General features: G+C 69.2%; 46 protein-coding genes (2 of these 46 only partly in view). 37 read left to right on the top strand and 9 right to left on the bottom strand.

Annotated elements, in window-relative coordinates:
• The 12 genes from ACFZDJ_RS05265 to ACFZDJ_RS05210 all read left to right on the top strand — a co-directional run.
• Positions 1–761, top strand: partial view of a valine--tRNA ligase gene (locus ACFZDJ_RS05265; RefSeq protein ID WP_391056207.1) — the 3' portion only. Its footprint begins 1,864 nt before the window's first position; 761 of the gene's 2,625 nt are visible here — the last part of the coding sequence; its start codon lies off the left edge, out of view; it ends in the stop codon at positions 759–761.
• A gap of 360 nt (positions 762–1,121) precedes the next feature.
• Positions 1,122–2,663 carry a glutamate ligase domain-containing protein gene (locus tag ACFZDJ_RS05260; RefSeq protein WP_390927321.1) on the top strand — a complete coding sequence of 514 codons (1,542 nt, stop codon included), beginning with the start codon at positions 1,122–1,124 and terminating at the stop codon, positions 2,661–2,663.
• Positions 2,664–2,668: 5 nt separating this feature from the next.
• Entirely contained in the window at positions 2,669–3,022 is a 354-nt protein-coding gene (locus ACFZDJ_RS05255) for a DUF4233 domain-containing protein (protein ID WP_385388845.1), read from the top strand.
• A 177-nt stretch (positions 3,023–3,199) separates the two neighbouring features.
• Positions 3,200–3,613 carry a nucleoside-diphosphate kinase gene (gene ndk, locus ACFZDJ_RS05250; RefSeq protein WP_391056204.1) on the top strand — a complete coding sequence of 138 codons (414 nt, stop codon included), beginning with the start codon at positions 3,200–3,202 and terminating at the stop codon, positions 3,611–3,613.
• A gap of 417 nt (positions 3,614–4,030) precedes the next feature.
• The gene (locus ACFZDJ_RS05245; protein ID WP_037645353.1) at positions 4,031–5,050 is read left to right on the top strand and encodes a rod shape-determining protein; all 1,020 of its coding nucleotides are present in this window, start codon (positions 4,031–4,033) and stop codon (positions 5,048–5,050) included.
• A 154-nt stretch (positions 5,051–5,204) separates the two neighbouring features.
• Positions 5,205–6,143: a rod shape-determining protein MreC gene (gene mreC, locus ACFZDJ_RS05240; RefSeq protein WP_101405177.1), complete on the top strand. Its 939-nt coding sequence runs from the start codon at positions 5,205–5,207 to the stop codon at positions 6,141–6,143.
• Positions 6,144–6,156: 13 nt separating this feature from the next.
• Positions 6,157–6,822, top strand: a complete 666-nt coding sequence (mreD, locus tag ACFZDJ_RS05235) for a rod shape-determining protein MreD (RefSeq protein ID WP_390927324.1) — start codon at positions 6,157–6,159, stop codon at positions 6,820–6,822.
• A 143-nt stretch (positions 6,823–6,965) separates the two neighbouring features.
• Positions 6,966–9,227 carry a penicillin-binding protein 2 gene (mrdA, locus tag ACFZDJ_RS05230; RefSeq protein ID WP_390927326.1) on the top strand — a complete coding sequence of 754 codons (2,262 nt, stop codon included), beginning with the start codon at positions 6,966–6,968 and terminating at the stop codon, positions 9,225–9,227.
• Entirely contained in the window at positions 9,224–10,420 is a 1,197-nt protein-coding gene (gene rodA / locus ACFZDJ_RS05225) for a rod shape-determining protein RodA (protein WP_384905665.1), read from the top strand. The genes mrdA and rodA overlap by 4 nt, the downstream gene beginning before the upstream one ends.
• Positions 10,421–10,763: 343 nt before the next feature.
• Positions 10,764–12,398: a CHAD domain-containing protein gene (locus ACFZDJ_RS05220; RefSeq protein WP_391056201.1), complete on the top strand. Its 1,635-nt coding sequence runs from the start codon at positions 10,764–10,766 to the stop codon at positions 12,396–12,398.
• An 81-nt stretch (positions 12,399–12,479) separates the two neighbouring features.
• Entirely contained in the window at positions 12,480–14,441 is a 1,962-nt protein-coding gene (locus ACFZDJ_RS05215) for a TIGR03960 family B12-binding radical SAM protein (protein WP_390927331.1), read from the top strand.
• A 766-nt stretch (positions 14,442–15,207) separates the two neighbouring features.
• Positions 15,208–16,932 (top strand): pentapeptide repeat-containing protein, encoded by a 1,725-nt coding sequence (locus ACFZDJ_RS05210; protein WP_391056199.1) that lies wholly within the window; start codon positions 15,208–15,210, stop codon positions 16,930–16,932.
• Between the two features lie 456 nt (positions 16,933–17,388).
• Here the strand turns inward: ACFZDJ_RS05210 and ACFZDJ_RS05205 are convergent, their stop codons facing one another.
• Positions 17,389–18,048, bottom strand: coding sequence for a class I SAM-dependent methyltransferase (locus ACFZDJ_RS05205; RefSeq protein WP_054231908.1), 660 nt, complete (start codon positions 18,046–18,048; stop codon positions 17,389–17,391).
• A gap of 103 nt (positions 18,049–18,151) precedes the next feature.
• Here ACFZDJ_RS05205 and ACFZDJ_RS05200 point away from each other — a divergent pair, with 103 nt between their 5' ends.
• On the top strand, positions 18,152–18,487 hold the full coding sequence (locus ACFZDJ_RS05200; protein WP_054231909.1) for a metalloregulator ArsR/SmtB family transcription factor: 336 nt from the start codon (positions 18,152–18,154) through the stop codon (positions 18,485–18,487).
• Position 18,488: 1 nt separating this feature from the next.
• Positions 18,489–19,202, top strand: coding sequence for a cation transporter (locus ACFZDJ_RS05195; protein ID WP_054231910.1), 714 nt, complete (start codon positions 18,489–18,491; stop codon positions 19,200–19,202).
• A gap of 595 nt (positions 19,203–19,797) precedes the next feature.
• On the opposite strand, the gene ACFZDJ_RS05190 is transcribed toward ACFZDJ_RS05195, so the two are convergent.
• From ACFZDJ_RS05190 to ACFZDJ_RS05170, 5 genes are all read right to left on the bottom strand, one after another.
• Entirely contained in the window at positions 19,798–20,310 is a 513-nt protein-coding gene (locus ACFZDJ_RS05190) for an ATP-binding protein (RefSeq protein WP_391056194.1), read from the bottom strand.
• A 20-nt stretch (positions 20,311–20,330) separates the two neighbouring features.
• On the bottom strand, positions 20,331–20,798 hold the full coding sequence (locus ACFZDJ_RS05185) for a hypothetical protein (protein WP_391056191.1): 468 nt from the start codon (positions 20,796–20,798) through the stop codon (positions 20,331–20,333).
• 327 nt (positions 20,799–21,125) lie between these two features.
• Complete coding sequence (locus ACFZDJ_RS05180; protein ID WP_385386405.1) at positions 21,126–21,596, bottom strand: VOC family protein; 471 nt, start codon at positions 21,594–21,596, stop codon at positions 21,126–21,128.
• Positions 21,597–22,305: 709 nt separating this feature from the next.
• Positions 22,306–22,995 (bottom strand): DJ-1/PfpI family protein, encoded by a 690-nt coding sequence (locus ACFZDJ_RS05175; RefSeq protein ID WP_391056188.1) that lies wholly within the window; start codon positions 22,993–22,995, stop codon positions 22,306–22,308.
• A 43-nt stretch (positions 22,996–23,038) separates the two neighbouring features.
• Complete coding sequence (locus ACFZDJ_RS05170) at positions 23,039–23,800, bottom strand: SDR family NAD(P)-dependent oxidoreductase (RefSeq protein ID WP_391056186.1); 762 nt, start codon at positions 23,798–23,800, stop codon at positions 23,039–23,041.
• A gap of 130 nt (positions 23,801–23,930) precedes the next feature.
• Here ACFZDJ_RS05170 and ACFZDJ_RS05165 point away from each other — a divergent pair, with 130 nt between their 5' ends.
• The 3 genes from ACFZDJ_RS05165 (at position 23,931) to ACFZDJ_RS05155 (ending at position 27,963) form a co-directional block, all read left to right on the top strand.
• Positions 23,931–24,539 (top strand): TetR family transcriptional regulator, encoded by a 609-nt coding sequence (locus ACFZDJ_RS05165; protein WP_391056184.1) that lies wholly within the window; start codon positions 23,931–23,933, stop codon positions 24,537–24,539.
• A 320-nt stretch (positions 24,540–24,859) separates the two neighbouring features.
• Positions 24,860–27,775: an amino acid permease gene (locus ACFZDJ_RS05160; RefSeq protein WP_391056181.1), complete on the top strand. Its 2,916-nt coding sequence runs from the start codon at positions 24,860–24,862 to the stop codon at positions 27,773–27,775.
• A gap of 23 nt (positions 27,776–27,798) precedes the next feature.
• Positions 27,799–27,963, top strand: coding sequence for a hypothetical protein (locus tag ACFZDJ_RS05155; protein ID WP_390927345.1), 165 nt, complete (start codon positions 27,799–27,801; stop codon positions 27,961–27,963).
• 90 nt (positions 27,964–28,053) lie between these two features.
• On the opposite strand, the gene ACFZDJ_RS05150 is transcribed toward ACFZDJ_RS05155, so the two are convergent.
• Positions 28,054–28,638, bottom strand: coding sequence for a TerD family protein (locus ACFZDJ_RS05150; RefSeq protein ID WP_168508659.1), 585 nt, complete (start codon positions 28,636–28,638; stop codon positions 28,054–28,056).
• Between the two features lie 381 nt (positions 28,639–29,019).
• Between ACFZDJ_RS05150 and ACFZDJ_RS05145 the strand changes: the two genes are divergently transcribed.
• From ACFZDJ_RS05145 to ACFZDJ_RS05095, 11 genes are all read left to right on the top strand, one after another.
• Positions 29,020–30,216: a hypothetical protein gene (locus ACFZDJ_RS05145; protein ID WP_391056179.1), complete on the top strand. Its 1,197-nt coding sequence runs from the start codon at positions 29,020–29,022 to the stop codon at positions 30,214–30,216.
• Positions 30,217–30,264: 48 nt separating this feature from the next.
• Positions 30,265–31,041: a TIGR03936 family radical SAM-associated protein gene (locus ACFZDJ_RS05140; RefSeq protein ID WP_054231926.1), complete on the top strand. Its 777-nt coding sequence runs from the start codon at positions 30,265–30,267 to the stop codon at positions 31,039–31,041.
• A 261-nt stretch (positions 31,042–31,302) separates the two neighbouring features.
• Positions 31,303–35,379, top strand: a complete 4,077-nt coding sequence (locus ACFZDJ_RS05135; protein ID WP_391056176.1) for an Rne/Rng family ribonuclease — start codon at positions 31,303–31,305, stop codon at positions 35,377–35,379.
• A gap of 260 nt (positions 35,380–35,639) precedes the next feature.
• Positions 35,640–35,960: a 50S ribosomal protein L21 gene (gene rplU / locus ACFZDJ_RS05130; RefSeq protein ID WP_054231928.1), complete on the top strand. Its 321-nt coding sequence runs from the start codon at positions 35,640–35,642 to the stop codon at positions 35,958–35,960.
• A 14-nt stretch (positions 35,961–35,974) separates the two neighbouring features.
• Positions 35,975–36,229 (top strand): 50S ribosomal protein L27, encoded by a 255-nt coding sequence (gene rpmA, locus ACFZDJ_RS05125; RefSeq protein WP_028802588.1) that lies wholly within the window; start codon positions 35,975–35,977, stop codon positions 36,227–36,229.
• A 132-nt stretch (positions 36,230–36,361) separates the two neighbouring features.
• On the top strand, positions 36,362–37,798 hold the full coding sequence (gene obgE / locus ACFZDJ_RS05120; protein WP_391056174.1) for a GTPase ObgE: 1,437 nt from the start codon (positions 36,362–36,364) through the stop codon (positions 37,796–37,798).
• Positions 37,799–38,165: 367 nt separating this feature from the next.
• Positions 38,166–39,716 carry an alkaline phosphatase D family protein gene (locus ACFZDJ_RS05115; protein ID WP_391056171.1) on the top strand — a complete coding sequence of 517 codons (1,551 nt, stop codon included), beginning with the start codon at positions 38,166–38,168 and terminating at the stop codon, positions 39,714–39,716.
• A gap of 134 nt (positions 39,717–39,850) precedes the next feature.
• The gene (locus tag ACFZDJ_RS05110; protein WP_391056169.1) at positions 39,851–41,122 is read left to right on the top strand and encodes a hypothetical protein; all 1,272 of its coding nucleotides are present in this window, start codon (positions 39,851–39,853) and stop codon (positions 41,120–41,122) included.
• A gap of 193 nt (positions 41,123–41,315) precedes the next feature.
• On the top strand, positions 41,316–42,815 hold the full coding sequence (locus ACFZDJ_RS05105; protein ID WP_101405195.1) for a bifunctional cytidylyltransferase/SDR family oxidoreductase: 1,500 nt from the start codon (positions 41,316–41,318) through the stop codon (positions 42,813–42,815).
• Positions 42,816–42,989: 174 nt separating this feature from the next.
• Complete coding sequence (locus ACFZDJ_RS05100) at positions 42,990–45,092, top strand: hypothetical protein (RefSeq protein WP_390927355.1); 2,103 nt, start codon at positions 42,990–42,992, stop codon at positions 45,090–45,092.
• A 245-nt stretch (positions 45,093–45,337) separates the two neighbouring features.
• Complete coding sequence (locus ACFZDJ_RS05095; protein ID WP_390927357.1) at positions 45,338–46,543, top strand: glycosyltransferase; 1,206 nt, start codon at positions 45,338–45,340, stop codon at positions 46,541–46,543.
• A gap of 184 nt (positions 46,544–46,727) precedes the next feature.
• On the opposite strand, the gene ACFZDJ_RS05090 is transcribed toward ACFZDJ_RS05095, so the two are convergent.
• Entirely contained in the window at positions 46,728–48,128 is a 1,401-nt protein-coding gene (locus ACFZDJ_RS05090) for a polysaccharide pyruvyl transferase family protein (protein ID WP_391056166.1), read from the bottom strand.
• Positions 48,129–48,375: 247 nt separating this feature from the next.
• On the opposite strand from ACFZDJ_RS05090, the gene proB reads away from it, so the two are divergent.
• The 5 genes from proB (at position 48,376) to ACFZDJ_RS05065 (ending at position 53,482) form a co-directional block, all read left to right on the top strand.
• Entirely contained in the window at positions 48,376–49,515 is a 1,140-nt protein-coding gene (gene proB / locus ACFZDJ_RS05085; protein WP_390927360.1) for a glutamate 5-kinase, read from the top strand.
• Between the two features lie 214 nt (positions 49,516–49,729).
• The gene (locus tag ACFZDJ_RS05080) at positions 49,730–50,209 is read left to right on the top strand and encodes a hypothetical protein (RefSeq protein ID WP_390928650.1); all 480 of its coding nucleotides are present in this window, start codon (positions 49,730–49,732) and stop codon (positions 50,207–50,209) included.
• 61 nt (positions 50,210–50,270) lie between these two features.
• Positions 50,271–51,557 carry a glutamate-5-semialdehyde dehydrogenase gene (locus ACFZDJ_RS05075; protein WP_391056163.1) on the top strand — a complete coding sequence of 429 codons (1,287 nt, stop codon included), beginning with the start codon at positions 50,271–50,273 and terminating at the stop codon, positions 51,555–51,557.
• Between the two features lie 62 nt (positions 51,558–51,619).
• Complete coding sequence (locus tag ACFZDJ_RS05070; RefSeq protein ID WP_391056160.1) at positions 51,620–52,270, top strand: hypothetical protein; 651 nt, start codon at positions 51,620–51,622, stop codon at positions 52,268–52,270.
• A gap of 144 nt (positions 52,271–52,414) precedes the next feature.
• On the top strand, positions 52,415–53,482 hold the full coding sequence (locus tag ACFZDJ_RS05065; RefSeq protein WP_391056157.1) for a hypothetical protein: 1,068 nt from the start codon (positions 52,415–52,417) through the stop codon (positions 53,480–53,482).
• A gap of 101 nt (positions 53,483–53,583) precedes the next feature.
• Here ACFZDJ_RS05065 and ACFZDJ_RS05060 read toward each other — a convergent pair whose 3' ends face one another.
• Positions 53,584–54,726, bottom strand: a complete 1,143-nt coding sequence (locus ACFZDJ_RS05060) for a M48 family metalloprotease (protein ID WP_390927366.1) — start codon at positions 54,724–54,726, stop codon at positions 53,584–53,586.
• Positions 54,727–54,829: 103 nt separating this feature from the next.
• Between ACFZDJ_RS05060 and ACFZDJ_RS05055 the strand changes: the two genes are divergently transcribed.
• From ACFZDJ_RS05055 to ACFZDJ_RS05040, 4 genes are all read left to right on the top strand, one after another.
• A complete protein-coding gene (locus ACFZDJ_RS05055) occupies positions 54,830–54,988 on the top strand; it encodes a hypothetical protein (RefSeq protein WP_168491460.1) in 159 nt (52 codons plus the stop codon).
• 155 nt (positions 54,989–55,143) lie between these two features.
• The gene (locus ACFZDJ_RS05050; protein WP_095854717.1) at positions 55,144–55,305 is read left to right on the top strand and encodes a hypothetical protein; all 162 of its coding nucleotides are present in this window, start codon (positions 55,144–55,146) and stop codon (positions 55,303–55,305) included.
• A gap of 247 nt (positions 55,306–55,552) precedes the next feature.
• Positions 55,553–56,119 (top strand): nicotinate-nucleotide adenylyltransferase, encoded by a 567-nt coding sequence (gene nadD, locus ACFZDJ_RS05045; RefSeq protein WP_248297702.1) that lies wholly within the window; start codon positions 55,553–55,555, stop codon positions 56,117–56,119.
• Between the two features lie 25 nt (positions 56,120–56,144).
• A protein-coding gene (locus ACFZDJ_RS05040; RefSeq protein ID WP_390927369.1) for a LytR C-terminal domain-containing protein crosses the window boundary here: on the top strand, positions 56,145–57,671 show its 5' portion. 306 nt of this gene lie beyond the right edge of the window; the window shows 1,527 of its 1,833 coding nt (coding positions 1–1,527); it begins with the start codon at positions 56,145–56,147; its stop codon lies beyond the right edge, outside the window.

Here is a 57,671-nt window from a genome sequence, read left to right as displayed (position 1 = left end):
CGACGGTCGCCGAAGTCGACGCGCTCTACGACGACTTCCAGTTCGCCAAGCTCTCGGACGTCCTGTTCCACTTCGCGTGGGACGAGGTCTTCGACTGGTACGTCGAGCTGTCCAAGACGACGTTCATGGCGGGCGGCGAGCCGGCGAAGGTCTCCGGGCGTGTCCTGGGCGAGGTCCTCGACGTCACCCTCCGCCTCCTCCACCCGATCGTCCCCTTCGTCACCGAGACGCTGTGGACGACGCTGACCGGCGGTGAGTCGGTCGTCATCGCCGAGTGGCCGACCGACTCCGGTTTCCGCGACACGGGCGCCGAGCGTGAGATCGAGACGCTTCAGCAGGTCATCACGGAGGTCCGCCGCTTCCGTGCCGACCAGGGGCTGCAGCCCGGCCAGCGCGTCCCGGCCCGCCTCACGCTGGACGGCACCGCCCTCGCCCCGCACGAGGCCGCCATCCGCCAGCTGCTGCGGCTGCAGCCGGAGGGCGAGGCCTTCGCGGCCACGGCGACGCTTCCCGTCGCCGGGGCCACGGTGGCGCTCGACCTCTCCGGCACGATCGATGTCGCGGCCGAGCGCAAGCGGCTCGCCAAGGACCTCGCCGCCGCCGAGAAGGAGAAGGCCCAGGCGCACGCCAAGCTCGGCAACGAGGCGTTCCTTGCCAAGGCGCCGGACCAGGTCGTGGACAAGATCCGTACGCGGCTCGCCAAGGCGGACGAGGACATCGCCCGCATCCAGGCCCAGCTGGAACGCCTCCCGGAGGCGTAACGGCTCTGTCGTAGGCGAACGAAGGCCCCCGGGACCAGTCTGGTCCTGGGGGCCTTCGACGTCTGTGGTCTGCGGGTGGGTAGGGGGCTGGTCGCGCAGTTCCCCGCGCCCCTGAGGCGGGGCTCCGCCCCGCATCCCCCGCCCACCCGGATTCGTTTGGCTGCGGGCCGGTGGGGGCTTGGCGCGCAGTTCCCCGCGCCCCAGGCTTTTAGGGGCGCGGGGAACTGCGCGACCGGCCCCCACTCGCCCGCAGCCGAAGAACCGCCTCGGGGGTCCGGGGGCGGAGCCCCCGGGGATGGGACGGGTAGGGGCGGCGGGGGCGAGGGACCCGGGGCGGGTTCGGCTCCGTAGACTGGCAGCGTGAGTGAGCTCCCCCCGCACGACAGCAGCGAGTCAGACGAACCGGACCCCAGCGACCCGCACGGTCTCTTCGACGAGATCGTCGCGGCCGAGACCGACCGCGACCCCGACCTCGCGGTGATCGAGGCCGGCAGCCGCACCCTGCGCGCCCAGGGCGCCGACGCGGGCCGGCAGGCCGACGTGCCCGCGCGCCCGGCCGACCCCGAGGTCGACAAGGCGCTGCGCGAGGTGGAGGCCGAGCTCGCCGGCCGCTGGGGCGAGACCAAGCTGGAGCCCTCCGTCAGCCGGATCGCCGCGCTGATGGACGTCCTGGGCGAGCCCCAGCGCGCGTACCCCTCGATCCACATCACGGGCACGAACGGCAAGACCTCCACCGCCCGCATGATCGAGGCCCTCCTCGGCGCCTTCGAGCTGCGTACCGGCCGGTACACCAGCCCCCACGTCCAGTCGATCACCGAGCGGATCAGCCTCGACGGCGCCCCGATCCCCGCCGAGCGGTTCATCGAGACGTACAACGACATCAAGCCGTACATCGAGATGGTCGACGCACAGCAGGAGTACCGGCTGTCGTTCTTCGAGGTGCTCACCGGCATGGCGTACGCCGCCTTCGCCGACGCCCCCGTCGACGTCGCCGTCGTCGAGGTCGGCATGGGCGGCAGCTGGGACGCCACCAACGTGATCGACGGGGACATCGCCGTCGTCACCCCCATCGACCTCGACCACACCGACCGGCTCGGCGAGACGCCCGGCGAGATCGCCACCGAGAAGGCCGGCATCATCAAGCAGGACGCGACCGTGATCCTGGCTCAGCAGCCGGTGGACGCGGCCCAGGTGCTGCTGAAGAAGGCCGTGGAAGTCGACGCGACCGTGGCCCGGGAGGGCCTGGAGTTCGGGGTCGTCGCCCGGCAGGTCGCCGTCGGCGGGCAGCTCATCACACTGCGCGGGCTCGGCGGTGAGTACGAGGAGATCTTCCTGCCGCTGCACGGCCCCTACCAGGCGCACAACGCCGCCGTGGCGCTCGCCGCGGTCGAGGCGTTCTTCGGCGTCGGCGCGGCGCACTCCCAGCGGCTCGACATCGACACCGTGCGCAAGGCCTTCGCCTCCGTCACCTCGCCGGGCCGCCTGGAGGTCGTACGGCGCTCGCCGACCGTCGTCCTGGACGCCGCGCACAATCCGGCGGGCGCCCGTGCCACCGCCGAGGCCGTGGGCGAGGCCTTCGACTTCAGCCGGCTGATCGGCGTCGTCGGCGCGAGCGGCGACAAGAACGTGCGGGGGCTGCTCGAAGCCTTCGAGCCGATCTTCGCCGAGGTCGTGATCACCCAGAACTCCAGCCATCGCGCGATGGACGCCGACGAGCTCGCCGGTATCGCCGTCGAGATCTTCGGCGACGAGCGGGTGCAGGTGGAGCCGCGGCTCGACGACGCGATCGAGGCGGCGATCACGCTGGCCGAGGAGGAGGGCGAGTACGCGGGCGGCGGCGTTCTCGTGACCGGCTCCGTCATCACCGTCGGCGAGGCCCGACTGCTCCTGAGGAGGGGCTGACCGCTGTGCGTACGCTCTGTGCTTCCACTCTGATCGGCGAGTTCTTCGTCATCGGCTTCGCCGGGCTCGTCGCCATGAAGGATCCCGATCTGTCCCTGGCCACGGTGTGGACGGTCAGCGGGATCTTCATGGCGGTGAGTGTGCTGCTCTGCGGGATGATCACCCGGCCCGGGGGTGTCCAGCTCGGCTGGGCCCTGCAGATCGCGCTGATCGCCAGCGGGTTCGTCGTGGGGTCGATGTTCTTCCTGGGGGCGATCTTCGCCGCTCTGTGGTGGGCCTCGGTGCACTACGGGCGGAAGATCGACGAGGCCAAGGCGAGGTTCGCTGCGCAGGCGGAGGCGGGCGGGAACCCGGCGTAGGTTTTTTCGTCCTGCGCAACCAGCCCCCACCCGCCCGCAGTTGAAGAACCCCGAAGAACCCCGAAGAACCCCGTGGAACCCCGAACACCCTGCCCGCCTGACTCTGCGTAACACCCACCCAGACACGCCCTGTAGCCTCGGTCACCCGCACACTTGTGACCCGAAGGAGCCACCACCGTGAGCCAGCGCACCCTCGTCCTCCTCAAGCCCGACGCCGTCCGTCGCGGCCTGACCGGCGAGATCATCAGCCGCATCGAGCGCAAGGCCGGCTGGCAGATCACCGCGCTGGAGCTGCGCACGCTGGACCAGGACACGCTGGAGCAGCACTACGGCGAGCACAAGGGCAAGCCGTTCTACGAGCCGCTGGTGGAGTTCATGGCGTCCGGCCCGGTCGTGGCGCTGGTCGTCGAGGGCGAGCGGGTCATCGAGGGCGTGCGCACGCTCGCCGGCCCCACCGACCCCATCGCCGCCGCCCCCGGTTCCATCCGTGGCGACTACGGTGTGATCGTCCGCGAGAACCTGATCCACGCCTCCGACTCCGAGGAGTCCGCCGAGCGCGAGCTGAAGATCTTCTTCCCCGGCCGCGTCTGACACCTCCTGGCAGTCGCGTCCGAGTCACTTCCCGGACACTTCCGAGTTGCCCCCGAGCCGCCGTTCAAGTCGCGTCGACGCCGCACAGACATCACGATTCCAAGATGTTCTTGTAACGGCTTGCAAAGGCTTGTAAAGGACTTACGTCCCAGCCCGATGGCTGATCAGGGACGGCCGCGGAAATTCCGGCCGTCCCGCGGCATATGCGTGCCGATCGGGGGAACGCGTGCCCCCGTTGGGCCGTCTCCACAAGCGGGGCGGCGCCACGCATGCTGACAATGGCGAAGACCCTCGCGCAGTGTTCGTGCAGGCGCGTCTACGATGGAGACCTTCACGTCACTGCACCCACCTCGCCGTTCCTAAAAAGCCGTCAAAGCTCCGCTTGGGAAGGCCAGACGAATCCTGATGGGGAACTCAATGTCGTTCATCGGCCGTGACATGGCTGTCGACCTCGGGACCGCCAACACGCTGGTGTACGTCAGGGGTCGCGGGATCGTACTCAACGAGCCGTCCGTCGTCGCGATCAACACCAACACCGGTGGCATCCTCGCGGTCGGCTCGGAGGCGAAGAAGATGATCGGGCGGACCCCCGGCAACATCGTTGCCGTGCGTCCGCTGAAGGACGGTGTCATCGCCGACTTCGAGATCACCGAGCGCATGCTCCGCTACTTCATCCTGAAGATCCACAAGCGGCGCTATCTCGCCCGTCCCCGTGTCGTCGTCTGTGTGCCCTCGGGCATCACGGGTGTCGAGCGCCGTGCCGTCATCGAGGCGTCGTCCCAGGCCGGCGCTCGTCAGGTGCACATCATCGAGGAGCCCATGGCCGCGGCCATCGGCTCCGGCCTGCCGGTCCACGAGGCCACCGGCAACATGGTGGTGGACATCGGCGGCGGCACCACGGAGGTCGCGGTCATCTCGCTCGGCGGCATCGTCACCGCCCAGTCCATCCGCGTCGCGGGCGACGAGTTGGACAACGCGATCATCCAGCACATCAAGAAGGAGTACAGCCTCCTCCTCGGTGAGCGCACCGCCGAACAGATCAAGATCACGATCGGTTCGGCGTACGACCTGGACACCGACGAGCACACCGAGATCCGCGGCCGGGATCTCGTCTCCGGGCTGCCCAAGACCGTTGTCATCTCCGCGGCCGAGGTGCGCAAGGCGATCGAGGAACCGGTCAACGCGATCGTCGACGCCGTGAAGACGACGCTCGACAAGTGCCCGCCGGAGCTGTCGGGTGACGTGATGGACCGCGGAATCGTTCTGACGGGCGGTGGGGCGCTGCTGCGCGGCCTCGACGAGCGCCTGCGCCGCGAGACCGGAATGCCGATCCACATCGCCGAGGACCCGCTGGACAGCGTGGCACTCGGCTCCGGCAAGTGCGTCGAGGAATTCGAGGCGCTCCAGCAGGTTCTGGACGCCCAGCCGCGCAGATGAGGTAACTCTTCGATTCCGCCGTACGGGATGATCGCTTCTCGTACGGCGGATCGTTGATATTGAGGCATAAGCTCCCCCATAACACCCTTGGGCGTCAGCACTCGCTCGGGGTGCGTTCCTGTTGACACCGACGAGGAAGGCACGGCCGCCGCACGTGAGGGACACACGAGAGAGCCGGCTGCTCCTGGTGCTGCTGATCGCCATCGCGTTCGCTTTGATCACGGTGGACATCCGTGGTGGACAGGACTCACCGGTCCAGGGTGCCCGCCAGGCCGCCGCGGCGGTCTTCGGCCCGATCGAGAACGGGGTGTCCTCCGCGGTCGACCCCGTCGGCAACGCGATCGCCGCGGTCCGCGACTCGGACAGCCGACACGATCGCATCGCCCAACTCGAGCACGACAACACGGCGCTGAAGGCCAAGCTCGGCAGCGACGACCGCAATCGCAGCCGTCTCAACCAGCTCGACAAGATGCTGAAGATGGCCGGCGCCGGGCAGTACGGCATCAAGGGCGCCGAGGTCATCGCCATAGGAGCCGCCCAGGGCTTCTCCTGGACCGTGACCATTGACGTCGGCAGCAACGACGGTATCCAGCGCGACATGACGGTCCTGAACGGCGACGGGCTCGTCGGCCGCGTCACCACCGTCGGTCCGGACACCGCCACGGTGCTGCTCGCCAACGACCCCGATTTCACCGTCGGTACGCGGATGGAGTCCAGCGACGAACTCGGATTCGCCTCCGGCCAGGGCGACCGCCCGCTGCGGGTGGAGATGCTCAACGGCAAGGCGAAGATCAAGAAGGGGGACCGGCTGGTCACCTTCGGCTCGCAGGCCGACAAGCCCTTCGTGCCCGGCGTCCCGGTCGGCGTGGTCTCCCGAGTCGACCCGTCGGGCGGCGACCTGACCCGCACGATCTACGTCACGCCGTACGTCTCGTTCTCGAAGCTCGACATCGTCGGTGTCGTCGTAGAGGCCCCCCGCAAGGACCCACGTGACACGGTGCTGCCGGCCAAGCCCAAACCGACGCCCACGCCGACCGTGACCGTGACGGTCACCCCCTCGGCGTCCGAGCCCGTCACCGGCCAGACGCCGTAGGAGCTGAATCCCCATGCGTTTCAATCGGATGCTGCTCTCCGCCACTTTGGTGGTGGTCGCCCTGGTGATCCAGGTGAGCGTCCTCGCCCGTCTCCACCTCCCGGGCGCCGTCCCGGACCTCGTCCTGCTCACCGTGTTGGCCCTCGCCATGGTCTACGGCCACGTCGGCGGCGCCCTCATCGGCTTCGCCGCCGGTCTGCTCGCCGACCTCGCCCCGCCCGCCGACCACGCCGCCGGGCGCTACGCCCTCGTGCTGTGCGTCATCGGCTACCTCGCGGGGCTGGCGAAGCCGGAGAACGGCCAGCTCAAGTCGGCGAGCGGCCCGATGGCCGTGGTCGTCGCCGCCGCGATCGGCTCCACTCTGCTGTACGCCGGTGTCGGCGCCCTCGTCGGCGACACCGCCGCCCGCCATGTGGGCCTGGGCAGCCTGCTGTTCACGGCCGCCCTGTACGACCTGCTGCTCGCGCCGTTCGTGGTCCCGGGGCTGATGGCCCTGGCCCGGCGCTCCGAGAGCAATCCACTCGCCGATTCCAACAGCGCCAAGGCCGCCGACGTCTCCTCGGGCTGGCTGGCCTCCGGCACCGGCCTGCGCATCGGCAGTCAGCGCGGCCACCGGGTCAGGGCCGCCCGGGCGCGCGTCGCCCGCGCGGGGCGCATCAAGGGGGTCAAGCGCCTGTGAGGGCAAGACAGTTGTCCGACCCCGGGGTCGAGGTCTCCAGGTTCGCCGTGTACTCGTATGACTTGTACGCATGTGGCGCCCCGTACGCAGATGGCTCGCGCGCCCGTGTCCCGTACCCACTCTGAGAGGGGGAGGCAGCACCAGTGACCAACATTCCCGAGACCGGCAGGACCCCACGGGTACAGATCCGACTCGTCGTCATCCAGATCCTCGTCCTCTCCCTCCTCGGCACCCTCGGCGGCCGCCTCTGGTACCTCCAGATCCGCAACGGCCAGGAGTACGCCAAGGAAGCCTCCGGCAACCACGTCCAGCAGGTCGTCCAGCCCGCCGTACGCGGCTCGATCCTCGACGCGCGCGGAGTGCCGATCGCCGACAACGAGACCCGGCTCGTGGTCTCCGCCTCGCGCACCGACCTGATGAAGATGAAGGACGACGGCAAGGCGGTCCTGACGAAGCTGGCCGACGTGCTGGACATGAAGCCCGAGGACGTCATCCAGAAGGTCCGGCTGTGTGACGCGAAGACGCCGCAGCCCTGCTGGAACGGCTCCCCGTACCAGCCCATCCCCATCACCGACGAGGCCACCGCCAAGCAGGCCCTGCAGATCCGTGAGCGCTCCGAGGACTTCCCCGGCATCAGTGCCGAGCCCGAGGCCGTACGCCGCTACGCCGCCCCCGGCAAGGCCAACACCGCTCAGGTCCTCGGCTATCTCTCGCCCGTCACGGACGCCGAGATCACCCAGGCCAAGGACAGCAGCTCGCCCTACCTCCGCTCCGACCAGGTCGGCCGCTCCGGCCTCGAGCGCCAGTACGACAAGGAGTTGCGCGGCAAGGCAGGCGTCACCCGTTACGAGGTCGACAACCTCGGCCGCGTGATCGGCAAGGCCAAGAGCGACGCGGCCCAGTCCGGCTCCAACCTCGTCACCAGCATCGACTCCCGCGTCCAGCGGGTCGCCGAGTACGAGCTGGACACGGCGATGAAGACCGCCCGCCAGCAGTTCGACAAGATCACCGGCGAGAACTACAAGGCCGACTCGGGCGCCGTCGTGGTGATGGAGGCCAAGACCGGCCGGATCGTCGCCATGGCGTCCGCCCCGACGTACGACCCGAACGCCTGGGTCGGCGGCATCTCCGCCAAGGACTACAAGGCCCTCACCGGGAAGAACTCCGACTACCCGCTGCTCAACAGGGCCATACAGGGTCAGTCCGCGCCCGGTTCGACCTTCAAGGTGGTCTCCACGGCCGCCGCGGTCGAGGCCGGCTACGAGTGGGACGGCGGCTACCCCTGCACCAGCTCGTACTCGGTGGGCGGCCAGGTCTTCAAGAACTTCGAGGGCGAGAACTTCGGCCCCATCTCGCTCGGCCGGGCCCTCGAGGTCTCCTGCGACACCGTCTTCTACGGCCTCGCGGACAACGAGTGGAAGAAGGACGGCGGCATCAACCCCAAGAAGGGGGAGCCGAAGGACTACTTCTTCAAGGCCGCGCACCAGTTCGGCCTCGGCAAGGAGACCGGCGTCGACCTGCCCAACGAGGTCACCGGCCGCGTCCCGGACCGCCAGTGGAAGCAGAGCTACTGGAAGGCCAACAAGGACGTCTGGTGCAAGACCGGCAAGAAGGACGGCGACTACGTCCAGAAGATCGCGTACGAGAACTGCCTCGAGGGCAACAAGATGCGCGAGGGTGACGAGATCAACTACTCCATCGGTCAGGGCGACACCCTTGTCACCCCGATCCAGGAGGCCATGATCTACGGGGCGCTCGCCAACGGCGGCACCATCCACACGCCGACCATCGGCAAGGCGATCGTCAGCGCCGACGGCAAGACCGTCCAGCAGATCAAGCCCAAGGTCAGCGGCAAGCTCCCGATCAGCAAGGACACGATCAAGGGCATGAACTCGGCCCTCGAAGGCGTCGTCACCCGCGGTACCGCCGCCTGGAAGTTCGGCGGCTGGCCGCAGGACAAGATCACGCTGCACGCCAAGACCGGTACCGCCGAGGTCTACGGCAAGCAGACCACGTCCTGGTTCGCCACGTACACCAAGGACTACACGGTCGTCATGACCATCGCCCAGGCCGGTACGGGTTCCGGCGCTTCCGGTGAGGCCGTGCGCAACATCTACAACGCGCTCTACGGCGTCCAGGCCGACGGTTCCATCGACAACTCCAAGGCCCTCCTCCCCACCCCCCAGAAGGGCCTCCCGAAGATCCAGACGGACGGTTCGATCGACACTCCGGAGATCTCCAAGGACCCGGTCAAGGACCTCCAGGCCAGCGAGTCGCCCTCGCCCGGGGCCACCGACCAGCAGCTGCCCGCGGGCACCACGCCGTCCCCGACGGCCAGTAACCGGAACACCCGAAGGCGTACGGACCGTCCGAAGAAGCGGCGGGGGACGAGGGTCCTGACATGACCGGAGCGAACAACTTCTCCGTCTCCGGCTACGGCCCCGCCCGCGGCGGGATGTCACGGCTCCTCGCCCGTGACTCCCTGGCCCGCCGCCTGGACTGGCCGATACTGCTCTCGGCCCTCGCGCTCTCCCTGATCGGCTCGGCCCTCGTCTACTCGGCGACCCGCAACCGCACTGAGATCAACCAGGGCGACCCGTACTACTTCCTCATCCGCCACCTCATGAACACCGGCATAGGCTTCGGCCTGATGGTCGGCACGATCTGGCTGGGCCACCGCACCCTGCGCACGGCGGTCCCGATCCTGTACGGCCTCTCGGTCTTCATGATCCTGCTGGTGCTGACCCCGCTCGGTGCGACGATCAACGGCCAGCGCAACTGGCTCGTCGCGGGCGGTCTGTCGCTCCAGCCCGCCGAGTTCATCAAGATCACGATCATCCTGGGCATGGCGATGCTGCTGGCCACCCGGGTGGACGCGGGCGACAAGCAGTACCCCGACCACCGCACGGTGCTGCAGGCGCTGGGCCTCGCGGCCGTCCCGATGATGGTCGTGATGCTCATGCCCGACCTGGGCACGATCATGGTCGCGGTCATCATCGTGCTCGGTGTGCTGCTCGCCTCCGGCGCCTCCAACCGCTGGGTGTTCGGTCTCCTCGGCGCCGGTGCGCTGGGCGCGGTGGCGATCTGGCAGCTCAAGATCCTCGACGAGTACCAGATCAACCGCTTCGCCGCCTTCGCCAACCCCGACCTCGACCCGGCGGGCGTCGGCTACAACACCAACCAGGCCCGTATCGCCATCGGCTCCGGCGGCCTCTTCGGCACCGGCCTGGGCCACGGCTCCCAGACCACGGGCCAGTTCGTCCCGGAACAGCAGACAGACTTCGTCTTCACGGTCGCGGGCGAGGAACTGGGCTTCGTGGGCGCCGGCCTGATCCTGCTCCTGCTGGGCGTCGTCCTGTGGCGGGCCTGCCGCATCGCCCGCGAGACCACCGAGCTGTACGGCACGATCGTCGCCGCCGGCATCATCGCCTGGTTCGCCTTCCAGGCCTTCGAGAACATAGGCATGACCCTCGGCATCATGCCGGTCGCGGGCCTGCCCCTGCCCTTCGTCTCCTACGGCGGTTCGTCGATGTTCGCGGTGTGGGTGGCGGTGGGGTTGTTGCAGTCGATCAGAGTCCAGCGCCCCATGTCGGCGTAGGCCTCCGGCGGTTGGGCGGGAGGGGGCGCGTTGTGGTCGGGGGGTTCCTTGCTCGCGGGATGCCGGGTGGTTCTTTGGCCGCGGGTGGGTGGGGGTTGCTCGCGCAGTTCCCCGCGCCCCTGAAAGCCACTCTGGCCCGCACCCTCAGCCCGTCCGGCGTTTGAGGACGAGCCCTTCGGGCGATGCGGGGGTCCAGGGGGCGCAGCGCCCCTGGCGGGGTCTGGGGCGGAGCCCCAGAAGGATGGGACGGGTAGGGGCGGCGGGGGCGAGATCCGGTCGTTCCCGGAGGTCCCGGCAGGGGCTGGTACTGCCATCCCGGCCCGACAGCCACTAGATTCAGTTCATGGCGGACACCAAGCGCGAAATCGAGCGAAAGTACGAGGGTCCCCCGGCCGGCGGCGACGCGCCACTCCCGGACCTGACCGACGTCCCGGGAGTCTCGGGCGTCATCGACAAGGGCGTAGCCGAACTGGACGCCACCTACTACGACACGGCCGACCAGCGGCTCGCCACCGCCTCCCTCACCCTCCGCCGCCGCACCGGCGGCCACGACGCGGGCTGGCACCTCAAACTCCCCGTCTCCGAGGGCGTCCGCGACGAGATCCGCGCCCCCCTCTCCGACACCGTCCCCGAAGACCTGACCGCCCTCGTCCGCTCCCGCATCCGCGAGGCCGAACTGGTCCCCGTCGTACGTCTCCTGTCGGCCCGCGACGTCCGTCACCTCGTCGACGCCTCCGGCACCCTCCTCGCCGAGGTCAGCGTCGACCGCGTCCGCGCGGAGCGCCTCAGCGGCGGCGCGGGCAGCGCGGAATGGACCGAGATCGAGGTGGAACTCGCCGACGACGGCGATCCGGCCTTTCTCGACAAGGTCGAGAAGAAGCTCCGCAAGGCGGGCCTCACACGCTCCGCCTCCGCGTCCAAACTGGCCAAGGCACTCCACGACACGGCCCCCCGGAAGTCCGCGAAGCCGGAGAAGGCCGAGAAGACAGGCAAGGCCGGGAAGGCCGACAAGGCCGGGAAGGCCGACAAGGTCGCTGACGCGTCGACGGCGGCGACGGCGACGGTGACGGCGACGGCCGCGAAGCCCGAACCCCCCGATTCGGCCCCGCGCACCGCCGGCGACCACGTCCTCGCCTACGTCCGCGCCCAGCGTGACGCGATCGTCGAGCTGGACCCCGCCGTCCGCCGCGACGTGCCCGACTCCGTGCACCGTATGCGCGTCGCCACCCGCCGCCTCCGCAGCACCTTCCGCTCGTACGGCAAGATCCTCGACCGCACCGTCACCGACCCGACCGGCGTCGAGCTGAAGTGGCTCGCCGCCGAGCTGGGCGTCGACCGCGACCAGGAGGTCCTCACCGAGCACCTGACGGCAGCGCTCGACGACCTCCCCTCCGACCTGGTCACGGGCCCCGTCCAGGCCCGTGTGAGCACCTGGTCGGGGGCCCGCCGCTCCGGCTCCAGGCAACGCCTGATCGCCGTACTGGACGGCAAGCGCTACCTGGACCTGCTGACGACGCTGGACACCCTGGTGGCCGGCCCGCCCCTGCTGGAGGCGGCCTCGAAGAAGCCCGAGAAAGTGATCGCCAAGGCCGTACGGAAGGATTTCAAGAAGGTCGCCGACCTGGTCGGCGAGGCCCTGGAGCTGCCGCCCGGCTCCGAGCGCGACCTCGCGATGCACGACGCCCGCAAGAAGGCCAAGCGCACGCGCTACGCGGCCGAGGCGGCCACCCCCGCCCTCGGCAACACCGCAGCCGACCTGGTCAAGTCGATGAAGTCTCTGCAGACGCTGCTGGGCGACCACCAGGACAGCGTGATGGTCCGCGGGGCCCTGCGGGAGCTGGCGACCGAGGCGCACGAGGCGGGCGAGAACGCGTTCACGTACGGAGTGCTGTACGGCCGCCAGGAGCAGCACGCGGCGGCGCTGGAGGCGGCGCTGCCGGGGGAGTGGGAGGCGATCGAGGACAAGGGTGCCGTCTGAGGCGTACGGGGGCCGGTCCCGGCCGCGTTAGTCTGGATGGTCACCCCTGTCAGTACCTCCCAGCTCACGAAGGTTCGCGAGATGCCTGCCGAAGCCGCTGTATCGGTGTTTCCACAGCTCGAAGCTCTGCTCCCGCATGTGCAGAAGCCGATCCAGTATGTCGGCGGAGAGCTCAACTCCACGGTCAAGCCCTGGGAGGCCTGTGACGTCCGCTGGGCGCTGATGTACCCGGACGCGTACGAGGTCGGACTGCCCAACCAGGGCGTCATGATCCTCTACGAGGTACTGAACGAGCGCGAGGGCGTCCTCGCCGAGCGCACGTACAGCGTCTGGCCGGACCTGGAGGAGCTGATGCGTGAGCACCGGGTCCCCCAGTTCACGGTGGACAGCCACCGCCCGGTGAAGGCCTTCGACGTCTTCGGTCTGTCCTTCTCCACGGAGCTGGGCTACACGAACATGCTGACGGCCCTGGACCTGGCCGGGATCCCGCTGGAGTCCAAGGACCGTACGCTCGACGACCCGATCGTCCTGGCCGGCGGCCACGCGGCGTTCAACCCCGAGCCGATCGCCGACTTCATCGACGCGGCGATCATCGGCGACGGCGAGCAGGCCGTGCTCGACATGACGGAGATCATCCGGGCCTGGAAGGCGGAGGGCCGCCCGGGTGGGCGCGAGGAGGTCCTCTTCCGCCTGGCGAAGACGGGCAACGTCTACATCCCGGCGTTCTACGACGTCGAGTACCTCTCCGACGGCCGTATCGCCCGTGTCGTGCCCAACAAGTCGGGCGTCCCGTGGCGTGTGTCCAAGCACACGGTCATGGACCTCGACGAGTGGCCGTACCCCAAGCAGCCGCTGGTCCCCCTGGCCGAGACGGTCCACGAGCGGATGTCGGTGGAGATCTTCCGCGGCTGTACGCGCGGCTGCCGCTTCTGCCAGGCGGGCATGATCACCCGCCCGGTGCGCGAGCGCTCGATCACGGGCATCGGCGAGATGGTGGAGAAGGGCCTGAAGGCGACGGGCTTCGAGGAGGTCGGTCTCCTGTCCCTCTCCTCCGCCGACCACTCGGAGATCGGCGACATCGCCAAGGGCCTGGCCGACCGCTACGAGGAGGACAAGATCGGCCTGTCCCTCCCCTCGACCCGTGTGGACGCCTTCAACGTCGACCTGGCGAACGAGCTGACGAGGAACGGCCGTCGCTCCGGTCTGACCTTCGCGCCGGAGGGCGGCTCCGAGCGCATGCGCAAGGTCATCAACAAGATGGTCTCGGAGGAGGACCTCATCCGGACCGTCTCCACGGCGTACGGCAACGGCTGGCGCCAGGTGAAGCTGTACTTCATGTGCGGCCTGCCGACGGAGACGGACGAGGACGTCCTGCAGATCGCCGACATGGCGATGAAGGTGATCGCCGAGGGCCGCAAGGTCTCCGGCCAGAACGACATCCGCTGCACGGTGTCGATCGGCGGCTTCGTCCCCAAGCCGCACACCCCCTTCCAGTGGGCGCCCCAGCTCTCCGCCGAGGAGACGGACGCCCGCCTGGAGAAGCTCCGCGACAAGATCCGCGGCGACAAGAAGTACGGCCGCTCCATCGGCTTCCGCTACCACGACGGCAAGCCCGGAATCGTCGAGGGCCTGCTCTCCCGCGGTGACCGCCGCATCGGCGCCGTCATCCGTGCGGTCTACGAGGACGGCGGCCGCTTCGACGGCTGGCGCGAGCACTTCTCGTACGACCGCTGGATGGCCTGCGCCGAGAAGACCCTCCCCGCCTTCGGCGTGGACGTCGACTGGTACACCACCCGCGAGAAGACCTACGAGGAGGTCCTCCCCTGGGACCACCTCGACTCCGGCCTCGACAAGGACTGGCTCTGGGAGGACTGGCAGGACGCCCTCGACGAGACGGAGGTCGAGGACTGCCGCTGGACCCCGTGCTTCGACTGCGGTGTCTGCCCGCAGATGGATACGGCCATACAAATCGGCCCGACCGGCAAGAAGCTGCTGCCTCTGACGGTCAAGAAGGACGCTCCGACCAGCGGACACGCTCACTGACGTGAGTGAGGCGTTGCGGCGCATCGTGGAGGCCCTGGAGGACGGAGGCGAGGAAGAGGCGGCTGCCAGGGCGTTCGGGGCTCAGCGTAGGCGGCTGGGGATCGTGCGGGAGACGCCGAGAACGCCTCTGCCGCTCTCTGGGGGCTGTTCGACCCTGCACTCCGAGGTGGAGTGGGTCTGAGGGCTGACAGCTCGGGAGAGGCCCTTACGCGGCGACCATCGCCCGAGCGGCTGCTCTCAGTTCGTGGGGTGCCTTTCTGGCTTCCCAGCGTCAAGAAGTTGCCGGCGCTGACGGTCAAGGAGTCGGCTCCGACCAGCCGAAGGGCGCTGACGCGAGCGGTGAGGTGTTGCGTTGCATCCTGGACGCGCTGACCGTGACTGAGGAAGAGGCTGCCGCGTACTCCGTGGGCTGGGTGCTCGGGGTGGTCGGCAGCCGCCCTTGCGGGATGTGCCGAGAACGCCGCTGTCGCAGCCTGGGAGTTATTCGGAGAACCCTTCCGAGGATGAGTGGGTCTGAGCCTGCATGGAGACCTGCCGCAGGTCTCCTGGCGCTCTCGGTGGGGACGGGAACTTCATGAACTGGTGGCACGTCTGTGTCAGCGTGCCTGAGATTTTATCGAACCAACTCCCGCCGGACTGGCCCCATTGCGGTCACGGAGCGAACTCTGAGACGGACCCGGTGGGGTGTCGGGGGCGGTCAGTCGAGCCGCACACAGCGTGCCTCGCTCACCTGTCCACCGAGGATCGGGCGAACTATTTTTCTAGTTTGCAAGCCGGATCCGATATCGAACATCCCGGTACGACCTTCAGTGGTGATCTGCTCGACGAACTGATCGACGCTCTTCGTGAGAATGGGACACCCCGCGTTCGCCACGTGTCATTTACTGAGGCAGTCTTCGCGGATAATTCATTCTTTCCAGTTTCCTTCTCCGGAGATGTCAGTTTCCTTCGAGCGCGATTCCTGGGGGAAGTGACATTCACTGAGTCGGTGTTCGAAGGTCGCACTTCATTCAGTCTTGCCACCTTCGCCAAAGGGGCATGGTTCGATTCGGTGCAATTTTTGCAGGCGGTCACATTTGATTGTGCGAAGTTCGCCGGGGTTGCCCGTTTCGAGATATCGACCTTCTTCGATTGGGTTACCTTCGAAGAGGTAACTTTCCAGGGAAATGTATCGTTCGATGCCGCAGTTTTCAAGGCTCTGTCGGTTTTCGGCTCAGTGGCGGCGTCTGGCGTAGCTGATTTTTCACGGTGCACCTTCGCCGGAGAAACAACATTTCAGGACGCGTCCTTCAATGTCGTCCGATATGAGGCCTGCATATTTGTTGCAGACGTCGACTTTCGAGACGTGTACATCAGTGATTATGGCGAATTTAGCGGAGCGTTGTTCCAGGCCACTCATTCGCTTGGCCCTATCATGTGCCCAGGGTCGCTGGGTCTAGGTGGGGTCACCTTCACCGTGCCGGTCATCATCGAGGCTTCGGCCGCCCATATCTCTTGTAAGCGCACCCGTTGGGAAGCGGTAGCCACTCTGCGCCTTCGGCATACGAAGGTCGATTTGTCTAATGCGGTTCTTGTGCAGCCTCTTTCGATCTCTGCTGCCCCAGCTCCTTTTGGGAGTGGTCCACAATGGGACGAAGTGAACACCCCTTGGCGGAACAATGGTGTCAGTATCGAGAATCTACTTGGCGTCGATTGTGCAATGCTGACATTGGCTGACGTTGATCTGACGCCCTGCCGGTTTGCTGGAGCCCTGCACTTGGATCAACTTCGCCTTGAAGGTCGATGGTCCTTCGGCCTTCCTCCGCGTAACCGAGTCAGTGGGTTTCCATTCCGGTGGACTCAGCGGCAGGTAATTGCGGAAGAGAGTCTCTGGCGCGCCCGCTGGAGCAGTCCTGGGCGTCTTCGAATCGGCTGGCACGGTACTCACGAACCTGCGCACAACGTACCTGGATTGGCTACGCTTACGATTATCTATCGTCAGCTTCGTAAAGCCCGCGAAGATGCTAAGGATGAACCTGGTGCTGCCGATTTCTATTACGGCGAGATGGAGATGCGTCGCCACAGTTTCGGATGGCGTAAGGCTGAAAGGTGGCTTCTCCAGGCTTACTGGCTGTTGTCCGGCTACAGTCTACGTGCATCCCGCGCCCTTGCCTGGCTGACCCTCTCGATGTTTACCACGATTCTGTTGATGATGGGGTTCGGGCTTCCCCAGGATTCACCGAAACAGCAGGCGACCGGTACGGTGCCAGTGGGCGGCGGTAAGGTCATCTTCGAGATTGACCAAGACGACCCGAAGAACCCTACGGGTGATCGGTTCACAACCAAACGTTTCGAGAAGGCGCTGAACGTCACGCTTAACTCAGTAGTCTTCCGGTCCAGCGGCCAGGACTTGACTACGGCCGGCACTTACATCGAGATGGCCTCGCGTTTCTCCGAACCGGTGCTGCTGGGTCTCGCAGCGCTCGCGATCAGAGGGCGCGTGAAGCGGTAGTCCGCGGGCGTTGCCGCCGGACGGTACGGCTGACTCAGCAGCCCATGTATTGGCCAGTCTGGCCGCAGATGGATACGGCCATACAAATCGGCCCGACCGGCAAGAAGCTGCTGCCTCTGACGGTCAAGAACGCGGCGCCGGCGCCGAGCGGTCACGCGCACTGAGGTGAGTGAGGCACTCGATCGGGTGATTGAGGCTCTGGGGGACGGCAGCGAGGAAGAGGCGGCTGCCGTCCTGAGGGCGCTCGGTGCTCGAAGTGGGCGGCAGAGGATCGTGCGGGAGACGCAGCGAACGCCCCTGCCGCAGCCTGGAGGCTCTTCGACTGTGCACTCCGAGGTGGTGTGGGTCTGACCCTCGAGAGGCGTCACGAGCTGCCCTGCGAGCCTTGGGCCCCTTTCGATCGAGAGGGGCCTCAGAGGCAACGTAGGGGAGTCGGCAATCTGGGCGTCTGGCCCATCACGCGGGCAAGGTCTGCGTGACGCGCCACAGGCGGCGGGGCAGGTCGCCTTCCTCGAAGGCGTGGACCTCGTCCAATGTCCAGCCGTCGGCCAGGTCGTCGACGAGGTCGCGGGAGAAGAAGTGCACGGCGAAACCGCCGTGCTCGTAGATGTCGTCGCGGTGGGGGATGCCCGCACCGTAGTGGGCGTCACCGGTGTGGCGGACGGTGTAGACGAAGACGCCGCCCGGTCGCAGAACTCGACGAACCTCGCCGACGAGCGCGTGAATCTCCTTGGTGGACAGAGCCATGCAGAGCAGCATGTGCGCGAATACCGCGTCGACTGAACTGTCTGGCAGGGGAAGAGGAACGCGCACGTCGAGTGTGCTGGTGGTGACTCGCTCAGTGAGTCCCTGGGCACGGACGGACGACTGCAACTGCTCCAGACCGGTGGGGCTGAAGTCCGTGGCCTGGACCGTGAACCCATTCCGCGCGAAGTACAGGGCGTCACGGCCGTGCCCGGCCCCCAGTTCCAGCACGTCCCTGGCGCCGGCGCGACGGAAGACAGCCGAGGCGTGAAGGGCAGGGGCAGAGGGCTGCTCGCCGTACATGCCAGGGTGGGCTGCGTAGGTACGTTGCCAGTGCGTCTGCTGGGCGTCGGCAAGTTCTTCGTCAGCCACGGGGGCGTTCCTCCTAGTCGTATGTGCTGGTCAGCGTAGGACGCCGCGACCACGACTGTAGTTCATGGTTTCCTGAATTCAGGATCGAGTGTACTTTGAAGGTGTGCTGACTCTCGCTCCCGACATCGAGGTGCTGGCCCGATTCGGCCGCGCGCTCGCAGACCCGATCCGCTGCCGAATCCTGCTCGCACTCCGCGAAGGCCCGGCCCATCCTGCTGATCTTGCCGACACCCTGGAGATCTCGCGGACCCGGCTGTCCAACCACCTCGCATGCCTCCGGGACTGCGGCATGGTCGTAGCCGTACCCGTTGGCCGCCGGACCCGCTACGAGCTGGCAGACGAACGCCTTGGGCACGCCCTGGACGATCTGCGCAACGCGGTGGTGGCGGTCGCGTCGGACAAGACCTGCCGCGACGCGGAGGCGAAGGGCTGTTGCTGAGGTGACTGTCATCTCCCTCGGGCCGTCTCCGGCACGCCGCGACGCCCTGGCCCGGCGCGTACGACTGCTGGTCGCGGCGACGATCACCTACAACGTCATCGAGGCGATCGTCGCCATCACGGCCGGGACCGTCGCTTCCTCCACCGCGCTGATTGGCTTCGGCCTGGACTCCGTCATCGAGGTCTCCTCCGCGGCAGCCGTCGCCTGGCAGTTCTCGGCCCGCGAGCACGCGGTCCGCGACGCCCGGGAAAAGACCACGTTGCGGATCATCGCCGTCTCCTTCTTCGCGCTCGCCGCGTACGTGAGTGTCGATGCCGTGCGCGCACTGACCGGCACCGGCGAGGCGGACCGCTCCATCCCTGGCATCGTCATCGCCGCGCTGTCACTGGCGGTCATGCCGTTCCTGTCCGCGGCCCAGCGCCGGGCCGGACGTGAACTCGGCTCCGCCAGCGCGGTCGCGGACAGCAAACAGACGCTGCTGTGTACCTATCTGTCCGCCGTCCTTCTCGTCGGCCTGGTCCTCAACGCGACCCTCGGGTGGTCCTGGGCCGACCCGTTCGCCGCGCTCGTCATCGCCGCCGTGGCGGTCAAGGAAGGCCGCGATGCCTGGCAGGGCAAGGGCTGTTGCGCGCCGTTGGCCTCCTCAGCCATTCCATCTGCAGGAACTGAGGCGGACGCATGCGGCTGCCGCCCTGGCTGTGACTGCTGTTCGTGAACGTCGCATCGAGGATCGGCTACTTCCAGGCAAGCCCGGCTGATACTGCTCGGCGACTCTTGAGCCGGGCGGCGGTGGAACTTTGGGGGTGCCGCGCTTCGGTGGCGCTGAGCGACTGTTCTACGCCCGACCCTGACCCCAGATGGACACCAGCATCCAGATCGGCCCGACGGGCAAGAAGCTCCTGCCGCTGACGGTCAAGAATGCTGGTCCGACGCCTGCGTCGAGTGAGCACGCGCACTGAGGTGAGCGAGGCACTCGATCGGGTGATTGAGGCTTTGGCTGGGGCGTTGTCTCCGAGGTGGAGTGGGTCTGAGGGCGGTCCGGTGCTGTCCCGTGGACTCAGACCGTTTGAGCCCCCTTCCTTGGTTGGGAGGGGGCTCGTTGGCATGCGCCGGCGTCTGTGGCCGTGGCTTGATCGACGGTGGACGGATAGGGCAAGCGCCTCATTCCAGTGGGACGGAACTTTCCCCACTTCGAAGGGGCACGTCGTGGCTGGGGCGTCGACTGCGCGGCTTTAGACAGCCACTTTGGCGCGAGTCTCGCGCTCGACTGACCGGAGATAGCATCCCGGCGCTGCTCGACGGAGATAGTGCTACGGCTCTGGAGTAACTTCGGTGTTGAGTGCTTGTTCGGCCCAGATGGTCTTGCCTTGGTTGGTGTAGCGCACACCCCAGCGCTGCGCGCAGTTGGCCACGAGGAACAAGCCGCGTCCTCCTTCGTCGGTGGCACTCGCCCGGCGGATGTGCGGAGAGGTGCTGCTGCCGTCGGACACCTCGCAGATCAGGATCCGGTCGTAGATCAGCCGCAGCCGCATCGGCTCACGGCCGTAGCGGATGGCGTTGGTGACGAGTTCGCTTGCAATCAGCTCCGTGGTGAAGTCAAGGCTCCCCAGGTCCCACTGATCGAGCTGCTGTAGAACGAGGGAGCGAATGCCGGCGACGGCGGCTGGGTCCCCTGGCAGCTCCCAGGTAACCACTCGGTCGCCGCTGAGCGCGCGTGTTCGAACGACCAGGAGCGCCAGATCGTCCTCAGCCGCGAGGAGAGGCGTGACGGTGTCGACGGTGACCCGCCAGGCGTCCTTGATCGACGGGCCGCTATGGCGCATGGCTCTGCTGAGTAGCCCAGCTATGGCATCGTCCGTGCGGCATGCTCGCACCAGACCGCCGGTGTAGACATCTGGGAGGCGGCCAGCGGCAGCACGAGCAGACCGGACTGCAGGACGCTGTAGCCCCGCACGCTCTGGTTGTAGAAGACGCTGAAGAACGTAACGCCGGTGCGAGCGAAGAAGACCAGGCCGATGGCGGCGACGGACGCGGAGAACCACCGATTGCGGAACCAGGTGACGTCGAGGGCCGGATGGTCGCTGCTGCGCTCGTAGACGACGAAGACCCCGAGGACCGCCAGGCCGGCAACGATCGGGCCCCAGGACTGGGCCCCAGTGAAGCCGCCCTCCTGGCCGCCCTTGATGATGCCGTAGATCAGCGAGACCAGTGCCAGGATCGAGAGCACGACGCCGACCGGGTCGAGCTTGCCGGGCTTGGGGTTCTTCGAGTCGGGGACGATCGCCACCATCGCGACCGCCGCGACGACCACGATGGGCGGCGCGACCCCGACCAGGCCGCCCGCTCCCAGCAGGTCTACATCAACGGGGTACGGAACCGCGGGTGGCGGCCGTGCTGCTGCGGTGGGCGCTTCGCCCCCTCGCCCGTCCCGCTGGCGTCCTCTCGGACGCCCCTGCCGGGTCCTGGCAGTGCCTTGCCATCGTCTCCGAGGTGGAGTGGATCTGAGGTGGAGTGGATCTGAGGGCTCGTTCCAGGCCTATGCGAGACTGTGCGGCCTTTGAGCCCCTCCCCGTCCGGGAGGGGCTCTCGGCGTGGCGGTCGGCCGCACGACGACGGCGCGTGTGCGGAACGCGGTGGGTCAGGCCGGGGTGTCGGCGTCCTGCATGGAGGCCGCGAACGCCTCGGGGCCCTGCTCCGCCGCCGCCGAGTCCATCCACATGACCTGCCAGCCGTGGCCGTCGAGGTCGAAGAAGCTGCGTGAGTACATGAAGCCGTAGTCCTCGGCGTCATCTGCCTTGGAGCCGCCCGCCGCGAGCGCAGCGGCGCTGACCGTATCGACCTCATCGCGGGACGACACGCTGAAGCAGTACAACGCCAGCGTGTGCGTGGTGGGATCGGCCATCGGCAGTTTCGCGAACTCCGCGAACTTCTCGCGGCTGAGCAGCATGACGAAGGCGTGCTCGCCGACCAGCATGCAGGCAGCGGTCTCGTCGGTGAACTTCGGATTGAAGCTGAACCCGAGCTTGGCGAAGAACGCCTTGCTGCGCTCGAGGTCCGCTACGGGGATGTTCACGAACAGCATGCGGCCGGGGTGTGCGGGATTGGTCATGGCGGGGCTCCAGTCGGTGGCTCGATGGCGTACGTCCTGGTAGACCGGCGCAGCCGGCGGAACTCATCGGTGGACCGCGGCTAGGTCGCAGTCGCAGCGTTGATCAAGTCCACAGCCGCAGCTCAGAGACCCGGCCCTTCATTTCTTCGGCTCCTGGCGGAGGCGGCCCGCCCGTCGACTCGTGTGCCGTGCCTATGCGTGTTCTTGCCCGGCCGGGACCTTGCCCGTCGCGTGCCGTCTGAAGGCTTTGGTCAAGAACACGGCGCCGGCGCCGAGCGGTCACGCGCACTGAGGTGAGCGAGGGCCTCGATCGGGTGATCCAGGCCCTGGCCGGGGCAAGTGAGAACGAGTCGGCGGCTGCGGTCGGCGCTTCGCGTCCTCGCCCGTCGGCACCGGCAGTGTCCTCCCGGACACCGTTGCCTGGCCCTGGAGGCGCTCCGCAGATCATCTCCGAGGTGGAGTGGGTCTGAGGCCAGGTCCACGCTTCGATGTGACTGAGTGACCAGTTGAGCCCCCTTCCCCGAACGGGAAGGGGCTGCGGATCGGAAGGTTGCAGGTTCGAATCCTGCCGAGTGCGCAGCATGTCAGAGGCCCTGTGGATCACTCCACAGGGCCTCTGGTTTTTGCGTTGACGGCAGGGTTCGACGGCAACCGCCCTCGAGCTCGGGGAGCGTGCGGCCGTAGCCCGTACGGCGGCTGCCTCGACCAGTCAAAGGTGGTGCAGCGTCTCGATGATCTTGGCGGTGACTGCCTTGGTGGAGTAGGGGTTCTGTCCCGTCACGAGCCTGCCGTCAGCGGTGGCGAAGGGGGTCATGGGGATGGTGTTCCTGACGTAGTGCGCGCCTCGCTCGCGGAGTTCGTCCTCCAGCAAGAACGGCACCCTCTTCTTCACTGTGGCGACTCGCTCCTCCGCGGTGGAGAATCCGGTGACCGTGCGGCCGTCGACAAGCAGGGTGCCGTCGGAAAGCGTGATGTTCAGCAGTCCGCAGGCACCATGGCAGACGGAGGAGACCACGCCGCCGTTCTCGTAGATCTCCCGCGCGACCTGCTGCAGCGCGGCGTTCGAGGGGAAGTCCCACATGACGCCGTGCCCGCCGGTGTAGAAGATCGCGGCATAACGGGCCGGGTCGATGTCGGCCGCCTTGGTGGTGCGGTCCAGGCTCGACATGAACGCGCGATCACTCATGTACTCGCGCACCAGCCTGTCGGCCCATCTGGTGCTGCGGGGATCCAGCGGCACCTGGCCCCCTGCCGGACTGACGAGGTCGACCTCGAAGCCGGCCTGGCGGACCCTGGCATGGAAGTGAACCAGCTCTCCGATCCACAGCCCGGTCCGATGGGGGTTCGTCCCGTAGGTCGCCTGGTTGGTTGCCACGGCGAGGACCCGCCTCATCGACATCACGACTCCTTGTGCGCTGCGGGGTTGGCCACGGGCTTGGTGTTCAGGCCTGCTCGGTGGGGCGTACGAGCAGCTCGGCGACGGCCACGTGCCGGGGGCGGGTGACGATGTAGCCGACGGTGTCGGCGATGTCCTGGCTCCGCAGCCGCTCGATGTCGCCCAGGGCGGCGACGATGTGCTGCTGGATGACGTCGGGGTTGTGCGTACGCAGTTCGGTGTCGACGCTGCCCGGCTCGATCACCGACACGCGGACGTGCTGGCGTGCCAGTTCCTGACGCAGTGCCTCGCTGAAGGCACCGACGCCGAACTTGGTGGCGCTGTACACGGCGGACATGGCGTAGGCGTTGCGGCCGGCGAGCGAGCCGATGTTGACGATGTCGGCGACCCGACGCGGCTCCTCGGCAGCGGCCTTGACCAGGTGGGGGACGGCCGCGTGGGCGGTGTACATCAGGCCCATGAGGTTGATGTCGATCATGCGCCGCCAGTCGTTCAGATCCGCGCTGGGGGCGGGGCCGAGCAGCATGAGGCCGGCGTTGTTGACCAGCGTGTCCAGACGGCCCAGGCCCTCGACGGCCCGCTCGACCGCTTCCGCGGCGGCCTGGGCGGTGGTGATGTCGGCGGGCACGACCAGGGCCTTGCCGCCGGCGCCGGTGATTTCCGCGGCGAGGTCGGTGAGCCGGTCCTCGCGCCGACCGACCAGGGCCACGGAGGCGCCCTCGCGGGCAAGCTCCGACGCGGTGGCGTGGCCGATACCGCTGGATGCTCCGGTGACCAGGGCGACGGTTCCTTCAAGACGACGATTCATGGGTTCAAGCCTTTCGATGAACGGCCACGCTGCTGCGGGCCGTACGGGACAGGGGGAGGACGGCCCCATGGGTGGGGGGCCGTACGGGGGTAGAGGCCGCTCAAGGCAGGGCCGAGGGCACAATGGGGAAGTGAGCAGCACTGGGCAGAAGAGCACCGACAGCACGCGCCGTGAGACCAGGACCGAGGGAGAACTACCGCCTCGCGAACGCCTGGTCCGGGCCGCGTCGCGGCTGTTCTACTACGAGGGCGTCCGCGCGATCGGCGTGGAGCGGCTGATCGCCGAGGCCGGGGTGACGAAGGCGACCTTCTACCGGCACTTCGCCTCCAAGGACGACCTGGTCGTGGCCTACCTGCTGACCAAGGACGCCTACTACCGTGAGGTGGCCGAACCACTGGCCGCCGGGCACCCGCCCGCCGAGGCGATCGACCTGATCTTCGAGGCCATCGCCGAGCACGCCCGCGAGCGCGACTTCCGCGGATCGCCGTTCATGAACGCGGCCGCCGAGTACCCGGACGCCGACCATCCCGTCCGTAGCCTGGTGACGTCCCACCGGAACTGGATCCGCACCCTCTTCCAGGATCTGCTCACCCGGCTCGGCCACGCCGACCCGGAGTCGGCCGCCGGCGCGCTGCTGATGCTGTACGACGGCGCGATGGCCGCCGGCTACCTGGACGACTCGACGGCCGCCCACAAGACCCTGCTGAACGCGGTCCGGCTCATCCGATCGGACGGCTGATCCCAGTGGGGCCGCGCGAAGCAGTGGCCCTCTGCGGGGCCCCGGCCAGGCCGGGGCACGGGTTGCTTTCATGGAACTCTTTGATCTCTCTTCGACGTGCACCAGGGCCCACCAGTAGTTCTCTGCATGGAGGCAGTCCCGCCCGGAAAGCCGAGGGGCCATCCCCTCAGAGGTAGGAAGACCGGTCGTTCTCCCTGTCGACGGTAGCCCCCTCGGCGTTCGCGCGCCACTGGCCGGCCTCATTTGTGGCATCCCTCACCGGTCCGCAGCCGGCTCACGCTGCCGGCTCAGAGGGGCATCCATGACGCGCAGCTCACCAGATGGACACCAGCATCCAGATCGGCCCGACGGGCAAGAAGCTCCTGTCGCTGACGGTCAAGAACGCCGCACCGGCCCCCGCAGGGAGCGGTCACGCGCTTGAGGTGAGCGAGGGCCTCGATCGGGTGATCGAGGCCCTCGCGGAGCCCAGAGGCGCCTCGGACATCCACTCCGTGGTGGTGGACTTCCACTCAGTGGTGGAGCGGGTTCGAGTCCGGTACGGGACATTCTGCTGTCCCTGCGCTGTTGCGGAGGGGAGTGGCCCGGCGTTGGAATCAAGTGTGAGGCACTTTGGCGGCGCCGAGCCTGTCGACCGCCCCGCTCCCGGGACGGGGTCCGGCCGGAAAGGGCTCAAGAACGACGCCCTGGGCATGTTCTCCTCGGTGGCCATGGGTCTGGCCTCCACCGGCCCGGCGTACAGCCTGGCCGCCACGCTGGGCATCATCGTGGCCGGGGTCGGACTGCAGGCCCCGATCGTCACCATGCTGGCGTTCATCCCGATGCTGCTGGTCGCGTGCGCCTACCGGGAACTCAACGCGAGCAACGCCGACTGCGGGACCACCTTCACCTGGGCCACCCGCACCTTCGGACCGCGCACCGGCTGGATGGGCGGCTGGGGCCTCATCGTCGCCAACATCATCGTCATGGCGAGCCTCGCCGAGATCGCCGCCACCTACGGCTTCCGGCTGGTGGGCCTGGACGGACTGGCGGAGAACCGGCTGTGGACCACCGTGGCGGGCATCGTCTGGATCGCCGTGCTGACCGTGATCTGCTACGTCGGCATCGAGTTCTCGTCGGCTGTCCAGCGCTGGCTGCTGTGCCTGGAAGTGGTGATGCTGATCCTGTTCGCCGTCGCCGCACTGGTCAGGGTCTACACGAGCCCTCCCGCGACGGCGATCCACGTTTCCGCCTCCTGGTTCAACCCGTTCGAGGTGCCCTCGGCAACGGCCCTGACCTCGGGCATCCTCGCGGGGGTCTTCATCTACTGGGGCTGGGACACCTCATTCGCGGTCAACGAGGAAACCGTCAACAGCACGTGCGTCCCCGGGCGCGCCGCGGTCATGTCCACCGTGCTGCTCCTGATCTTGTACGGGCTGGTGTCCACTTCGGCGCAGGCGTTCGCGGGAGTCGGCGCCTCGGGCATCGGGCTCGGCAACACGCACAACTCGGACAATGTGTTCTCCGGACTGGGCAACGCCGTGTTCGGGAGCGACGGTACGGGGCTACTTCTGTCGAGACTGCTGATCCTGATGGTGCTGACCTCCGCGTTGGCCTCCGCCGAGACCACCATCCTGCCCCTGGCCAGGACCGTCTTCTCCATGGCGGTCCACAAGGCCGTCCCCGCCCGGTTCGCCCGGGTCCACCGTAGATTTCTCACCCCGACCTGGGGAACCGTCGGCATGGGCGCGGTGTCGATCGCCTTGCTGGTCCTGTTGAAGTCGTTCAGCCAGAACGTCCTGGCCGACTCGATCGACTCGGTCGGTCTCGCGATCGCGTTCCAGTACGGACTGACCGGCTTCGCCTGCGTCTGGTACCACCGCAAGGTCCTCACCCGCAGTGCCAGAGACCTGGTCTTCAAGGGCGTGTTGCCGGGGCTCGGCGGGCTGATCATGCTCCTGCTGTTCCTCTACGCCACCTTCGTCGTCTACGCGAAGCCCGGATACGGCATGACCAGCGTCGACCTGCCACTGATCGGGAGGACGGGCGGGGTCACCGTCCTGGGCCTGGGTGCCCTGCTGCTCGGTCTCCTGCTGATGCCGCTGGTCACCCGTGGCCATGCCGTGGCCCTCAAACTCCAGCGGAGCCTGCTCCCGGGCCGCCTGCCGCCGCACGCCGCCGTTGACGCGGCGAGCCGCTACCTGCCCGCCGACAGCGGGTCCGGGGTGGGCGGCGACTGGTACGACGTCATCCCCCTGTCGGGCACCCGGGTCGGCCTGGTCGTCGGGGACGTGCTGGGTCACGGCCTGCGCGCCGCGGCCACCATGGGCCGCTTGCGCACGGGTGTGCGTGTCCTGGCCCGGCTGGACCTGAGCCCGGACGAGCTCCTGTCCCGCCTGGACGACCTGGTCGAGCAGACCGCGCACGAGCGCGGAGCCGGCCAAGGCCTGGGCAACCTGAGGCCGCAGGCCGACGAGGCCCTGGGCGTGACCTGCCTGTACGCGGTGTACGACCCCGTCTCGGGGAAGTGCAGTCTGGCGCGGGCAGGGGAGTCGGTACTGGTGGTCGTCGAGCCGCACACGGGTGTCGTCGGCCATCCGGAGCTGCCCCCGGGACCGCCCCTGGGAGTCGGTGGCCTGCCCTACCAGAGCACGGATCTGGAGCTTCCGCCGGGCAGTCTCGTCGCCCTCTTCACGGGCGGCCTCCTCCAGGCGGCCGACGACCGTGACGCCGGGCTCGCGCAGCTGTCCCAGGTCCTCGCCGACCACCGAGCGTCTCTCGAAAAGTTGTGCGACCGGGCGGTGGCCGCCCTGCTGCCCGGGGTCGTGGACGAAGACGCGACGCTGCTCATCGCCCGCACCCGCCTGCTCGACCGGAACCAGTTCACCCAGTGGGAACTGCCCCCGGACCCGGCGGCCGTGGCCACCATCCGCACCGCCGTCAGCAAGCAGCTCCGCGACTGGGGGCTGGAAGACCTGACGTTCGCCAGCGAGCTCATCGTCAGCGAACTGGTCACCAACGCCATCCGCTACGTCGGCGGCCCGATCCAGGTACGCCTGATCCGCGACCGGAACCTGATCTGCGAAGTCTCCGACACCGGCCACACCACGCCCAATCTGCGGCACGCCGCGAACGACGACGAGGGAGGCCGGGGTCTGTTCATCATCGCCCAGATGACCCACCACTGGGGCACGCGCTACACACCCACCGGCAAGACGATCTGGACCGAGCAGGACCTGCCGCCGGCGGACGGCCAGTAGCCCCGCCCGAGGTCCGAACAGATGTGGCCAACGGAGTCGTGGGTGCCGTACTCGGGATGCTGTGTGCGGTGCTGTTCCAGCAACCGTTGCAGGACGGCTGGTTCAGGCTGCGTACTCGCTCCACCCGCGCGGTGCGCGGCCTGCGGCAGCGGGGGGAGTTGGAGGCGCAGACCGTTCGGCGTATGTAGTACCCGGGGCCGCACAGGGACCCCGGGTACCTCGCCCTACGTACTGATGGCGGACTACGCGGTGATGGCGGGCTACGCGGTGATCGCGGACTACTTGCTGACGGCGAAGCGCATCAGGGCGTGCTCGTCACCCTGCTTGATCTTCCCCGTCACATTGATGACCTCGAGCTTCCAACTGCCGTCGACACGAACGGCCTTGGCCACGGCGCACCCGTTGTCCTGGGTGAGCAGGCTCGGCCAGATGTCGGCGACCTGCTGGGTGGTGCCGCCGGTCGCGTCGTACACCTTGAAGCTGATGTTGCGCGCCTTCTGGAAGGAGCTGCCCTTCTTGAAGGCGGCGGCGATGAACACGATCGTCGTGATGTTGGACGGTATCCGGGCGAACTCGACCGTCAACGTCTCGTCGTCGCCCTCCCCGCGCCCGGTCTGGTTGTCGCCGCTGTGGACCAGGGAACCGTTGCCCATGGGGTCGAGCGAGTCGAGGCCCGCCAGGCGCACCGGGTCCGTGCCCTGCATCGCGATGGCGATCAGGTCCAGGTCGGTGCCGGTCTTGCGGCGGAGCACGCCCATCACTCCACCGCTGCTGCCCGCGGTGGGATCCCAGGACACTCCGATGGACAGATGGGTGACTCCGTCCAGATCCGCCGGGCCGTCTTCTTTGGTGAGCGTAATCATGCGTGGATCATCCTCTTGGAGACGGGACTGCGACAGGCAAAGTGTGCATGGAGTTCCTGGTGTTCCCTCGGCAGGGGTCCCTTCATAAGCGGACAAGGGGACACATGAGGCACTGACCGCCGACCAGAGTCGTGTGATCACCGCTGGTTGCGGGGCGGGGCGGGGCGGCGCGGTGGCAGCGCGCATTCCAGAGGGAGTTGGCGAACCACTCCCAGGCCCAGGGCGGTTGGGGGCTCGGTGCGGGTGTGCACGTGTGTGTCCACCGGCCGGCCGACGCACGGGAGACCGGGCGGAACGGCGCGGCCGCCAGGAGTTTCGACGGGAGCGCAACCGGCCTCAGGGGCGTGCATCCAGATGGTGCCCTGACGCGTCTACATCGGTATGGATCTGGAAAAGTCGCCTGCTGAGCGACCCGCAGTACCGGCCGAGGGGTGCCTCACGGTCGCGATCCGCCTGCCCGTGCGGATCGTCGTCCTCGTGCTCGTCGTGCCGGTGCGCATGCTGTGGGACGCCCTGGTGGTCGGCGGAAGGTTTCTGCGGGACACCGTGCTGCGCCCCGCGGGGCGGGTGCTCCAGTGGGTGGCGTGGGCGGTGTTCGTCTGGCCGTGGGTGACGCTGTGGCGGTACGTCGTGGTGCCGGCCGGAAAGGCGCTGGCGTGGCTCGGGTACGTCCTGATCGTCGTGCCCGCCGTGTGGCTGTACGAGACGGTGCTCACACCGGTCGGACACGCGATCGCCTGGGTGGCACGGGGCGTCGGCGCCGGGCTCATGTGGGTCCTCCGCGCTGTCGGCGCGGGGTTCGCCTGGGTCCTCCGTGGCATCGGCGCCGTACTCGCCTGGATGTACGCCCGGGTGCTGACCCCCGTCGGCCGGGCCGTCGCCTGGCTGCTCAGGGGCCTGGGGGCCGGGTTCGGGGCGGTCGCGCTCGGGGTGTACGGGGTCGTGGCCTGGCTGGTCCGCCATCTGATCGTCGTACCGGCGCTGTGGCTGTACGAGTGGATCCTCGCCCCCGTCGGACGGGCGATCGCGGGGGCGGCGCGCGGAGCCGGGTGGCTGGTACGGATGATCTTCACCGGGATCGGCGCCGCGCTCTACTGGACCCTGCGCGTCCTGCTCGTGCTGCCCGCGCTCGCCCTGTGGCGCTGGGTGCTCGTGCCGGTCGGACGGGTCCTCGCCGTCGTCGCGCGGGAGGTCGGGGACGCACTCGGACACGCCTGGCGGGTGGCCGGACACCTCTCGCTCGCCGTCGGCCGGTTCCTCGGACGACTCTTGCGGTGGATCTTCGTGGAGCCCGTGCGCTGGGTGTATCGCGGCGTGCTGACGCCGGTCGGACACGTCGTCCGGGACACGGTCCTGCGGCCCGCCGCCGAGGCCGCGCGCGGCGTGGGCCGGGTGACCCGGCAGGCCCTGGCCACCGCCCGCGAGTCGGCGCGGCAGACCCGCGCCGACATCCGCCGCATGCTCTTCGGCACGCCCCGGGAGCCCGAGCGGGTGCCCCTGGCGAACCACCGGCGGGAACCAGGAGCCGCCGCGACACGTACTCTAGGTAGCAGTACGACCGCTCTCACGAAGGACTGAACGACACTGGGCAAGCGACAGCCCGAAGGCCCACCGCCCGCACCCGCGGTGCAGCGCATCCGACTGCGCTACACCAAGCGCGGCCGCCTCCGGTTCACCAGCCACCGTGACTTCCAGCGCGCCTTCGAGCGTGCGTTGCGCCGTGCCGAGGTGCCGATGGCGTACTCGGCGGGGTTCACGCCGCATCCGAAGGTGTCGTACGCCAATGCCGCACCCACCGGCACAGGCAGCGAGGCGGAGTACCTGGAGATCGCGCTCACCCAGACGCGTGACCCTCAGAAGCTGCGTGAGCTCCTCGATGAGTCGATGCCCGTGGGGCTCGACATCATCGAGGCGGTCGAGGCCCGCACGTCGGGTCTCGCCGACCGGCTCACCGCGTCCGTGTGGGAGCTGCGCCTCGACGGCGTGGCGCCCGAGGACGCGGAGCGCGCGGTCGACGCCTTCAAGTCGGCCGACACGGTGGAAGTCCAGCGCAGGACCAAGAACGGGATGCGCACCTTCGACGCCCGCGGTGCCGTGGCGAGCCTCGAGGCGCACAGTCCGCAGGCTGATAGGCCGACCGACCAGCCCTGTGCGATACTGCGCCTGGTTGTTCGGCACGTGACGCCTGCCGTACGACCCGACGACGTCCTGTCCGGTCTTCGCGCCGTGGCCGACCTGGCGCCGCCGGTCGCCGCAGCGGTGACCAGGCTGGCGCAGGGGCTGTTCGATGAAGAGACCGGCACGGTGACCGACCCGCTCGCGCCCGACCGCGAGGCAGTCATGGCCGCCCCAGCCGATCGCACAGGGGCCGCCGAAACTGCCGCCGCGAAGGCGTCGGCGTAAGGAAGGTCCCGCGTAAGGACGGACGTCGTAGCGCCGCCCTCGGATCCGGGAGCCACCTGGGTCGGGCAGCGCACCGACCAGAAGACTTTCGCCAGGCCGTACGCACACATGGCGTACGGAACCGGCGAGACAGGACACAGAGAGCTCCCGTGCGGCGCCCGCGCCCCGGACGGCGGCACCGCGCATCGCGCGAGCCGCGGACGTCACCGGCACTGCCGGACCAGGCGCGGCGCCCGGGAGCCTGACGGGAGATCCACCCGCATGCTCGAGCCGACCGAACCCACCGAGGGTTCCGACAACAACAACAACACTCCGAGCGACACCCTGCCGCCGCGGCGCCGCCGCCGTGCGGCGTCGCGTCCGGCCGGCCCGCCCACGGGCGCGGCCGAGTCCCAGTCCGTGGCCGAGACCACGGCTGCGGCCATACCGCCGGTGACATCCGCCGAGGCCATGGCCGCCGCCGAGGCCGCTGAGGCCCCCGAGGCTCTCGAGACCGAAGAAACCCAAGAGACCGAAGAGACGGTGGAGGAGGCGGTGGCTCAGGCCGCTGCCGCCGAGCCGGTCGAGCCCGCCGAGGACGCCGCTCCGCGCCGTACGCGTCGCCGCGCCACCCGCCGGGTGTCCGCGCCCGCCGGTGCGCCGGGGACGGCCGAGGCAGCCCCGGCCGCGGAGACCACCGTGGTGCCCGCGAGCACGCCTGCCGAGGCCGAGGCCCAGGTCGGAGCGGCCCCCGCCGTCGAGGAAGAGGCGGCGCCCGCCGCCCGTCCGCGTCGGCGTGCGACCCGTCGCGCCTCCGCGCCGACCGGTGCGCCCAAGGCGGCCGAGACCGCTCAGACCCCCGAGGCTCCTGAGGTCACTGAGACCCCTGAGGCCGTCAGGGAGTCCGTCGAGGCGCAGGCCGAAGAGGCCCCCGCCGCCGAGGACGCCGCACCCCGCCGCACCACCCGTCGTCGCGCCACCCGGCGCGTCTCCGCGCCCGCCGGTGCGCCCGAGGGCGACGCCGCCGACGAGCGTGTGGAGGCGCCCGTGACCAGCGAGACCAGCCCCAGCGAGAGCAAGCCCGCCGCCGAGGCCGAGACCAAGTCCGCGGCCGAGACCAAGCCCGAGGCCGAGGCCGAGACCACCGAGGACGGCGCCCCGCGCCGCACCCGCCGCCGTGCCACGCGCAAGGCCGCTGTCGGTTTCTCCGCCCCCGCGCCGAAGGAGGCCGAGTCCGCGCGACGGCCCGCGCGTCCGGCCGTCGCCGTTTTCCAGGCGCCCGTGTTCACCGAGCCGATGTTCCAGACGCCGGAGCGGGCCGCCGCCGCGGCTGCCGCCGAGGCGGCGGAAGTGGCCGCCGAGACCGCCGAGGCCCCCGCGGCCGAAGAGGTCGTCGAGGCACCCGTGGCCGTCGAGGAGGAGACCGGCGGTCGCCGTCGCCGTCGCCGCCGGACCGTAGAGGAGGCGCCCGCGGCCCCGGCCGCGGAGCCCGTCGACGAGGTGGAGGAGCCCGACGAGTCCGCCGAGGACGTCGAGGACGGCGTCGAGGACGACGAGTCCGAGGAGGAGTCCGCGGGCTCGCGCCGCCGCCGCCGTCGTGGTGGCCGTCGCCGTCGCCGTGGCGAGTCCGCCGAGGCGGACGGTGAGGCCGGTGACGACGAGTACGCCGCCGAGCAGGCCGCGCAGGACGCCGAGGACACCGCCGAGCAGGCCGAGGAGGACGCCGAGGAGGCGGACGAGCGCGACGAGCCGGGCGGTTCCGGCTCCAGCAGCAGCCGTCGCCGCCGTCGCCGCCGCCGTCGTGCCGGTGACTCCGGCCCCGAGGCCGAGCCCGGCGAGAACGACCCCGAGCGCACGGTCGTCAAGGTCCGCGAGCCGCGCGGCAAGAAGGACGAGCACCCGTCCGACGAGGTGCAGTCCATCAAGGGCTCGACCCGCCTCGAAGCCAAGAAGCAGCGCCGCCGTGAAGGGCGCGAGCAGGGCCGCCGCCGCGTTCCGATCATCACCGAGGCCGAGTTCCTGGCCCGCCGTGAGGCCGTCGAGCGCGTGATGGTCGTCCGCCAGAGCGGCGAGCGCACCCAGATCGGCGTCCTCGAGGACAACGTGCTCGTCGAGCACTACGTCAACAAGGAGCAGTCGACCTCGTACGTCGGCAACGTCTACCTGGGCAAGGTCCAGAACGTGCTGCCGTCGATGGAGGCCGCCTTCATCGACATCGGCAAGGGCCGCAACGCCGTGCTCTACGCCGGTGAGGTCAACTTCGAGGCGCTCGGCATGGCCAACGGGCCGCGCCGCATCGAGAGCGCGCTGAAGTCCGGCCAGTCGGTCCTCGTGCAGGTCACCAAGGACCCGATCGGCCACAAGGGCGCCCGTCTCACCAGCCAGGTCTCCCTGCCCGGCCGCTACCTGGTCTACGTGCCCGAGGGCTCGATGACCGGCATCAGCCGCAAGCTGCCCGACACCGAGCGCGCGCGCCTGAAGACCATCCTCAAGAAGATCGTCCCCGAGGACGCGGGCGTCATCGTGCGCACCGCCGCCGAGGGAGCGAGCGAGGACGAGCTGAGCCGCGACGTCGAGCGCCTGCAGGCGCAGTGGGAGGACATCCAGAAGAAGGCGAAGAGCGGCGGCAGCTCGAACGCGCCGTCTCTGCTGTACGGCGAGCCGGACATGACCGTCCGTGTCGTCCGCGACATCTTCAACGAGGACTTCACCAAGGTCATCGTCAGCGGCGACGAGGCGTGGGAGACCATCCACGGGTACGTGTCCCACGTCGCGCCCGACCTGGCCGACCGCCTCTCGAAGTGGACCTCCGAGGTCGACGTCTTCGCGACGTACCGCATCGACGAGCAGCTGATGAAGGCCCTGGACCGCAAGGTCTGGCTGCCCAGCGGCGGTTCGCTGGTGATCGACAAGACCGAGGCCATGGTCGTGGTCGACGTCAACACCGGCAAGTTCACCGGTCAGGGCGGCAACCTCGAAGAGACCGTGACCAGGAACAACCTGGAGGCGGCCGAGGAGATCGTGCGCCAGCTGCGGCTGCGCGACCTGGGCGGCATCGTCGTCATCGACTTCATCGACATGGTCCTGGAGTCCAACCGGGACCTGGTGCTGCGGCGCCTCCTGGAGTGCCTGGGACGCGACCGTACGAAGCACCAGGTCGCCGAGGTCACCTCGCTGGGCCTGGTCCAGATGACGCGCAAGCGCGTCGGACAGGGCCTCCTGGAGTCCTTCTCCGAGACCTGCGTCCACTGCAACGGCCGTGGCGTGATCGTGCACATGGAGCAGCCGACCTCGGTCGGAGGCGGCGGCAAGCGCAAGAAGCGCGGCCGTGGTGGTGCCGAGCAGCTCGACCACGAGCTCGAGCACACGCACGAGATCGCGGAGGAGCCGGAGACGGTCGAGAGCGAGGCCGAGGTGGCCGCCGAGGTCGCCGCGCCCGTCGCTCTGGTCGAGCAGGAGTTCCAGCCGGACGAGGAGCTGTACAGCAGCGCCGCCGAGGCGGAGGCCGCGGCTTCCCGTGGCGGTCGTTCGCGGCGCCGGGCGACCCGGCGCGTGTCGGCTCCCGCGGGTGCGCCGAAGGCCGAGGAGCGTGCTCCCCGGGGCCGCCATGAGGAGCGGGCCGAGCGGACCGAGCGGGCTCTGACGTCCCGCGAGGCCGCCGAGTCCGAGCCGGTCGCGGTCGAGGACCCGGTCGTCGAGGCGCCGGTCGCCGAGGCTCCCGAGGTCACGCCGGCTCCTGAGGCCGCTCCGGCCCTCGTGGTCGCCGTACCGGAGGACGAGGCCGCTCCCAAGGGCCGTACGCGTCGTCGTGCCACCCGCAAGGTGTCGGCTCCGGCCGGTTCCCCGAAGGCGACGGACGAGACCGTGGTGACGGTGACGGTCACGGAGCCGGTCGCGGCGCCCGTGCCCGAGGCCGCCGCCGAGGTCGTCGAGCCGCAGCCCGAGGCGCCCGCCGAGAGCGCCGCGCCGGCCCGCCCGCGTCGCCGTGCCGTCCGCAAGGCCACCGCGCCCACCGCGTCCGAGGAGGCGGCCGTCGTGGTCGTCCCGTCGGCCTCGGCGGAGCCGGCCGAGGCCCCTGAGGTGCCCGAGACGGCGCCCGAGACGGCGCCCGAGACGGCGGCGGAGGCCGACGTCGAGGCCGCGGCCCCGGCCAAGAAGACGGCCGCCCGCAAGACGGCCAAGAAGGTGACGGCGAAGAAGGCCGCCACCAAGAAGACCGCTGCCAAGAAGACGGTCGCCAAGAAGGTCACGGCCAAGAAGGCGACCGCGAAGAAGACGGCAGCCAAGACCACCGCGAAGAAGACCGCGGCGGCCGAGCAGCAGGACCGTTCGACAGTCTCGGCGACCACCGAGGACTGACGCGGAACCGGCGGAGGGCTGACGGAAGTCGGTCCCTCCGCTGCTCCGACCGCATGACGGTGGCCCGGTTTGACCCCTCAAGCCGGGCCCCGTAACCTAGACCGTCGGCGTGTCCCCTGACGCGCCGCACCCCCGTAAACCTCTTCCTCCCGGAATTCTGCGTGTCATGCGTGTTCGCATGCCGTGCGCTTCGGGAGAGGCCGCTCGCGCAGCGCGCGGCTGGACTGCGGGGTTCCGTTCCGAGCGAGAGAGAGATCCGCGTGTACGCCATCGTGCGCAGCGGTGGTCGCCAGCACAAGGTTGCTGTCGGCGACATCGTTGAGGTTGACAAGATTCCCACTGCCAAGGTTGGCGACACGGTCGAGCTCTCGACCCTGCTCGTTGTCGACGGCGACGCCGTGACCAGCGACCCGTGGGTCCTTGCCGGCATCAAGGTCCAGGCCGAGATCGTGGACCACCACAAGGGCGTCAAGATCGACATCCTTCGCTACAAGAACAAGACCGGTTACCGCCGTCGTCAGGGCCACCGCCAGCAGTACACGGCGATCAAGGTCACTGAGATCCCCGCGGCTGCGAAGTAAGGGACTGAGGAGAGATGGCACACAAGAAGGGCGCATCGTCCACTCGGAACGGTCGCGACTCCAATGCTCAGCGGCTCGGCGTGAAGCGCTTCGGCGGTCAGGTCGTCAACGCCGGTGAGATCCTGGTCCGCCAGCGCGGCACCCACTTCCACCCGGGCAACGGCGTCGGCCGTGGCAAGGACGACACGCTGTTCGCCCTTGACGCCGGTGCGGTGGAGTTCGGTACCCACCGTGGCCGCAAGGTCGTGAACATCGTTCCGGTCGCCTGACCGGTTCTTTCGCGAGGCGGACCTCACTTCCCGTTCGGGAAGCGGGTCCGCCTTTCGCGTGTTTTGAATAGAAGCTGCTCTGTGGCATACAGGGCTGCGCAGGACTTTCGTACGTAACTGGAGGCACATCCCATGACCACCTTCGTGGACCGCGTCGAGCTGCACGTCGCCGCGGGTAGCGGAGGCCACGGCTGTGCCTCCGTACACCGGGAGAAGTTCAAGCCGCTCGGCGGCCCGGACGGTGGCAACGGCGGCCGGGGCGGTGACGTGATGCTGGTCGTCGACCAGTCCGTGACCACGCTGCTCGACTACCACCACAAGCCGCACCGCAGCGCCACCAACGGCAAGCCCGGTGAGGGCGGCAACCGCTCCGGCAAGGACGGGCAGGACCTGATCCTGCCGGTGCCGGACGGCACGGTCGTGTTCGACGGGGCGGGCAACGTCCTCGCGGACCTCGTCGGCCACGGCACGTCGTACGTCGCCGCGCAGGGCGGTCGCGGTGGCCTCGGCAACGCGGCGCTGGCCTCGGCCCGCCGCAAGGCCCCCGGCTTCGCGCTGCTCGGTGTCCCCGGCGACTTCCAGGACATCGTCCTGGAGCTGAAGACCGTCGCGGACGTGGCGCTCGTCGGTTACCCGAGCGCCGGCAAGTCGTCCCTCATCTCCGTCCTGTCGGCGGCCAAGCCGAAGATCGCGGACTACCCCTTCACGACCCTCGTCCCCAACCTGGGCGTGGTGACGGCGGGCGAGACGGTCTACACGATCGCGGACGTGCCCGGCCTCATCCCCGGCGCCAGCCAGGGCAAGGGCCTCGGCCTCGAGTTCCTCCGTCACGTCGAGCGCTGCAGCGTGCTGGTCCATGTGCTGGACACGGCGACCCTGGAGTCCGAGCGTGACCCGGTCACCGACCTCGACATCATCGAGGAAGAGCTGAAGCAGTACGGCGGCCTCGGCAACCGTCCGCGCATCGTCGTCCTCAACAAGATCGACGTGCCCGACGGCAAGGACCTCGCCGAGATGGTCCGCCCCGACCTGGAGGCCCGCGGCTACCGCGTCTTCGAGGTGTCGGCTGTTGCGCACATGGGCCTGAAGGAGCTGTCCTTCGCGCTCGCCGAGATCGTCGGCACGGCGCGCGCCGCCAAGCCCAAGGAGGAGGCGACCCGGATCGTCATCCGCCCGAAGGCGGTCGACGACGCCGGCTTCACCGTGGTCCAGGAGGAGGACGGCCTCTACCGCGTGCGCGGCGAGAAGCCCGAACGCTGGGTCCGCCAGACCGACTTCAACAACGACGAGGCCGTCGGCTACCTCGCCGACCGTCTCAACCGCCTCGGCGTCGAGGCGGAGCTGATGAAGGCGGGTGCCCGCTCGGGCGACGGCGTCGCCATCGGCCCCGAGGAGAACGCGGTCGTCTTCGACTGGGAGCCGACCGTCATGGCCGGTGCGGAGATGCTCGGTCGCCGTGGCGAGGACCACCGCCTCGACGTCCCGCGGCCCGCCGCGCAGCGCCGCCGCGACAAGCAGGCGGAGCGGGACGACGCGGAGAAGGAGTACGACGACTTCGAGCCGTTCTAGGCCGACGCTCGGCCGCGGGCGGGTGGGGGTTGTTCGCGCAGTTCCCCGCGCCCCTGGGTCGGGGCTTTGCCCCGATTGCCCGCCCGCCCCTCGTTTGCTCGGCTGGGGTTGTTCGCGCAGTTCCTCGCGTCCCTTTTAGGGGCGCGGGGAACTGCGCGATCTTTTGGGGGTCTGGGGGCGGAGCCCCCAGGTAGGGATGGGACGGGTAGGGGCGGCGGGGGCGTGGAGAGCCGGTGGCGTCCCCACCACGACGGTTCGCCCTTCGCTTGCTTGTCATGCTCTTGACTAACTCTGTTCAGCGAGCGGGCCACTGCGGCGTGTGAGCCTCCCGGTGTCCAAGGGGCCACCGACGCAGGGGAGTTCACCGATGACCGGAACCGTCTCGCGCGATCGACGCCGCTTTCTCACCGCCGGTGCCGCGGCCCTGGGCGCCGCCGCGACCAGCCAGTTGTGGCTGCCCGGCACCGCCCGCGCCGCCGAACCCCCGCTGCCCGACGGGGTGTTCACCCTCGGCATCGCCTCCGGCGACCCGCTGCCCGACGCCGTCGTGCTGTGGACCAGGCTCGCCCCCGACCCACTGAACGGCGGCGGCATGCCCGACCGCGCGGTACCGGTGGAGTGGGAGATCGCCGAGGACGCCCGTTTCGGAAGGCCGGTGCGGCGGGGCGTCGCACCGGCGCTGCCCGAGTACGGCCACAGCGTCCACGTCGACGTCCGCGGACTGCGTCCCGACCGCGCGTACTGGTACCGCTTCCGCGCCGACGGTCAGCTCTCGCCGACCGGCCGCACCCGCACCGCCCCGCACCCCCACAGCTCCCGCGGCTCGCTGCGCGTCGCGCTCGCCTCCTGCCAGAACTGGCAGAACGGCTACTTCACCCCGTACGCCGACATGCTCGCCCAGGACCCCGACTTCGTGCTCTTCGTCGGCGACTACATCTACGAGTCCGCGCCGTCGGCGACGGCCGTCCGCCGGCACGAGGGCGGCGGGGAGCCGTACACCCTCGTCCAGTACCGCAACCGCTACGCGCAGTACCGCACCGACCCGCACCTCATGGCGATACACGCCGCCGCGCCCTGGGTGGTCACCTTCGACGACCACGAGGTCGACAACGACTTCGCCGGGAAGATCCCGCAGGACCCGGCCAAGCAGTCGCACGACGCGTTCGTGGCCCGGCTGACCGCCGCCTACCAGGCGTACTACGAGCACATGCCGGTCCGGGCGACCGCGGTGCCGAACGGTCCGCACATCCGGATGCACCGGCGGCTCGACTTCGGCCGGCTGGTCCGGCTGAACGTCCTGGACACCCGGCAGTTCCGCAGTGACCAGGCGACCACCCGGGCGGGCGCAGAGGACCCCTCGATGACCATGCTCGGCGCCGAGCAGAAGGCCTGGCTGCTGCGCGGGCTGCACCACTCACCGACGCGCTGGAACCTGATCGCCTCGCAGATCATGATGGCCGAGACAGATCTGCAGATCGGCCCCGGCAAGCTCTGGTTCTACGACGCCTGGGACGGATACCAGGCCGAACGCAACGCGCTCATGGGGGAGTTGGCCACCGTGCGCAACCCCGTCGTGCTGACCGGGGACCGCCACCTCACCATGATCAGCGACCTCAAGAAGGACTTCGCCGACCCGGAGTCCGACGTCGTCGGCGCCGAGTTCGTCGGGACCTCCATCTCCAGCGGCGGCGACCAGGACCAGGTGGCCTTCCACAGCGAGTGGGACCCGCGGATGCCGGACAACCCGCACTGGAAGTTCATCGACGCCCACCGCGGCTACCACCTCTTCGACATCCGGCGCGAGGGCATCGACGCCACCGTCCGCGCCCCGGAGACCGTGCTGCGGCCGGACGCCGCGTCCAGCACGCTGACCCGGCTGCGGGTCGAGGCGGGGAAGCCGGGCGTACGTCTGGTCTGAGCAGCGCTGCTCTGAGACTCACAGGACTCACAGGACTCATGAGACGCACAGGACTCACGGGAACCCTGGGACTCATGTGAGTCCCAGGGCATTCTCAGGTAAGGCTCAGGTAAGAGATTTAACGTCCCTTGACCATGGAGACCGACTGTACGCATCACGACTCGGCGTCCCCTGAGGCGGAGACCGGCGAAACCGCCCCGAAGAGCGCCCCCACGCCGCTGCCCCCCGGCACCCGGCTGCTGCACATCGGCCCGCACAAGACCGGGACCACGTCGATCCAGGGCGCCCTGTTCGCCGCGAAGGACGCGATGTCCGGGCGCGGCGTCGACTTTCCGGCCCACAGCAGGCACCCGATGGAAGCCGCCCTCGCGGTCTGTGCCCGGCCCGGGATGATGGGCGACGCCAAGCCCACCGAGGGGCACTGGAAGCGGCTCGTCGACGCGGTGCACGCCACCGGCAGGCGCACCTCGGTGGTCAGCAGCGAGTTCTTCGCCGACGCGCCCGACGACGAGGCCATCGCCCGGATCGTCGACGACCTCGGCCGGGGCCAGGGCCGGGGCCAGGGCCGGGACCAGGGCCGGGACCAGGGCCGGGACCAGGGCCGAGTCCATGTCCTGGTCACCCTGCGGCCGCTGTGGAAGATCATGCCCTCGCAGTGGCAGCAGTACGTGCAGAACGGTCTGCGCATGGGCTACGAGGACTGGCTCGAACACATGCTGCGCAAGGCCCCGTACGAGAAGCCCAATCCGAGCTTCTGGCGCCGCCACCGCCACGACCGGCTCGTCGAGCGCTGGGTACGGGTCGTCGGCGCCGGGAACGTCACCGTCGTGGTGGTCGACGACCGTGACCGCCACGGTCTGATGCGCACCTTCGAATCCCTCCTTGGCCTGCCCGACGGTCTCCTGGTACCGGTGCCGGACACGGCCAATCGCTCGCTCACACTCGCCGAGACCGAAATGCTGCGGAAACTCAATATGGAGTTCCGCGGCAATGGGCTGCCCGACGAGGTGTATTCCAGGATGGTGCGGGGCGGCGCCGTCATACATATGAAGAACGCCTGTCGCCCGGCCCCGGACGACGCGCGGATCACCACGCCGCGCTGGGCACTGGAGGCGGCCGCCGGTATCGGCGCGGAGATGGCCGAGCGGATCGCCGCCATGGGTGTACGGGTGCTCGGTGACCCGGCGTTGCTGTCCGCCGTACCCAGCGTCGCGAGCGCCGAGGAGACGCGGCCGCCGCGGATCGATCCCGAGGTGGCGGCCCACGCGCTGTACGGGGCGCTCGCCGTGGCTGCCGCGGCTCCCGCGCATCCCGCCGCCTCCGTGCGCTCGGTTCACCAGACCTCGTCCAAGGAACTCGTGAGGGTCCTCGGTCACCGCGTCCTCAAGCGTCTGAAGCGGGAGTGAAGAGCGCACGTAAAACGTGTGCAGTTACTCACAGCAAATCCGGACAATACGGTTCGGAATCTCGGAAGGCACCTGCATGCAAGGTGAATAGCGGGTTGCGCGCACATAAGCAGCAGAGGGCGCTCACCTTGCATGGCAGTAACGGAAAGTGGGAGCATTCCAAAGTTCCCTGTCGCCCCAAGGTAGGTCACCTGTGTCTGAGCACTTTGCCAAGCCCCGTACCACCGCAGTGATCCTGGCCGGCGGCACCGGTCAGCGCGTGGGTCTGTCGATTCCGAAGCAGCTGCTGAAGATCGCAGGCAAGGCGGTCATCGAGCACACGCTGACCACCTTCGAACAGGCCGAGTCGATCGACGACATCATCGTGCTGATGGCTCCCGGCTATGTGCCGGACGTCGAGAAGATCGTCGCGAAGGCGGGGCTGAAGAAGGTCACCAAGGTGATCGAGGGCGGCTCGACTCGGAACGAGACGACCGAGCGCGCGATCGCCGCGCTCGGCGAGGGTCTGGCCGAGGGCGAGGACGCCAATGTCCTCTTCCACGACGCCGTGCGCCCCCTGCTGTCCGAGCGCGTCATAGACGACTGCGTCACGGCCCTGGAGCGTTACCAGGCCGTCGACGTCGCCATCCCCTCCGCGGACACGATCATCGTGACCCGCACCCACGGCGAGGACGGCGAGTTCATCACCGAGATCCCGGACCGCTCCCGGCTGCGCCGCGGCCAGACGCCCCAGGCGTTCAAGCTGTCCACGATCCGCCGCGCCTACGAGGTCGCGGCCGGTGACCCCAACTTCCAGGCCACCGACGACTGCTCGGTCGTGCTCAAGTACCTGCCGGACGTGCCGATCCACGTCGTCGCGGGCGACGAGTACAACATGAAGGTCACCCAGCCCGTCGACGTCTTCATCGCCGACAAGCTCTTCCAGCTGGCCTCCACCGCCGCCCCCGAGCAGGCCGACGAGGCCGCCTACCGCGAGCTGCTCAGCGGAAAGACCGTGGTGGTCTTCGGCGGTTCGTACGGCATCGGCAAGGACATAGCCGAACTCGCCGAGGGGTACGGCGCGACGACCTACGCGCTCGGCCGCTCGACCACCGGCACCCACGTCGAGAACCCGGAGGAGGTCGACGACGCGCTGTCCACGGCGTATGCCGAGACCGGGCGCATCGACTACGTCATCAACACCGCCGGGGTGCTGCGCATAGGCAAGCTCGCGGAGACGGACAACGCGACGATCGAGGAAGCGCTGAAGGTCAACTATCTGGCCCCGGTGCAGATCGCCCGCTCCGCGTACAAGTACCTCGCCGAGACCAACGGCCAGCTGCTGCTCTACACCTCCAGCAGCTACACCCGCGGCCGCGCCGAGTACAGCCTCTACTCCTCCACCAAGGCCGCCATGGTGAACCTCACCCAGGCGCTGTCCGACGAGTGGGCCGGCGACGGCATCCGCGTCAACTGCATCAACCCCGAGCGCACCGCGACCCCGATGCGCACCAAGGCCTTCGGCCAGGAGCCCGCGGGCTCGCTGCTCTCCTCCGAGGCGGTCGCGCGCACCTCGCTCGACGTCCTCCTCTCCGAAATGACCGGTCACGTCATCGACGTACGCCAGCAGGACCCGACCGCGGGCGCCGGACGGGCCTCCGGATTCGAGGCGGCGCTGGCCAGCGTGCTGGACCGTCAGGACGGCGTGGCATAATTAACGCCAATTAGTTTTCTTGGAATTCAGGCCTCTGAGTCTGCGCGTTTGCCGCGTATTCACAGAGGCCTGAGTCCGTAAAATTCCCGGATTGTCCGCGATCGCCCGCAAGGCCCTTTTCGTTAATCAAGCAGTAACAAAACCGGCACACACCCCTCAAGAGCAGGTTTCTCCGTGATATCCACCGCTATACGCGTTGCCCGGGTGGGCAGTGCGGCCGAGCTGGCCGCGGCGGCCCTCATGATGCTGGGCTTCCCCTGCCTGATGCTGGCCGCGCTCATCCCGAGCGTCGGTGCCTTCGCGGCCGCGGCCGCTGTGACGTACCTGGCGGACCACTATCTGCACCGGCGCGGCAGCTATCTGGTCAACCGCCTCAGCAAGGTGCGCGCCGGTCTGTCCATCAGGTTCCTGATCCGACAGCTGCTGCTGGTCCTGCTGCTCGCGCGCCTGGACCTGTCCGACAGCGTGGTCTTCTACGCGGCGATCGCGTGCTTCCTCGCCTTCTACGGCTTCCAGGCCCCGCACAGCGCGCTGATCACCATGATCCGGCTGCGCCGCAAGATGCCGGTCGCCACCCGCAACGTCGACCTGGCCTCGCGCATCCGCATCCCGGACGCACCGCCGCGCACCCTGCTCGACCGGGCCGCCGAGAAGATGCTCCACCTCGACCTGCTGGCCGTCGTCGGCGTCCTCGTCACCGGAGCCACCGACACCAACGTGTACGGCTTCGTGGGCATCGCGGCCACGCTGGTGCTGGCGTTCGTCTACGTCGTCGCGCTCGTCCCGTACATCCGCGGCAAGAAGACACCGCCCAACGCGGACACGGTCCTTGCGTCGGTCGACGGCTGGCTGCGCGAGTACCGCCCGGAGACGGTGCTGTACTTCTCGGGCTCCAAGGACTCGGCGTACCAGGTCAACATGTGGCTGGAGACGATGGAGCAGCTGGACACCCGGCCGCTGATCATCCTGCGCGAGCGCGCCATCCTGGAGCGCATGGCGCCCACCACGGTACCGGTCATCTGCGTGCCCGGAGGGGTGCACCTGATGAACATGGATCTGTCCACGGTGCGCGTCGCGTTGTACGCGGCGAACGTCGGCAAGAACATCCACATGCTGCGCGTGCCGACCATGAAGCACGTCTTCATCGGCCACGGCGACAGCGACAAGCTGGCCAGCGTCAACCCGTTCAGCAAGGCGTACGACGAGGTGTGGACCGCCGGCCGCGCGGGCCGCGACCGCTACGCCATCGCCGACGTCGGTGTCCGCGACGACGACATAGCGGAGGTCGGCCGCCCCCAGCTCGCCCCGATCCAGACCTGGCAGGGCGTGCCCGAGGGGCGTATCCCCACGATCCTGTACGCCCCCACCTGGGAGGGCTGGGACGACAACCCGGGCAACACCTCGATCCTGCTGGCGGGCGCCAACATCGTGCGCGCGCTGCTGAAGGCCGAGCAGCCGGTCCGCGTCCTCTACAAGCCGCACCCGTTCACCGGCACCCGCAGCCCGCAGGCCAAGACCGCGCACGAGAAGATCGTCGCGCTGGTCGAGAAGGCGGCCGCCGAGCGCGCCGCCGACCCGCGCTTCACCGTCGACGCGGCGGCCCAGTCCGCGGCCAAGGCGGAGCTGGCCCGCATCGAGGCCCGCATCGAGAAGCTGACCGGTGTCACCGAGAGCGGTGACGAGGCCGAGGCCACCCGTGACGGCCTGGTCGACACGGCCGCGCACGCCGAGGTCGCCCGGCTGCGCGCCGAGTGGAACGACGCCTACTGGCGCTCCTTCGGCAACTGGGAGCACCGGGTCATCACGGGTGCCGAGCCGCGCCTGTACGACTGCTTCAACGTCTCCGACGCGATGGTCTCCGACATCTCGTCCGTGGTCTCCGACTTCATCGCGAGCGGCAAGCCGTACGCGGTCACGGACTCCGCGGAGCTGGGCGTCGAGGAGTTCAAGCGGCAGAACACCGCGGTGCGTGCCGCCGTGATCCTGTCGAACTCGGCGAGTGAGCTGGGCGAACTGCTCGCCGAGGTCACCGACCCGTCCTCGGACGCGCTCGCCGCCGACCGCCGGGAGCTGAAGGAGTACCTGCTCGGCCCCGACGAGCCGGCGTCGATCGACCAGTTCAACGCCGCGGTGCGCGACCTCGCGAAGAAGTCCCGGGCGCGCAACTTCGGTCAGGAGACCGGCGCGTCGGCCGCCGCCGTGGAGCTCGCGAACGGAGTTCCCGGGCAGCGGAAGGCCCCGGCGGACGAGACGGGCGGCGCGGCCGTCAAGGGCTGATCCACCTCGCCGAGCAGTCACCTCGCCGAGTAGCCACCTAGCCGAGTAGCCACCTCTCCGAGCAGTCAGTGAAAGGGCCCGGCCCCGAGGAGCATCCTTGGGGCCGGGCCCTTTCCCGTTCCCCGTAAACCTGTGAACCGCATCACATTTGGGGTCCGATGAGGCAACCTCTTCGCACTTTCAACCGTCTTTGAGGTAGCCCTTGAGCTGATACGGGGGAAATGTTCGGATGACAATGGAGAAATGTGACCGTGACGCAGCCTGATGTGAGCGTGATCATCGGGGCGTACGAGGCCATGCCCTACCTGGTCAAGTGCCTGGAGTCGGTCGAGGCCCAGACACTCGACCCCGCTCGTATCGAGGTCATAGCCGTCGACGACGGGTCGAAGGACGGCACCGGCGAGTACCTCGAGGAGTTCGCGGAGCGTGCGGCCATGGCCGTCACGGTGATCCGGCAGGCCAACTCCGGCGGCCCCAGCGGCCCGCGCAACGTCGGCCTCGACAAGGCCCGCGGCCGGTACGTCTTCTTCCTCGACGCCGACGACTACTTCGGCCCCGAGGCCCTGGAGCGCATGGTCACCATGGCCGACGAGCACGCCACGGACGTCGTGCTCGGCAAGGTCATCGGCGTCAACCGCAACGCCCCCAAGTCGATGTGGGGCAAGAACCAGCCCCGCACGGACGTCTTCTCCTCGCAGATCAAGTTCACGCTCAGCGCGCAGAAGCTCTTCCGGCGCGAGCTGCTCACCCGGCACGACATGCACTTCGACGAGTCGCTGAAGACCGGCGAGGACGCCCTCTTCACCATGGAGGCCTACCTCCGTGCCGACGGCGTCTCCGTGGTCGCCGACTACGACTGCTACTACCTCGTCGGCCGCGACGACGGAAAGCACGTCACCAAGAGCGGCAGCTACACCCTGCGCTTCGACTCCGCCCGCGCCCTGATGGGCCTGATCGCCGAGCACGTGCCCGCGGGCAAGCGCCGCGACGGCCTGATGGTCCGCCCCTTCCTCGTCACGCTGCTGCCGCAGTTCGGCCCCGTCTTCCTCAGAGACGACGAGGAGGTCAGACAGAACAAGCTCGTGCTGGCCAAGCCGCTGATTGACGCGTACTGGACCGAGGGGGTCGCGAACCGCCTCAAGGTCAACGAACGGCTCCGGGTGAACCTCGCCGGTCAGGGCCGGGGTGACCTGCTGGTGGACGTTTTGGACTTCATCAAGAAGAAGAAGGCGCCCACCCTCCACGTGGACCCGCGCAGCCGCAAGGCCTACCTGGCCTACCCGCACTTCCGGGACAAGGCGGCGCCGCTCCCGGACAGCTGGTTCATCCCGACCTCCCGCGAGACGGTCACCATCGAGAGCTTCAAGTTCGCCCCCGCCGCCCACTTCCCGGGCATGCGCACCGCACGCAAGATGGCGCGCAAGGTCCTCGGACCGCGCCGCGCGGGCTGACGAAGACGCCCGTTCCGCGGCCCGGAGGGCTACGGAACGGGCGTTCGGTGAACCGCCTGGCCATCGAGGCCGCCGATGAGGGCTGCTCAAGGCCGATCAGGGCTTACTCAAGGCCGGTGAGGGCTTACTCAAGGCCGGTGAGGGCTGGTCAAGGCCAGTAAGTGCGGGTCAAGGCCAGTAGGGGCTACTGGCGCCCCGACTGCAGAGCCTTCCGCAGCGGGCGGCCCACCGCTCGCCGGGCCATGCGATAGACGGAGCGCTGCGGCGCAGTCGCCGCGACCGCCGGCTTCGCGGCGGTCTTGCGGGCCTTGTCGAGTTCGCGCTTGAGCTTCGCGTTGTCCGTGGACAGTTCGCCGATACGGGTCTGGAGCCAGCCGAACCTGCTGGTCAGCGAGGTGACATCGGCGTCGTTCCAGGGGCGGACGCCGGCCGGGAAGGCGAGTGAGCGCAGCCGCTTCTCGTGGGCCGCGCCCCCGTCGCCATGCGTGAACGTGTTCTCCAGGCCGTTGCGCTCAAGGAAGCCCATGAAGCGGTCGAAGCGCTCCTGATGGCCGCCCGTGAGCGCGCCGAAGTCCGCCTCCGCGTACAGCTCGGCCGGGTCGAGGTCCTCCGGCAGCGCGTTGATCCTGCGGTGCGGGATGCCGAAGTAGCGGCACAGCTCCAGGGTGCGCGAGTCGCCGCACAGCACGGTCGCGGGCGTACCGGCCAGCAGCGCCGCGATATTGCCGTGGATGCGGGAGCCGAACGAGAAGTCGAAGTCCCGCAGGTCGTCGATCCAGGTCACGGGGTCGATGTACACACGGACCTTGTCCTCGCGGTACATCGGGTGATCCGGGTGCGTGGGCATCGCGGTGACGGAACCGTTCGGATCCGACAGGTCGCGCCAGTGCAGCTGGCGGGCGTCACTGAGGTTCTGTCCGACGAACCGCAGGTGGGGGTAGCGGGCGTGCGCCTGGCGGATGACCCGGTCCAGGCCCTGCGACTTCACCGCGCTGTGCGAGCCGTTGATCGCGACCCGGGACTCGGGACCGAGCGCGGGCGCGTTCTTGCGTACGTCGAGCTCCCTGCCGTACATGAACATCGACGGGCAGCCGATGACCTCGACGTCACGGAAGCCCATGTCTTTCAGGTACCGCTCGGTGAACTCGCCGCGCACCCCGATGGACGCGCTGCGCTCGAGCACCGCGGTGACGAACTCCCGGACGGCCGGTTCCATGGGCTTCAGTCTGGCCGGGTTGTAGTCCAGACCGGTCTGCGCGCCGATGCCCGGTACGACCACCGGGATCGTCAACTTGCTGATGAGCTGCGTCAGCCGCCTGAGCTGGGGCTCGAACGAGGGCCGGAACGCGTTGGCCAGCGGAACGACGAAGGCGTCGTACTCCTCGTTGATGCGGCCCGCGGCAGCGACGTTGGTACGGATGCCGTTCGACACGACCTCGGCGCGAGGTGTCTTGAGGATCTTGTGCGCGGCGTCGCTGAAGATCAGGTTTCCCGCGTTGGTGGCGATGACGTCCTGGTGGAGAGCCTGCTCCACAGGGACGACGTCGTACGGGCTCTTCCCTGATCTCAGGAGTATGCGCTTCACCGGATGAACATTAGATGCCACGTTGGTCAACTTATCTTTGCGTCATCTTTAAGTTCTATGAGGAACCCGCACAACCTTTTTTGCATACGCGGGACGTGAGCGAGCGGCTACGCCCCGGTGATCATGGCGGCCGGGCGCCGTCCGCAGGCTGGACCGACGGGCGCCACTCCCGCCCCTTCGCGTAGATTGCCGGGCGGGACCGACGCGAGGGGACACACCGCAGGTGGCAGGGCAGGTGACTGGGCACATGGCAGGCCAGGTGGCAGGGGCGAGGCAGGCCGTGGCCGGGGCCCACAGGATCGTCGTCAAGGTGGGTTCCTCGTCGCTGACCACGGCCGCGGGCGGACTCGACGCGGACCGTGTCGACGCGCTCGTCGACGTCCTCGCCAAGCACCGCAGCGGCGGCGAGAAGGAGATCATCCTCGTCTCGTCCGGTGCCATCGCGGCCGGCCTCGCCCCGCTCGGGCTGCGCCGCCGCCCCAAGGATCTGGCCCGGCAGCAGGCCGCCGCCAGCGTCGGCCAGGGCCTCCTGGTCGCCCGCTACACCGCCTCCTGCGCCCGCCACGGCGTGCGTGTCGGCCAGGTGCTCCTCACCTCCGACGACACCAGCCGCCGCGCCCACCACCGCAACGCCTCCCGCACCCTGGACAAGCTCCTCGCGATGGGCGCTCTGCCGGTCGTCAACGAGAACGACACCGTCGCCACGGACGAGATCCGCTTCGGCGACAACGACCGGCTCGCCGCGCTCGTCGCCCACCTCGTACGGGCCGACCTGCTGGTCCTGCTCTCCGACGTGGACGGCGTGTACGACGGCGACCCCAGCAAGCCGGGCACCTCGCGGATAGCGGAGGTCCGCGAGCCGCGGGACCTCGCGCACGTCGACATCGGCAGCGCGGGCAAGGCGGGCGTCGGCACCGGCGGCATGGTCACCAAGGTCGAGGCGGCCCGGATCGCGGCGGCCGCGGGCATCCCCGTGGTGCTCACCTCCGCCGTACACGCCGCCGAGGCCCTCGCGGGCGGGGACACGGGCACGTACTTCCACCCCACCGGCAAGCGCTCCGCCGACCGGCTGCTGTGGCTGCAGCACGCCTCGACCCCGCAGGGCGCGCTCGTCCTGGACGACGGGGCCGTGCGCGCGGTCGTCGACCGGCGCACCTCGCTGCTGCCGGCGGGTATCGCGGCCGTCGAGGGCGACTTCACCGCGGGCGACCCCGTCGAGCTGCGCGACGGCACGGGGCGGGCGGTCGCACGGGGCCTGGTGAACTTCGACGCCAAGGAGATCCCGCAGCTCATCGGGCGCTCGACCCGCGAGCTGGCCCGCGAGCTGGGCCCGGAGTACGAACGCGAGGTCGTACACAGGGACGACCTCGTGCTCCTGCATCCGTAAGACGCCTGTTCCGCACGACCTCCGAAACAGCTGTCCAGTACACCCGTAAAAGGCCGATTCCGAGGCCCCCGCCGGGGGACGTTGTGTAAAAGCGCCACACGGCGGCTCCCCACCTGCTCAACTTTGTTGCGGGGAGACCCCGATGCAGTCCGATGCAGTACGACGATTGCAGACCATTGCGGACCATTGCGAAAAGGAGGCCGTCGTGAGACGAGTGCGCCCTGGGGCGGCGGCGTCCCGCGGCGGTGCCGCCTCCCGGGCGGGTGGTCCGGCTTCCCGTGCGGCGGGCGAGGAACGGGCTCTGACGAGCGTCGCGGCCGGTGACACCTACGAGGGCGGGAAGCCGGCCGACCAGCCCCGGCTGTGGCACGTCACGCTGAGCGTCTCGGGTGGCGAGGCCCCGCTGAAGGAGGTCAGGCGCGCCCTCGAACAACTGGCCCACGACCACCCGTTTCTGCTGACCAGCCGCTACGCCAACGACCACGCGGAGATCCGCTACTGGGAAGAGGCCCGCGACCTGCACGACGCGGCGGCCGTCGCCCTGCGCCTGTGGGGCGAGCACCGCCAGACCGCCAAGCTCCCGCCCTGGGAGATCGTCGGCCTGGAGGTCATCGACCGCGAGACGTACCATCAGCGGATCGCGGAGGGGTATGGGACACTTCCGGCCACTCCGGTCGGAGTCCATCCCTTTTGACCCTGTCTCGGGGTGTGGGACAGCCGCTGGACGGGTCCGTCGGGCGCACTACCCTTCCGATATGACCACGCTCTCGCCGTACGACTCGATGTCCCCGGTCACCCAGGCCGCCTACCGCGCCAAGGCCGCCGCCGCCGATCTCGCACCCCTGCCGCGGGCCGAGAAGGACGACGCGCTGCTCGCGATCGCGGACGCGCTGGAGGTCCGTACGAGCGAGATCGTCGCGGCCAACGCCAAGGACATCGCGCGCGCCCGCGAGGCCGGCACCAGCGAGACCGTCATCGACCGGCTCACGCTCACGCCCGAGCGCGTGCGTGCCATCGCCTCGGACGTGCGGGACGTCGTCTCGCTGCCCGACCCGGTCGGCGAGGTCGTGCGCGGCTCGACCCTCCCGAACGGCATCGACCTGCGCCAGGTCCGCGTCCCGCTCGGCGTCGTCGGGATCATCTACGAGGCCCGCCCGAACGTCACGGTCGACGCCGCCGCCCTCTGCCTGAAGTCCGGCAACGCCGTCCTACTGCGCGGCTCCTCCTCGGCCTTCGAGTCGAACACCGCCCTGGTCCGGGTGCTGCGCGACGCCGTGGGCGGCGCCGGACTGCCCGCCGACGCCATCCAGCTGGTGCCCGGCGAGGGCCGCGAGTCGGTGCGCGAGCTGATGCGCGCCCGCGGTCTGGTCGACGTCCTCATCCCGCGCGGCGGCGCCTCGCTGATCCGCACGGTCGTCCAGGAGTCCACCGTCCCCGTCATCGAGACCGGCACGGGCAACTGCCATGTGTACGTCGACGCGAACGCCGACCTCGACATGGCGATCGACATCCTGATCAACTCCAAGGCGCAGCGGCCCAGCGTCTGCAACTCCGCCGAGACGCTTCTCGTGCACCGGGACATCGCCCCCGAGTTCCTGCCGCGCGCCCTGGACGCCCTCGCGGACGCCGGGGTCACCGTGCACGCCGACGAGCGCGTCCTCGCCTATGCCAAGGACTCCAAGGCCACCGTCGTCGAGGCCACGCCCGAGGACTGGGAGACCGAGTACCTCTCGTACGACATCGCCGCCGCCGTCGTCGACTCGCTCGACCGGGCCGTCGAACACATCCGGCTGTGGACCTCCGGCCACACCGAGGCCATCGTCACCACCTCGCAGCAGGCCGCCCGCCGCTTCACCCAGCTGGTGGACTCCACCACGGTCGCCGTGAACGCCTCGACCCGCTTCACCGACGGCGGCCAGTTCGGCTTCGGCGCCGAGATCGGCATCTCCACGCAGAAGCTGCACGCGCGGGGGCCGATGGGGCTGCCGGAGCTGACGAGCACCAAGTACATCGTCACGGGTGACGGACACATCCGGCGCTGAGCCCGCGCTCCGCGTGAGCCGCGTCTCGTCAGGCGGATGAATTTCCATACCGTCTGCCCAAAATGACCCCCCAGGTCTACTCTGGATCCGTGCCGGAGGACGTGGGGGGCACGCCGTTCCCTGACGGCTGGGAGCCCGACGACGACCGCGACCGCGGGGGTGCGGACGAAGAGTTCGCCTCCGTGGTCTTCGACGAGGACTTCGTACGTGCGGCGGTGATCCATGAGCCGACCGCCGTCGAACGCCTCCTAGCAGCCGCGCAGGCCCGCGCGGAGGCCTCAGAGGCCGAAGCGCGCCGGGCGCACTCCCGGGGTGCCCGCGGCGACGACGAGCGCTACGAGGACGGGTTCGGGCCGGACGGCCCTGGCGATTACGGCCATGACCCGGACCTCGACGACCTCGACGACACCGAGATCCTCGAAGGCCGCTACGGAGCGTCGGGCTCGTACGGCAGATACGGCAGGGCCTACGGGAAGCAGGCCCGCTGGCACCGCCCCGTCGCCTGGGTGCTCGCCCTGGTGATGGGCGTCGGCATGGTCGCCCTGGCCTTCACCGCGGTCTACCGGGGGGCCTCCTCGGGCCGCCAGGACCAAGTTCCGCCACCCGCGTCCACGGGCCTCGAACAAGGCCAGGACAAGGTCACCGGGACCGGCCCCTCCGCTTCGGCCGAGTACTCCCATTCGGCCGTGTCCGCGGTTCCCCGAACGCCCTGACACCCATGGCGCCCGCACCGCCCGTGACGACCCTTCGAACATTCTGACGATCGCGACGGTCCTTGGCGATCCTGGTGAGAACCTGTCAGAAGTTGTCGTGTACCACGGCGTTTACCTGAGCCCCCGGAGACCTACCCTGAAGGTATGGGCGGGCCTGGAGACCCACCTGAGGGGACACCCGAGGGCGCTCCCGCTGGTGGAGAGGACGAATACCGATCCGTCGTCTTCGACGAGTCGTTCGTCCGTGCTGCCCGCCTCCAGGAGTTCTCCGCGCAGGAGCGAATGGCCGACCACGCCCCGGCCGTACGCCGCCGCCCCACCCTCCAGCGCGGTCTGCCCCGGCAGGCGCTGATACTGGTCCTGCTGATCGCCGTCGCCTTCGGCACCGCGATCTACATGGGCGTGCGGCACCCGTACCAGACCCCGGCGGCCCAGTCCCCCGAACCGCTGCGGATGACCGTCATACCCCTCGCGCCCCAGACCGCCGTGCCGGGGGCCACGAGCGCCGAGGAGTTGTACGCGCACAGCCCGGCCGCCCAGTTCGCCGTCGGCGCCGACGGCATCGCGCTGCCCGCCTACCGGCGCACCGCGCACTTCTCCGACAGCCAGGTCGTGGCCGCCCTGACCACCGCCAAGGACTACCTCGTGAAGTCCTCGCTCGACCCGGAGGTGCTCGCGGGCGTCACCAACCGGCCCGTACGGATCCTGCTCGCCCCGCAGCAGCTCGACCAGTTCGACCAGAGCTTCGACCACCCGGTCGCCGACGGTCGGCACGCGCCCACCGGCTGGCTGGTCCGCCTCGACCCCACCCGCGCCCAGCTCGCCGACTCCAGGATCAGGGTGCAGGGCACCCTTCAGGCCGCCGAGTTCGACTCCAGCACCCTTGAGGTCGTCGCCGACCACACCTTCGTGTACGCCCTGAAGCCGACCGGCTCGGACCCCAAGGCGAAGGCCTCGCTGTTCACCGTCCGGCGCGAGCTGCAGTTCCGCTTCGACCGCGACGACCTGCGTATGCACCAGGCCGAGCTGGTCGTCTCCTACGTCCAGGCCGGGCCGCTCGCCTGTTCCGAGGACTCGGTGACCCATCTGCACCCGCTGCTCGCGGGCCAGACGGCGAAGGCGGGCGGCCCGGCCGGCACCGACCCGTACGCGACGGGCAGCGCGACGGCACTGTGCGGCTCACTGGCGACGAGCTCGCAGCCCAAGGTCTGACGGCCGAGGGTCTGACAGCCCAAGGTCCGACAGTCCGACAGCCGAGGTTCTGCCGGCCGCGGGTCTGACCGTGACCGTCGCGTCCCCGGCTCCCGTGCGCGTCAGTCGTCGTCCTCGGGGGTGCTGTCCCGGGGCGGCTGGTCCTTCGGCGAGGTCCGGTCCTCGGGGGCGGTCCGGTCGTTCGGAGTGCCGCCGGCGAAGCCCCCGAACCCGCGCCGCACCCGCCCGCCGAGGTCACCCGCGCCCCCAGCGATGTCGCTGACCAGCTTCATCAGCGGGTCCTTGGAGTTCTTGACGTCGGTGGCGTAGCTCGCCGCCGACTGCCGGAAGGAGTCCGAGACCGAGGTTTCCTTGTCCTCGGTGCGCCGCGGATAGTGACCGTCCATGATCCGCTGGTAGTCGCGGGACTCGGCCCACTTCTTCAGCTCGGCGGCGCGCACGGTGGTGAAGGGGTGCGTGCGGGGGAGGGTGTTGAGGATCTTGAGCACGGAGTCGCGCAGGTCGCCCCCGGCCTCGTACTCCTCGGCCTGCTCGAGGAACGCGTCCACGTTCATCTCGTGCAGGTGATTGCCTCCCGCGAGCTTCATCAGGCCGCGCATCGAGGCCTTCAGGTCCTGCCCGACGAGCAGGCCCGCCCGGTCGGCCGACAGCTCCGACTTGCGGAACCACTCGCGCAGCGCGGTCACGATCGCCATGATCGCGATGTTGCCCAGCGGGATCCAGGCCACCCTCAGCGCCAGATTGGTCAGGAAGAGCAGGATCGTGCGGTAGACGGCGTGACCGGACAGCGCGTGGCCGACCTCGTGCCCGACGACGGCCCGCATCTCCTCCTCGTCCAGCAGCTCGACGAGCCCGGTCGTCACGACGATGATCGGCTCGTCCAGGCCGATGCACATCGCGTTCGGCTGCGGGTCCTGGGTGACGTACATCGGCGGGACCTTCTCCAGGTCCAGGATGTGGCAGGCGTCCCGCAGCATGACGTTGAGGTGCGCGAACTGGGCGTCGGAGACGCGCACCGAGTCGGACAGGAACAGCAGCCGCAGGCTGCGCTCGGGCAGCAGGCCGCTCAGGGCCTTGAAGACCGTGTCGAAGCCGCTGAGCTTGCGCAGGGCCACCAGGGCCGAGCGGTCCGCCGGGTGTTCGTAGGTGCGCGAGGAGATCCCCTCGAAGCGCCTGCGCTGCCTGCTCGGCACGTTCTCGTGCCCGTGATCCTGCCCGTTCTGCTGGTGGCCGTTGTCGGACATGTGTTCCCCCATGCGCGTCTGAGTGCCCTTTGTGCCCCCAAGGCACGGCCCAGCCTAGGCGGATATACCGTGGACGGGCAGTACAGAGAAGGAGTCCATCACCATGGAGCACATTCCCGCAGCCGCCTGGCTCACCGAGGCCGCGAGCGCGGCAGACAAGCAGGGCCCGGGCAATCTGCTCCGTGTCGTGCTGATCGTGATGATCGTCGGGGTGGGCCTGACCGCCTGGTTCCTGCTGCGCGGGTACAAGCGGGACGACTGACGCGGGGACAGGCGGGACCACTGAGGCGTGTGTCGGCCCGCGAGGCCTGAGCAACCGGCGTCCCCAACGGCGGAGTCGGCGTGATCGCGACCGAGGCCCCCGCATACGATGGACCGACGTCTTTATCCCGCCCACACCGGATAGGTCCTGCCGAGATGAGCTTCCACAGCACCGCTGCACAGTTGGTCACCGTTGCCGCCGAGGGCGAGCAGGGGGGCAACCACGAGAGCCTCAACCCGTTCCTGACCGGCGGCGGCGCACTGTTCGTGCTGCTCCTGCTGCTGTGGATCACCACGCGTTTCAACCGCGACCGCTGAGGCTTTTCGGCCGTTCGGCGCCGTCCCGAAGACCCCTGTCGGGCGGAGCCCGTCGACCGGGCCGGTAGGGTCTGCACGCATGGGAGAGCAGGACATGCCTACCGGTCCGGCGAGTGACACGGAGGGCGGCGCCGTCGGCGGCGCCGCGGGTGACGCGCTCGGCGGCGCGGTGAGAGGCGGGGTGAGCCGGCTGACGACCGGCCCCGGCAACGGCCCCTCGAATCCGGGCAAGCGCCGCCTCGGCGTCATGGGCGGAACGTTCGACCCGATCCACCACGGGCACCTCGTGGCGGCCAGCGAGGTCGCCGCGCAGTTCCACCTCGACGAGGTGGTGTTCGTACCGACCGGGCAACCGTGGCAGAAGTCCGACCGGAAGGTCTCACCGGCCGAGGACCGCTATCTGATGACGGTCATCGCCACCGCCGAGAACCCGCAGTTCTCGGTGAGCCGCATCGACATCGACCGCGGCGGCCCGACCTACACCACGGACACCCTGCGCGACCTGCGCGCTCTCAACCCCGACACCGATCTCTTCTTCATCACCGGTGCCGACGCGCTCGGCCAGATCCTCACCTGGCGGTACGCGGAGGAGTTGTTCTCGCTCGCGCATTTCATCGGAGTCACCCGGCCCGGTCACACCCTGACCGACCCGGGCCTGCCCGAGGGGGGCGTCTCGCTGGTCGAGGTTCCCGCGCTGGCCATCTCCTCCACAGACTGCCGTGCGAGAGTCGCCAAGGGCGACCCCGTCTGGTATCTGGTGCCGGACGGTGTGGTGCGCTACATCGACAAGCGCGAGCTGTACCGCGGCGAGTGAGGCGAGTGAGCCGAGAGGGGCACCGGTGAACGACCGATACGACGGATACGCGGGCGGCGACCAGTACGAGCTCGTCGGCTACGACGAGTTCGGGCAGCCTGTGTACCGGCAGGTGCCGCCCCAGCAGCCCCAGCAGGGCTACGACCGGTACGCACAGCCGCAGCAGCCCCAGCAGCACCAGGGCTACGGCTACGACCCCTACGCGACCGGCGCGGGGGGCTATGACACCGGTCAGCAGCAGCCCGTGTCCTCGTACGACACCGGTCAGCAGACCGCGGTCCCCGGCTACGACCCCTACGACCCGTACGGATCCGGCGCGTCCGGCGCCGCCGGGACGACAACGTCGTACGACCCCTACGGGCAGACGGCGCAGACGACGCAGTCGGCGCACACGGGTCAGACCGGGCAGGCCGGTCAGGTCGGGCAGACGGGGCGGGCCGGGCGGCCGGGCCAGTCCCGGAGCGGGACCGGCGCCGCGGGCACGAGCACCGGGCAGCAGCCGCGGGTCGCCGAGCAGACCGCCTACATCCCGCAGCAGGCGCGCCCCTCGGAGGAGAACGAGCCCCGGGCCGACCGGGACTACCGCACCGAGCAGTTCGCCTTCGTCGAGGAGCAGGAAGCCGAGCCCGAAGACGTCATCGACTGGCTCAACTTCACAGAGAACCGCACCGAGCGCCGCGAGGAGGCCAAGCGCCGCGCCCGCAGCAGGGTCGTCGCCCTGGCCGTGGTGCTCGCCCTGGTCGTGGTCGGCGGCGTCGGCTACCTCTGGTACGCGGGGAAGCTGCCCGGCACCTCCTCCGGCGGCAAGTCCGCCGCGACGACGGCCACGGGTGCCCAGAACCGCGATGTGATCGTCGTCCACCTGCACAACACGAAGGGCGGCGGCACCTCCACGGCGCTGCTCGTCGACAACACCACCACCAAGCAGGGCACCACCGTCCTGCTGCCCAACACCCTTGCCCTGACGGACGACAGCGGCTCGACGACCACGCTCGCCAAGTCGGTCGGCGACGACGGCTCCTCCGGGACCCGGGACGCGATCGACACGGTGCTCGGGACCAACATCCAGGGCACCTGGCGCCTCGACACCCCCTACCTCAACAACCTCGTCGACCTCGTCGGCAACATCGACCTCACCACCAACGCCGATGTGCCGGACCCCGAAGCGAAGAAGAAGGGCGAGGCGCCCCTCGTGAAGAAGGGCGAGAACCAGACCCTCAGCGGCAAGATGGCCGTCGCCTACGCCACCTACCGGGCCTCGGGCGAAGCCCAGAACGCGCAGTTGGAGCGGTTCGGACAGGTCATGCAGGGCGTGCTGCGCAAGCTGTCCTCGGACAAGCAGGTCGCGACCACCACGGTGCAGACCCTGGCGCAGATCCTCGACCCCTCGCTGACCGACCAGGACCTCGGTGCCTTCCTCGCCAAGCTCGCCGACCTCGCCAAGGGCGGCGACTACAAGACGGCACTGTTGCCCGTGCGGCAGGACGGCACCCTGAGCGAGAGCGCCACCAACAGCGTGGTCAAGGACGTCCTCGGCGGCGCCGCCAAGAGT

This window comes from Streptomyces sp. NPDC007896 (assembly GCF_042959425.1).
Taxonomy (GTDB): domain Bacteria; phylum Actinomycetota; class Actinomycetes; order Streptomycetales; family Streptomycetaceae; genus Streptomyces.
Note: the sequence above shows the minus strand (reverse complement) of the source record. Positions and strands in the feature narration are given on the sequence as shown.

Excerpts from the sequence above, each read along its gene's own strand:
- ACFZDJ_RS05175 (WP_391056188.1), bottom strand. The coding sequence starts at position 22,995 with ATGTCGATGAGGCGGGTCCTCGCCGTGGCAACCAACCAGGCGACCTAC.
- rpmA (WP_028802588.1), top strand. The coding sequence starts at position 35,975 with ATGGCACACAAGAAGGGCGCATCGTCCACTCGGAACGGTCGCGACTCC.
- ACFZDJ_RS05215 (WP_390927331.1), top strand. The coding sequence starts at position 12,480 with ATGCCTGCCGAAGCCGCTGTATCGGTGTTTCCACAGCTCGAAGCTCTG.
- ACFZDJ_RS05060 (WP_390927366.1), bottom strand. The coding sequence starts at position 54,726 with ATGTCCGACAACGGCCACCAGCAGAACGGGCAGGATCACGGGCACGAG.
- ACFZDJ_RS05190 (WP_391056194.1), bottom strand. The coding sequence starts at position 20,310 with ATGCGCCATAGCGGCCCGTCGATCAAGGACGCCTGGCGGGTCACCGTC.
- rodA (WP_384905665.1), top strand. The coding sequence starts at position 9,224 with ATGACCGGAGCGAACAACTTCTCCGTCTCCGGCTACGGCCCCGCCCGC.
- ACFZDJ_RS05160 (WP_391056181.1), top strand. The coding sequence starts at position 24,860 with ATGGACACCAGCATCCAGATCGGCCCGACGGGCAAGAAGCTCCTGTCG.
- ACFZDJ_RS05135 (WP_391056176.1), top strand. The coding sequence starts at position 31,303 with ATGCTCGAGCCGACCGAACCCACCGAGGGTTCCGACAACAACAACAAC.
- ACFZDJ_RS05220 (WP_391056201.1), top strand. The coding sequence starts at position 10,764 with ATGGCGGACACCAAGCGCGAAATCGAGCGAAAGTACGAGGGTCCCCCG.
- ACFZDJ_RS05145 (WP_391056179.1), top strand. The coding sequence starts at position 29,020 with ATGGATCTGGAAAAGTCGCCTGCTGAGCGACCCGCAGTACCGGCCGAG.
- ACFZDJ_RS05115 (WP_391056171.1), top strand. The coding sequence starts at position 38,166 with ATGACCGGAACCGTCTCGCGCGATCGACGCCGCTTTCTCACCGCCGGT.
- ACFZDJ_RS05050 (WP_095854717.1), top strand. The coding sequence starts at position 55,144 with ATGAGCTTCCACAGCACCGCTGCACAGTTGGTCACCGTTGCCGCCGAG.
- ACFZDJ_RS05245 (WP_037645353.1), top strand. The coding sequence starts at position 4,031 with ATGTCGTTCATCGGCCGTGACATGGCTGTCGACCTCGGGACCGCCAAC.
- nadD (WP_248297702.1), top strand. The coding sequence starts at position 55,553 with ATGGGCGGAACGTTCGACCCGATCCACCACGGGCACCTCGTGGCGGCC.
- ACFZDJ_RS05065 (WP_391056157.1), top strand. The coding sequence starts at position 52,415 with ATGGGCGGGCCTGGAGACCCACCTGAGGGGACACCCGAGGGCGCTCCC.
- ACFZDJ_RS05110 (WP_391056169.1), top strand. The coding sequence starts at position 39,851 with ATGGAGACCGACTGTACGCATCACGACTCGGCGTCCCCTGAGGCGGAG.
- ACFZDJ_RS05180 (WP_385386405.1), bottom strand. The coding sequence starts at position 21,596 with ATGACCAATCCCGCACACCCCGGCCGCATGCTGTTCGTGAACATCCCC.
- obgE (WP_391056174.1), top strand. The coding sequence starts at position 36,362 with ATGACCACCTTCGTGGACCGCGTCGAGCTGCACGTCGCCGCGGGTAGC.
- ACFZDJ_RS05170 (WP_391056186.1), bottom strand. The coding sequence starts at position 23,800 with ATGAATCGTCGTCTTGAAGGAACCGTCGCCCTGGTCACCGGAGCATCC.
- ACFZDJ_RS05150 (WP_168508659.1), bottom strand. The coding sequence starts at position 28,638 with ATGATTACGCTCACCAAAGAAGACGGCCCGGCGGATCTGGACGGAGTC.
- ACFZDJ_RS05055 (WP_168491460.1), top strand. The coding sequence starts at position 54,830 with ATGGAGCACATTCCCGCAGCCGCCTGGCTCACCGAGGCCGCGAGCGCG.
- ACFZDJ_RS05075 (WP_391056163.1), top strand. The coding sequence starts at position 50,271 with ATGACCACGCTCTCGCCGTACGACTCGATGTCCCCGGTCACCCAGGCC.
- mreD (WP_390927324.1), top strand. The coding sequence starts at position 6,157 with ATGCGTTTCAATCGGATGCTGCTCTCCGCCACTTTGGTGGTGGTCGCC.
- proB (WP_390927360.1), top strand. The coding sequence starts at position 48,376 with ATGGCAGGCCAGGTGGCAGGGGCGAGGCAGGCCGTGGCCGGGGCCCAC.
- ACFZDJ_RS05070 (WP_391056160.1), top strand. The coding sequence starts at position 51,620 with ATGACCCCCCAGGTCTACTCTGGATCCGTGCCGGAGGACGTGGGGGGC.